This is a genomic window from Labrys sp. LIt4, assembly GCF_017813775.1.
Taxonomy (GTDB): Bacteria; Pseudomonadota; Alphaproteobacteria; order Rhizobiales; family Labraceae; genus Labrys; species Labrys okinawensis_A.
Window position 1 is genome coordinate 1 of record NZ_JAGIPY010000017.1, and the last position, 57671, is coordinate 57671.

The following is a 57671-nucleotide window of genomic DNA, read 5'->3' on the forward strand; positions in this document are numbered from 1 at the left end:
ACCCGAACCGTCGCTCCAAGCCCGATCAGCTTCCTGACCGTGTCGGGCGTCGCGCCGACACGGGGCTCGCCGGGTTCAACTTCTGCCGGGACAGCTATGCCGATCATGATCGCTCCTCGCACAGGGCTGCAGGGATATGCAGAGAGGTCGCTCCGGTCTACGCCGGGATCGTTCACCGAGACATTTCGATTAAGAAAACGCGTCAAACAAAGGGCTGGAAGGAAAGGGCGATTGGAAGAAATCGCTTTGCTCGAGGGGCGCAGCAACAGAGGCTCCGGCCCTTATGGGACGGCCTCAAATCCGGCTATGCCCCTTCGGCGGCAGCCGCTTCAGTGGGAGAGAAGCAGCAGAATCAGCAGTCCCAGGACCAATACGAGGGCGCCGGGTTTCCAGCTCCAGCTCTTCACCGCTATGCCGAACACGGTGGCGATGGTCGACAGGATCGCGATGACGGAGCAGATGCCCCAGCGGCCGCTGGTGCCGCCGATGGCCAGCGCGACCACGATGCCCAGAGTCCAGGCCATTCCGATCGTGGAAAAACGCAGGAACCCCTCATAGGTGTTCTTGTGATCAGAAAAGTCGTGCGCGGTCATCGTGTCGTGATGTGCTTCGGCCATTTTCATCCCCAGAATTGGATAAAGGGCCTTTAACCCGAAGAGCCGCTTTATGCAATGCGGCGATTTGGTGGCGGGCCCCGGCCCGAGATCGAGCCGGCATCAATACCAGGCGTCGGGCATGGCGGCCTTGCGCTCGGCCACGAAAGCCTCCAAAGCCTCGCGCTTGTCCGCGTCGAGCGGCGGCGTTTCATAGGCCTCCAGCATCGCCTTCCATTTGCGATTGGCGCGCTGCACGATGTCGTGGCTGCCCTCTTCGCTCCACTGCTCGAAGGAATTATTGTCCGAGAGCGGGAAGTCGTAGAAGGCGTTCTCGTAATTGCGCATGGTATGGGCACTGCCGAGGAAATGCTTGCCCGGCCCGACCTCGATAAAGCCGTCGAGGGCAAGGGCATTCTCGTCGACGGGCATGCCCTGGGCGAAGGTATGGAAGGCGCCGAGCTGGTCGGCGTCGATCACGAATTTCTCGTAGGACATCGCCAGGGCGCCTTCGGCCCAGCCGGCCGCATGCAGGATGAAATGGGCGCCGGCCAGGAAGGCCGGCCACATCGAATTGGCGCTCTCATAGGCCGCCTGGGCGTCGGGAATTTTCGAGGCGCACAGATTGCCGCCGCAGCGCAGCGGCACGCCGAGCCGGCGCGCCAGCGCACCGATGCCGAGATAGCCGAGCGCCGGCTCCGGCGTGCCGAAAGTGGGGGCGCCGGACTTCAGCGACATCGAGGAAAGGAAATTGCCGAGAATGGCCGGCGCACCCGGACGTTCGAGCTGGGTGAGGGCCACGCACATCATGGCTTCGGCAAAGCACTGCGCCAGCGCCCCCGCCGTGGTCACCGGCCCCATGGCGCCCCCGAGGATGAAGGGCACGCACACCGCTGCCTGATTGGCCCTGGCATAGGTGCGGATGACGCGCGAGGCCTCCCCGTCCAGCACCAAAGGCGAGTTGGTGTTGACGTTGCCGAGGATCACGCAATTGGCGTCGACGAAGTCCGGCCCGAACAGCACGCGGCACATCTCGATGGAATCGGCGGCGCGCGGCGCCGTGGTGACCGAGCCCATGAACGCCTTGTCCGACAGGGTCATATGGGCCAGCACCATGTCGAGATGCCGCTTGTTGACGGGCAGGTCGACCGGCTCGCATACCGTGCCGCCGGAATGGTGCAGCCAGGGCGTCAGATAGGCCAGACGGACGAAATTGCTGAAATCCTCCAGTGTGCCGTAACGCCGGCCGCGATCGGCATCGGAAACGAAAGGCGAGCCATAGGCCGGCGAAAACACCGTATTGGCCCCGCCGATCACCACCGAGCGCTCGGGATTGCGGGCATGCTGCACGAAACTCGCCGGACAGGTCGCCTGGATAATCGAACGGATCAGGCCGCGCGGCGGGCGAATGCGCCAGCCATCGGTCTCGGCGCCGGCCTTGCGGAAGAGGTCGACGGCTTCCTGATCGCCGCGGATCTCGAAGCCGACTTCCTCGAGGATGCGGTCGGCATGCTCCTCGATGCGGACAAGGGCCTCCTCCGACAGGATCTCGTAGGGCGGGATCCGGCGGGTGATATAGGCAGGCGCCGCCGGCCCGCTGCGCGGCCCGCGCCGGCCGGAACGGGCCCGCCTCGTCTCGGTGGTTGCATCCGCCGCCATCGCGCCACTCCCTGGTTGGTCAGGGCGATGCTAGCGGGATGGGGAGAGGTCAAAGACTGAAACCGGACATTCTCTGTCCCGGGAGCGACAATTTCTGGTTGCTCAATGCACCGGCGAGATGATGGTGACGGAATGATCGAGCGAAAGCCGCCGGATGGCGAGTTCGGCCGCCATGACATTGTCGAGCCCGGTCAAGGTCGTCTCGGCTTCGTCGCCCTTCGCCTCATGGCGGACTTCCAGCGTGCCGAAGCCGCGCTCGACGCTCTTGCGCTCGACCCCCAGAATAGCCCTGCCGGAAAGCGCCTCCTCGACGCCGCTGCGGATCGAGATCAGCAGGAGGCGCCGGTCGGTGATCAACACCACCCGGTCCTTGGCGCGCCGATAGGCGGCCCAGGGCGCGCAAACGAGATAGAGCCCGAACAGGAAGGCCGGCACGGCCAGCAGGCTGAACAGGGCCGGCAGGATCAACGAGCCTCCATTGTGGACGGCCTGCCAGACGGCGGTGAGACAGGCCCAGGCGATCGGCAGGCTGAGGACGGCGAGCAGTACCCCGGCCCCGAGTGTGGGCACGGCGTTGCGCGCTGCCTCGCGCGGGTCCGGCGCGGTGACATAGACGATCGGCTCGGCAGGCGCCAATGCCTTCACGGCCGCGCGCCGCGCCGCCTCGCTCAGTCTCAACAAGCCAGACATGGTTCCTTCCGGTCCAATTTATCTATCACCCAATTTGCTTGGCATCCTATTAGCTTGTCACTTGGGCCGTCTGGCCATAAAAGACCGGGCAACAGGGCCCCATCTCACACGGTTTGAACACAATGGACAAGTTCACCACGCTCACCGGCGTCGCTGCGCCGCTGGAAATCATGAACGTAGACACGGACATGATCATCCCCAAGCAATATCTCAAGACCATCAAGCGCACGGGCCTCGGCGCCGGGCTGTTTTCCGAGATGCGCTTCAACGATGACGGCAGCGAGAATCCGGACTTCGTGTTGAACAAGCCCGCCTATCGCCACGCCAAGATCCTGGTCGCCGGCGATAATTTCGGCTGCGGCTCCTCGCGTGAGCATGCGCCCTGGGCCCTGCTCGATTTCGGCATCCGCTGCGTGATCTCCACCTCCTTCGCAGACATCTTCTACAACAACTGCTTCAACAACGGCATCCTGCCGATCGTCGTCTCCGAGTCCGATCTCGAAAAATTGTTCGACGACGCCCGGCGCGGCGCCAACGCCACGCTGACGGTGGATCTCGAAGCCCAGGAAATCCGTGGCCCGGACGGCGGCAGCGTCAAGTTTGACATCGATCCGGCCCGCAAGAACAAGCTGCTCAAGGGCCTCGACGATATCGGCGTGACCATGGAGAAGACCCCCTCCATCGCGTCCTTCGAGCAGAAGACGGCCGCGTCACGGCCCTGGATCTGAGCGCACCGCAGACGGCCGGGCAAGTGCCCGCGACGATACTTCGAATGTGCGTCCCGCTCGATAGCGAGACGCGCCAGCAACTTTCTGTGGCATCGCGAACTCTTGCCGATTACCAGGGGTGACGTTGGGAAACCACCTCTGGGGCAGGAATTCTGAACGCCCTTATTGTACCGGATAATGAAGAATTAACGATGATCAGCTTGTAGTATGCACGCGATTCGCATGCTCATTCTGATTCCCGGTTTGGAAGGTCTGTGATGCCTCAACTGTCCCGCCGCCTCTTCGTGCTCGGCGCTCCCCTCCTTTTGGCCGGCTGCGCCTCGTCGAAGCGGCTTTCCGCGGACTCGATCTTCGACGGCTGGGGCGGTAGCGACTACGACTACGGCGAAATCTATGCGGGCTTCGAGGACAACGGAAATCCGGTCCCGGCGATCGATCTGAGGCGGATCGATGGCGCCTTCCTGCGCCGCGAGGTTTCCGATCCGACCGGCGAGGCGCCCGGCACCATCGTGGTCGATCCGGCCAATCACTACCTTTACCACGTCCATGACGGCGGCAACGCCACACGCTATGGCGTCGGTGTCGGCCGCGAAGGCTTCGGCTGGAACGGCCGGGCCACGATCAAGCGCAAGGCGGTTTGGCCGCGCTGGACCCCGCCCTCCGACATGGTGAAGCGCGACAGCGAAGCGGCCAAATGGGCAGGCGGCATGCCCGGCGGCCCCGGCAATCCGCTGGGCGCCCGCGCGATGTACCTGTTCCAGGGTGACCGCGACACGCTCTACCGCCTGCACGGCACCATCGACCCCTCCTCGATCGGCAAGTCGATGTCGTCGGGCTGCATCCGCCTGCTCAACCAGGACATCATCCACCTCTACAACAACACGCCCGTCGGCACGCGCGTTGTGGTGCTGGGCAATGGCGGCGATATCGCTGACGGCAGCTACGACGATCAGGAAGCGACGATGTGATGTCGGCGTCCTGCGAACGCCAGAGGCCGTCGAGTATAGTGCCGAGTATAGCGCTTGCAGGACGGCCCCGGCGTCGCCGCAGCCGCGTCATCATCAGTCGATCCGCTGGTTGATCGGCGTTACAGCCTCCACGTGACGAAATTTTCATGCGCAACCCTCTTGCGCATGGACCATCGCAGACCCGATTTTCAGGCCATGACGAACGGGTTCCTTCCGATGCATTACGCGCGCACTGCCCTGCTCCTCGCCGGCATGACGGCCCTGTTCATGGTGATCGGGCTGATGCTGGGCGGCAAGGGCGGCATGATGATCGCTCTTCTGGTGGCCATCGGCACCAATCTGTTCGCCTATTGGCGCTCGGGCGACATGGTGCTGTCGATGTACGGAGCCCGCGAAGTCAGCCCCACCAGCGAGCCGGGGCTCTACAAGCTCACGGCGGAGCTTGTCCGCAATGCCGGCCTGCCCATGCCCAGGCTCTATCTGATCGACGACCCGCAGCCCAATGCCTTCGCCACCGGGCGCGATCCGGCCAATGCCGCCGTCGCCATCAATACCGGTCTGCTGCATTCGCTGTCACGCGAGGAGGTCGCGGGCGTGATCGCCCATGAGCTTGCCCATATCAAGCATCGCGACACCCTCTTGATGACCGTCACGGCCACCCTGGCCGGCGCCATTTCGATGGTGGCCAATTTCGGCATGTTCTTCTCCGGCAATCGCGAGCGCAACTCACTCGGCCCGATCGGCAGCATCCTGCTCGCCGTGCTGGCGCCGCTCGCCGCCATGGTGGTGCAGATGGCGATCTCGCGCTCACGCGAATATGAGGCGGACCGCCTGGGCGCCGAGATCAGCGGCAACCCGCTGGCGCTCGCCTCCGCCCTGGCGCGCATCCAGAATGCCGCCCACGCCATTCCCAACGAGCAGGCCGAGGCCCATCCCGCCACGGCGCATATGTTCATCATCAACCCGCTGTCGGGCCGGCCGATGGACAATCTGTTCTCGACCCATCCCGACACCCAGAACCGCATCGCGGCGCTGGAGGACCTGGCCCGCCGCATGGGCGCGAGCCGGCAGCCGCCCCGCCAGCGCGGTTTCGTCGAGGGTGTCAACCTCGACGATCTCGGTCCGCGCGGCCCGCAAAGGCCGAAAGGTCCCTGGGGCTGATACCAGCGGCCCCGATGTTTGATTCACACGTCATTGCGAGGGCAGCGAAGCAATCCAGGAGCCAAGGCCACCGCGTCGATGAGACGTGGATTGCTTCGCTGCGCTCGCAATGACGGTGCTCGGTCGATCATGCATCAATACCGTTGGTATGAGCCGGTTCATTAGATTTGGCATAGCGCTCGGCAAGGGGGCTTCACAAATCGCTTCGCCCGATCTCAGGCGAGCGTCTTGACCCAATAGGCGACCGCCGGATCCTCGGGCCAGGTCGCGGCGAGAGCCTGGAACAGGTCTCGCGCTTCGGCCGGGGCGGAAGCCATCCTCTCGAAGGCCGCCATATAGGCCTGGCGGCGCTCGGGTGTGGCATCATCCGGCCAGGGACTGAAGACGGCCGTCTGCGCCGTCCGGCCGCGCAGCACGACATTGCCCAGCGGCCGCAACCGCTCCGGCTCGCCGATGGCGGCGGCCGCACGCGCACCGAGGCAGATCGTGGTGCCGAACTGCTTGTTGAGAGCTTCCAGGCGCGCCGCCGAATTCACCGCGTCGCCATGGGCGGTATAGTCGAGATGACCGAGACCGCCGACATCGCCCACGATCACCGGCCCGGTGTCGAGGCCGATGCGGGTTCGCCCGAATCCGAGGCGCCTTGCATCCTCGCGCTGACGGAATTCCGTGGTGAAGCGGCCGATCTCGATGGCGCAGTCGAGCGCTGCCCTGGCATGCCCCTCCACCGTCAGCGGCGCATTGAACAGGCCATGCACGGCGTCGCCGACGATCTTGTCGACCATGCCGCCATGACGGATGACGATGGCGCAAACTCCGTCGAAATAGGCATCGAGCGCGCCCACCAGCGTGCGCGGCTCGGCATTTTCGGACATGGTGGTGAAGCCCTCGATATCCGAGAACAGCGCGGTGACCTCGCGCAGCTCACCCTCGATCTTCAGCTCTTCCGGCGCGGCGGTCAGGCGGCGGACGATCTCGGGCGAGAGATAGCGCCCGAACTTGCGCTCGATCGCGCCGCGCAGCTTGCGGGTGTGGGCGAACATCACCACCAGGGCCGAGTTGGCGGCGGCGATGGCGGGGATCAGCGGGCCGGCGGGGTCGATCAAAAGCCGCGTGCCGGCGAACAGGCCGGCACTGAAGCCGATCCAGCCCAGCATCAGCACCGCCAGCACCGAGCTTGCCGCCAGAGGGCCGAGCCATAGCGCAGCCGCCAGCGCCACGAGGCCGAGGGCGGAGGCGGCAAGAGGCTCGATCACGCGCGGGCTGTGGATGCGCTGCGGGATATCGCCCGACCGCAGGCCCTCGATCGCCTCGGCCTGGACCTGTACCGTCGGCGTGAGAGGTCCCGCGGCGGTCGGAAGCAGGGCGCCCGCTTCCGGCGCACTGGCGCCGATCAACACGATGCGGCCGGCAAAACGCTGGGCCGGTATCTTGTCGTCCAGCACGTCGGCGGCGGAAACCGTGCGGGCACGCCAGGTCGAGGGAGCGGCAAGATGAAGCCGTACCGAAGCCCCCTCGCGCAGCGGAACGCGTGCGTCTCCCACCGAAGCGGACGTTCCATCGGGATCGAGCAGGAAGGCGGAGGCATGCTGCGCGCTTCGGAAGACCTCCATCGCAAAGCCCGCATAAATCTCGCTGCCGCCCCGTACGAAGACCGGCGCGTGGCGTACCTTCGTGCCCGTGACCGGGGAAAGCGACAAGGCGCCGACCGCGACCGCCCCATCCACGAGCACCTCCGAGGGAGCAACCACGCCGGCCGCCTTCTGCGACAGGTCCTGCTGCGGCGCCGGAATGATCGGAGGCGGAAAGGGCAAGGCATCCTTGCCGGCCTCGTCGGGCAACAGGCCAAGCACGACATCCGAACGGGAAATCGCCTCGGCAAGCTGCTTGTTCTCATCGGGCAGGCTGTCTGCCACGGTCGACAACTCCGTCCGGCCGGTCGATTTGGCGTAGGCTCTCAGCATCGGCGCCGGCGAGCGCCGGTCCGGGCCATCCAGCAGGATATCGACGCCGATGACCTGTGCCTGCGCGTCCTGCAGCTTGGTCACCAGATCGGTCAGCCCCCCGCCCCGCCGCCACGGCCATCCCCCTTTGGCGGCCAGGCTGGGCCTGTCGATGTCAACCACCACCACCCCGTCCGGCAGGCGCTTGGGCGGGACCACGCTCTCCAGAAAGTCGAAGGCTTCCTCGCGCAGCGTATTGGCGGCCCCACCGGGATTGTAGACGAGAAAGCAAAGACCGAGGATGAAGGCCGCCAGGCCGGTGGCTATCGCGGGCTTGAAGGCAGGATCAGCCACGCGCCGCGTCCTGGCGGGCGCCGGCATGCGCCTCGCCGGGGACCGTTTCCGCCTGGGCCAGTTGGGTGAGCGCCGCGACATGGCAATGCACGATGGCGCCGCGACGTTCGATCGCACCCCGCTCCTCGAAGGCGGCGAGCAGCCGGTTGACCTTGGGCCGGCTGGCGCCGACGAAGCTGGCGATGGCGCTTTGCGAGATCGTCAGCGGCGCACTGCGGGCTCCGTCGGCGCGGGTGCGCCCATACCGCTTGACATGCCAAAGCAGGAAGCGCGCCAGCCGGGCCTCGAGCGGATAGAGTGCGATCGATTCGAGCTGGTCGGTGGTGTCGCGCAGCCGGGCGCACAGCACCTGCAGGATCGGCATCTGCAGCGCCGGGCGGGTGGCGAGCAGCCGCACGAAGGAAGCCTGTGCGATGAAACCGGCGACAACCGGCCCCACCGCAGTGGCATCCGCGGTACGCCGGCCGCTGTCGAGCACCGCGATCTCGCCGATCACGTCGCCGGGGCCCGCTTCACGCAGGATCAGTTCGCGCCCCTCGACGGAAACGATGGAAAGGCGGATGGTGCCCTGCAGCACGATCAGCATGCCTTCGCCCGGCGCGCCCCGCGAAAAGATCGATTCGCCATCGCGAAAACGTTGCTCGACGGCAAGGTTCGCGACCGCATCAATGTCTTCCGGGCTGGCGCCGGCAAACAGATCGAGGCGGGCAATGGCAGTGCGAAGCGGGACGGACATTGACGCAACTATTCCAGTCTGAGGCAGAATTATGTCGGGTATAATGGCGATGTCAGGCCCGCTCGGCAAATCCGACTGCATTGCCTTCTCATAATACCGCCGATACTTCCACTGCAATGTCCTGATGACAGCCCGGGCAATCTTTGCCACTTTGCCGCCATGTCCGTCTCCGCTGATGCTCCCTCTTCGCTGCCGCGCCTGCTCCTGCGGGCGGGAAGCCGGCTGGCGGACGTCATTCTGCCGCCGCGCTGCCTGAGCTGCCGGGAGACCACCGCCAGCCACGCCAATCTGTGCGTGGCCTGCTGGCAGCAATTGTTCCTGATCGAGCGTCCCTATTGCGAAAAACTGGGCATTCCCTTCGTCTACGATCATGGCGAGGGCATGGTCTCGGCACAGGCGATCGCCGATCCGCCCGCCTATGGCCGGGCGAGGGCCGCGGCCCGCTATGAAGGCGCCGCCATCGAGCTGGTGCATCGGCTCAAATATGGTGACCGGGTCGAGATCGCCCCCTTCATGGGCAGGCTGATGGCCCAGGCCGGGCAGGACCTGCTCGCTGGCGCCGACATGCTGGTGCCCATACCGCTGCACCGGCTGCGCCTCTGGCAGCGGCGCTTCAACCAGGCCGCCTTGCTGGCCCGCGAGATCAGCGGCCGCAGCGGTGTCGCCTATCAGCCGCTGCTGCTCGGCCGCTCCAGGCACACGGCGCATCAGGTCGGCCTCAGCCGCAAGGAACGCGCCCGCAACGTGCAGGGCGCCTTCACCGTCTCGCCGGGCGCCCGGCCGGCTATCAAGGACAAGCGCATCGTGCTGGTCGACGATGTGCTGACCTCGGGCGCCACGGGCGAGGCTGCGGCGCGCGCCCTACTGCGGGCCGGCGCAGCCAATGTCGACATGCTGGTGTTCGCCCGGGTGGCGACGCCGATCGAGTAACCGAACGGGACTGCCCACCTTGGATCCGATACCGCAACCGCCTCCTCTCGCCTGGCCCGACAGCCGCGAGACCCTGCAGAGTTCCCTGACCGAGGCCGGCCTCGCTCCGGCGAGCGTCGCCCGGCTCGCCGAGCAGGCCCGCCCGGCGCTCGTGCTGGAGACCACGCCTTGCGAGGAAAGCCGGATTCCGCTCGGCGCCAGCAAGATCGGCGGCCTGCCCGACCTGCCCGATGCAATGGCCTGGCCGGAACGCCCCCCCTATGGCGACGCTGCCGAACGCGCCCAGAACCATCTCGGTGAAGCCGATCGCCTGGCCAGCGAAGCTACGCGGCCGGGCTCATGGCTGACGCCCGAGCACGCCCGGGAGGCCAGCCGCGAGCAGAGCGAGCTTGCCGCGGCGGTCTCTTCCGCCTTTCCTCTGGCCTTCGTCGCCCAACTTGATCTTGCCTCGCTGTCGCGGACCCCGGGCTTTCCCGCCGCCTTGCCGCATCAGGGCCGCCTGCTGCTTTTCTGCGACTATTGGGCAAAGCCGAAACCCTACGATCCGCATGCCGCGACCGGGCTGCGCCTGGTCTGGGACAAGACACCGGTGGAGCGCCTGGAGCGCAAGGCTGAACCCGCCGCCCTGGCCGCCCTCGCGCAGGAGCGCTGGAGCAGCCGCTTCAAGCCGGCGGCCGTGGTGGCGCGCCCGGTCGTCACTGCCATCCCGCCGAGCGACAGAGGCTTCGACGCCTTCCCGCATGGCGAGGAGGCGTCCACCTTCTGGGATGAGGACAGCGAGGAGATCCGCTACGAGACCTGGCTCGGCCGCTACGGCACGCCGGATGGCAGGGGGGGCGCCAATCACCAGCTCGGCGGCTGGCCGCGCCCGCTGCAGAACGGCATGCAGGCCCAGGCCCAACTGGCCTCGCACGGTATTTTCTGCGGCACCGGCGAGGCCTATGCCACAACCGAGGCCCGCCGGCTGCTGCGCACGGCGGATCGCTGGCGCCTGCTGCTGCAGATCGGGCGGGACGACGCCCTCGGCCTGCTGCCCTCGGGCGCGCTCTACATCCTCATGCGCGAGCACGACATGCGCATCCGCGCCTTCGACCGGGCCTGGATGGTCTTCCAGAAGCCGTGAGCGGACGCCCTGCGCTCCCGGGACACCCCTTCTTGTCGGCCTGCGGCAACTGCCTATAATACCGATTGATTTTGGTTCTTCGCCTTCCCATCTGTGGGCAAGGTCGTTTGTGGATGGAATGAACGCAATGCCGCCCGTCGTCGTGTATTCGAAATCCTGGTGCCCCTATTGCAAGGCGGCCAAGGCGCTGCTCACCCGCAAGGGAATCCCCTTCGAGGAGATCGACGTCGACGGCAAGCCCGACTTGCAGGAAGCCATGAGCCTGCGCGCCAACGGGCGGCGCACGGTGCCGCAGATCTTCATCGGCGACACCCATGTCGGCGGCAGCGACGATCTTCATGATCTCGAAGCGGCCGGCGGCCTCGACAAGCTTCTCGCCGCCTAGGCCAGCCAGGGAGACGGATCCATGCGTTTCAAAGCCGCCGTTCTGCAGATGCGCTCGGGCCTGGTGCCATCCGACAATGTCGCCACCGTCGCCGCCGCCGCCCGCGAGGCCAAGGCTGCGGGGGCCGAGTACCTGCAGACGCCCGAGATGACCACCGTGGTCAATCGCGACCGGGCCGCCATGATGGCCGTCATCGGCGACGAGCAGTCCAATCCCGAACTCGATGCCTTCCGTTCCATCGCGCGCGACAACGGCCTGCATCTTCATATCGGTTCCATGGCCGTGCGTGTCGGCGACAAGGCTGCCAACCGCGCCTTCGTCATCGATCCCAAGGGAGAGGTGCTCGCCTCCTACGACAAGATCCACCTGTTCGACGTCGATCTTGCCGGCGGCGAATCCTGGCGCGAATCCAATGCCTATGTCGGCGGCGGCGAGGCCGTGACGGTCGACCTGCCCTTCGGGCGGCTCGGCCTGGCCATCTGCTACGACGTGCGCTTTCCCCAGCTCTTCCGGGCCTATGGCGACGCCAGCGCCGATGTGATCAGCGCGCCGGCCTGCTTCACCAAGCAGACGGGCGAAGCCCATTGGCATGTGCTGCAGCGCGCCCGCGCCATCGAGAACGGCGCCTGGATGATTTCGGCCGCCCAGGTCGGCCATCACGACGACGGCCGCGACACCTACGGCCATTCCGTCATCATCGATCCCTGGGGCCGGGTGGTTGCCGATGCCGGCGATACGCTCGGGCTGATCTATGGTGAGGTCGATGTGCACGCCGTGGCGGCGACGCGCGGCAAGGTCCCCAATCTCAAGAATGCGCGCTCGTTCACGATGAAGACGGAACCTGCGCTGAGGGCTGCAGAGTGATTCGCTTTTCTCTCGTCTGCGATCGGGGGCACGAGTTCGAGAGCTGGTTTCGCGACAGTGCCGCCTATGACGACCAGGCCGAGCGCGGCTTGCTGAGCTGTGCCCATTGCGGTTCCACCAAGGTCGGCAAGGCCATCATGGCGCCGCAGGTGGCACGCAAGGACCGCGAAAGCGGGAGCCCCGACGCCAAAATTCGCGAAAATCTGCCGGCCTTGCCGCAGCCGGTGGCCCTGACCTCGCCGGACGAACAGGCCTTGCGCGCCAAGGTGCGCGAACTGCATGCCATGCTGACGGCGAAATCCGACTATGTCGGCGACAAATTCGCCGCCGAGGCCCGCAAGATGCATGAGGGCGAGATCGAGCGCCGCACCATTCATGGCGAGGCGACGGGCGAGGACGTCCGCAGCCTCATCGAGGACGGCATCGACATTCTTCCCCTGCCCATGCTGCCCGACGACCGGAACTAGCCTGGGGGGTCTTCCGACCAGCCTGGCTCAAACTCACAACGGAACCGAGAAAAGCACCACCGTTGTCATGCCCGGGTTTGTCCCGGGCATCCAGCTGCCGCAATCCATGGAGATTGTGGCCCCTGGATCACCGGGGCAAGCCCGGTGATGACAAAGGTCGAGGTTCCCGTGACTTTTTCGGCCAGGCTCTTCAGACCAGCCTGCAAGGGCAGCGCCTGCCGATAGCCCCGGCGTGTCCGAAGACCCGCGCCCAATCCCGACTTTCCTATCCGGTCGCTTGGCTCTACAGTCCGCCAAAAAGGGAGGTCGATTGCGCATCCTGCTGGTCGAGGACGCCGAGGATCTGGGCGATGCCATGGTGGCCAGGCTGCGCAGCTCCGGCCATGCCGTGGAGTGGCTGCGCGATGGCGCGCTCGCCTCAGAGCGCCTGCGCGAGGACACCTTCGACGCCGTGGTGCTCGACGTGATGCTGCCGGGCCGCGACGGCTTCGCCATCCTGTCCGATCTGCGCCGTGCCGGCCACGGCACGCCGGTGCTGGTGGTCACCGCCCGCTCGGAGGTGGACGACAAGATCAGCCTGCTCGACCTCGGCGCCGACGACTATCTGGTCAAGCCCTTCGACCTGCGCGAATTCGAGGCGAGGCTGCGCGCCGTGATGCGCCGGCCGGCCGGCATGCGGGCCAGCACCATCGAGGTCGAGGCCCTGACGATCGACCTCGCGGCACGCACGGTCGCCATCCGGGGCAAGCCCATCGATTGCGGCCGGCGCGAGTTCCGCCTGCTTGAAATTCTCGTTGCCAAGCTCGGTCAGGTGGCGCCGAAGGAACGGCTGATGGACCAGGTGTTCAGCCTGGATGACGAGGTTTCCGTAAACGCCCTGGAACTGCTGGTCTCTCGGCTGCGCCGAAAACTGCAGGGCGCCGGCATCGAGATCGTGACGATGCGCGGCTCGGGCTACATGGCGCGGCGGCATGACGGCGCCTGATCCCACCGCACCGGCAACCGTCCCGTTTGCATCCGCCGGGCGCGCCACCGCCTCGATCCGCCGCCGCGTGCTGGCCGCCGCCCTGCTGGTGCTCGCCCTCGCCGCCCTCGCCTTCATCGCCTTCATTCATTCCTATGCCCGCCGCGCCGCCGACCAGGCCTATGACCGCCTGCTCACCGCCTCCGCGCTCACCATTGCCGGGGCCGTGCTGGTCGAGGAAGGGCGCGTCACCGTCGAACTCCCTTATGCGGCCCTGGCGATGCTCGGTTCGGGGGGCGATCGCATCTACTACCAGGTCGAGGCACCCGACGGCGCCCTGGTCACCGGCTATGGCGATCTCGCCGAGGAATTGCCGGCGGTGCGCTCCGCCGAAACCGTCTTCGCCGATTCGAGCTTTCACGGGGAAGCCGTGCGCGTCGCCAGTATCGGCCGTCTGATTTCGGCCAGCAACGCAGCCGGCTGGGTCACCATCCGCGTCGCCGAGACGCGCGGCGCACGCACCGCCCTCGCTTCCGAGATCGTTTCGCGGGCGGTGCTGCCGCTGATCGGCATCCTCCTGCTCGCCTTGGCGCTGGTGTGGTTCGGCGTGCAGCGGGCCTTCGCGCCGCTCACCACGGTGGAGGCGGCGTTGCGCGATCGTGCGCCGCAGGACTTATCACCCCTCGCCGCGCCGGTTCCCGCCGAGGTCAGCCAGCTCGTGGCCGCCCTCAACGACTTCATGCGCCGCCTCGCCAGCGTGATGAATGCCCTGTCGGGCGTGGTCGCCGATGCGGCCCATCAGGTACGCACGCCTCTCGCTTCCCTGCGCGCCCAGGCCGAAGTGGCGCTGGACGAGCGCGACTACCAGGCGCTGCACGAGCGGGTGACCAAGATCCACCGCAACGCCGTGCATGCCAGCGAACTGGTGAGCCAGCTCCTGATGGAGGCGACGCTGACCCACCGGCTCGAGAGCCGCGAATCCGCCCTCATCCCCATCGCCGACCTTGTCGAGGACGTCACCCGCCGCTTCGACCCGGACGAAGCGCGGCGTCTTGCCGTGACGATCGTCCCCGCCCTGGCCGGCGCCTGCCTCAAGGGCGATCGCCTGGCCCTGCAGGAGATGCTGCGCAACCTCGCGGGCAACGCCCTGCTCTATGCCCCCGGCAGCGCGGTGGAGATCATGGCCGGGAGGACGGCGGAGGGACGCCTGCTCATCAGGATATGCGACCGCGGCCCCGGCATTCCCGAGGCGGAGAAGGAAACCGTGCTCCAGCGCTTTCAGCGCGGGCATGCCGGTGCCGGCACCGTTGGTTCGGGGCTCGGCCTGCCGATCGCCCGGACCGTGGCACAGGCCCATGGCGGCAGCCTGTCGCTGCACGACCGGCCGGGCGGCGGGCTGGAGGTCCGGCTCGAACTGCCGCTGGCGCCGGAGCAGGCGAAAGGGCGCGCCGGTTCCAGGCGCGGCGCGGTCGCCCCTGCCCTCGCCGCCCTCACCATCGCCGCGGGCCTGACGATCGGCTCCCCCTTGGGCGGCACGGCCCAGGCTGGTTCCAGACTCTATCCGGCACCGGTGCCCGGCGGACCGACCCTCTCGATCCTCGGCACGACCGACACCCCGCAATTCGAATTGCTGATCCAGGATTTTCAGGAACTGCGCCCCGACGTCAGCGTCACCTACGAGGAGACCGATACGCTGCCGCTCTACCAGCGCACGCAGGAGAACCAGCTCGACACGGATGTCGATCTCCTGGTCTCCTCGGCAGCCGATTTGCAGGTCAAGCTCGCCAATGACGGCCATGCCCTCGCCCATGCCTCGCCTTTGTTGCCGGTCCTTCCGGCCTGGGCGAGCTGGCGCTCGGAGATCTTCGGCTTCACCTTCGAGCCGATCGTCATCGTCTATAACCGCACGCTGGTGCCGGACGCACAAGCCCCGCATTCGCACCTCGCCCTCACCGAGCTCCTGGAGAAGGAGACCGACCGCTTTCGCGGCAAGGTGGCGACCTACGATATCGGCAAGAGCGGGGTCGGCCACCTCCTGGCGGCGCAGGACGCGCAGATCTCCTCGAATTTCTGGCGCCTGACCCGGGCTCTCGGCCGGGCCGACGTGCGTCTCTCCGGCTCCAGCCCCGCCATCCTGGAGGGCATCGCCTCCGGCTCGCTGGCGCTGGGCTACAATGTGCTGGGTTCCTACGCCTATGCCCGTCAGCGGCTCGACAAGCGCATTGGCATCGTCATTCCCGATGATTACGCCCTCATCCTCACTCGCGTGATGCTGGTGCCGCGCTGGGCCAACCAGCCCGATCTCGGCCGCGCCTTCATCGATTATGCCCTCTCCCCCCGAGGCCAGGCGGTGGTGGCGGGCCAGGCGGCGCTGGGTTCGATCGTACCGGGCACGCCGGGCGGCTGGACGGCCGAACGCATCAGCGCCGCATCGCGCGGCGTGCTGCAGCCGATCACGCTCGGCCCGGCCCTACTGGTGGCGCTCGACCAGGAACGCAAGGCCCGCTTTCTGGCGACCTGGCGCCAGCTCGTCACCGACGGGTCGCGCTGACAGGTCGCTGACAGGTATAGTTGCTATCGTTGCCGGCAAGCGGACCTTGCAAGGTTCGGAACAAGATGTAGGGTGCGGGGGAAACGGCTGCTCATGAGGCAGCTCCAGGTGCATGTCCCTTCCTCCTTTCCCTACCCACACAATCGCAAGCGTTCGGCCGTGAACGCTTTGCTCAGGGAGGAAATGATGAAGAAACTCTTGCTTGCCTGCGCCACCGCCGGCGCCCTGGCTCTTTGCAGCTTCGCGGCTCTCGCTCAGACGGCGAGCTACGACATCATGGCTCCGGCCGCGCCCGGCGGCGGCTGGGATCAGACCGCCCGCACCATGCAGACGGCGCTGCGCACCGAAAAGATCGCCCGCAACGTGCAGGTCAACAACGTTGCCGGCGCCGGCGGCACCATCGGCCTCGCCCAGTTCGTCAACCAGTCCAAGGGCAACCCCTCCGCGCTGATCGTCGGCGGTTACGTCATGGTCGGCGCCATCCTCACCAACAATTCCGCCGTCAGCCTCGCCGACGTCACGCCGATCGCCCGCCTCACCGGCGAGAGCGAGGCCATCGTGGTGCCGGCCTCCTCGCCAATCAAGACGCTCGGCGACCTTGTCGAAGCCCTCAAGAAGGATCCCGGCGCGGTCTCCTGGGCCGGCGGCTCGGCCGGCGGCACCGACCACATCACCGCGGGCCTGTTCGCCAAGGCCGTGGGCGTCGATCCCTCCAAGATCAACTATGTCGCCTTTGCCGGCGGCGGCGAGGCCGTCGCTGCCGTGCTCAGCGAGCAGGTGACGGCCGGCATTTCCGGCTATGGCGAATTCGAGAGCCAGATCAAGGGCGGCGCGCTGCGCCTCCTCGCCGTCTCCGGCGCCAAGCGCATCGAAGGCGTCGATGCCCCCACCTTCAAGGAAGCCGGCGTCGACGTTGCCCTGGAAAATTGGCGCATGGTCGCCGCCGCGCCCGGCATCACGCCCGAGCAGAAGGCCGCCATCACCGCCGACATCGAGAAGATGGTGAAGTCGAAGACCTGGCAGGACACGCTCAAGACCCGCGGCTGGACCGACACCTATCTCTCCGGTGATGCCTTCGACACCGCCCTCAAGGCCGACATCGCTGCCACCGGTACGGTGCTCAAAGACATCGGCCTGGTGAAATGAGCAGCGCCGAGAGCAAGACGGAGCCCGGGCGAGCGCCCGGCTCCACAGTCGCGGGGCTGGTGATCGCCGCCGCCCTGGCCATCCTCGCGGTGGTCATCGGCACAGATGCATCCATGCTCAACACCAAGGTCGCCAGCGACCCGCTCGGACCGGCCGCCTTCTCCTATGCCATCGCGGCGGGCCTGCTCGTCCTCGCCGTCGCCACGGTATTGTCCGCCCTGCGCGGCAAGACGCCGGCGCCGGAGGAGAAGCAGGACGCCGGGGCGATCGCCTGGGTGATCGCCGGCCTGCTGGCGCAGATCGGGCTGATCGCCGTCAATGCCGGCTTCTCGCTCGCCAGTGGCCTGCTGTTCGGCTTCGCCGCCCGCGGTTTCGGCAAGCCGCTCTGGCTCGGCTGCCTGGTCGGCGTGGTGCTCTCCTTCCTGGTCTGGCTGGCTTTCGCCCAGCTCCTGCAATTGTCGCTGCCGCAGGGGCCGCTGGAACACGCCGTCACCACGCTGCTGAGCGATTAAGGCCTCGGTCGGCCGCAATCGCGCATCCTTTGATTCTTGTCGAAGCCCGGATCGGCGGCACCTCGCCGGCAGGGGATGAGCAAGTCCCTATCGGCTTTTCTGAACAACGCTATAGGACCCTTCGATGCAGACATTCGGTCATCTGGTCGACGGATTGGCGGTTGCGCTGCAACCGTACAACCTCCTCTGCGCCTTCATCGGCGTCACGCTGGGCACACTGATCGGCGTATTGCCCGGCATCGGCCCGGCGCTGACCATCGCCTTGCTCCTGCCGGTGACCTTCCAGCTCGACCCGTCGGGCACCGGGGCCCTGATCATGTTCGCCGGCATCTATTACGGCGGCATGTATGGCGGCTCGACCACCTCGATCCTGCTCAACACGCCGGGCGAGAGTTCCTCGATGGTCACCGCCGTCGAGGGCAACAAGATGGCCAAGGCCGGACGGGGTGGTCCCGCCTTGGCGACGGCCGCCATCGGCTCCTTCGTCGCCGGCCTGCTGGCCACGCTGGCCCTGGCCTTCATCGCCCCCTGGGTAGTCAAGTTCGCGCTGTCGCTGAAGTTCATCGACAAATTCGCCCTGATGGTGCTGGCCTTCGTCACCGTATCGGCCGCTTTCGGCAATTCGGCCCTGCGCGGCCTGACCGCTCTGTTCATCGGCCTCGCCATCGGCCTGATCGGCAAGGATATCGTCAGCGGCCAGAACGGGCGCCTGACCCTGGGCATCACCGATCTGCGCGGCGGCGTCGAAGTCACCATCCTCGCGGTCGCCTTGTTCGCGATCGGCGAAGCCCTCGCCGTGGCCGCGACCCACAAGCTCAATACGGGCACGGTGGAGGCGATCAAGGGCTCCATCTGGATGGGCCGCGAGGATTGGCGGCGCTCCTGGAAACCCTGGCTGCGCGGCACACTGTTCGGCTTTCCGATCGGCGCCATGCCGGCGGGCGGGGCCGAGATCGGCACCTTCCTGTCCTATGCCGCCGAAAAGCGCCTCGCCGAAAAGCCCGAGGAATTCGGCCATGGCGCCATCGAGGGCGTAGCCGGGCCGGAAGCCGCCAACAACGCCTCGGCCGCCGGCACGCTGGTGCCGCTGCTCACCCTCGGCCTGCCCACCTCGGCGACCGCGGCCGTGATGCTCGCCGGCTTCCAGCAATTCGGCCTTCAGCCGGGAGCCCAGCTCTTCACCTCCAATCCCCAGCTGGTCTGGGGCCTGATCGCCAGCCTGCTGGTCGCCAATTTCATGCTGCTGGCGCTGAACCTGCCGCTGGTCGGCCTGTGGGTGAAGCTGCTCACCATCCCGCGCCCGTGGCTCTATGCGGGCATCCTCTTGTTCGCCACGCTGGGCACGCTCGCCTCCAATCCCTCGCCGGCCCAGCTTGCCCTGCTCCTCGCCTTCGGTCTGATGGGTTATGGCCTCAGGCTCTATGACTATCCGATCGCCCCCGTGGTGGTGGGGCTGATTCTGGGCCCGCTCGCCGAGGAGCAGTTGCGCAAGGCGCTGCAGCTGCATCAGGGTTTCTTCAGCTCGCCGCCGGCCGTGGTCCTGTTCTCCATCGCCGCCCTCGCCATCGTCGTGCCGGCCTATATGCGCTGGCGCGGCCGCAGCAAGGTACTGACCCAGCTCGCTGCCTCCGAGGATTGAAGCCAGGTTCCGGCAGCCATGCCGGAACATTACTTTTCTTTCATCTCGACTTGCAGTACACCTCCCGCACCAGGCCGGGCCCCTCTGGCAGTTCCCGAAGCGTCGAGCTCCGGCAACTGTGATGTCGGACTGGAGCAAACAGAGCGGTCCCGGCGCGTCGGCGTCCCCTAGCGCCCCAGGCTTCTCCCTGGCTCGAATCGGTACCGCTCTCCCGCACCGGAACGAGAGAGCCTTCTTCCATGCCCGATATTCTTGCCGTCTTGTCGGAAGCCATTTCTGTCTCCTCCCTGGTCGCCCTTGGCCAGGTCATCCTGATCGACCTCGTCCTGGCCGGCGATAACGCCATCGTCATCGGCCTTGCCGCTGCCGGCCTTCCCAAGGAGCAGCGCACTCGCGCCATTCTGATCGGCATCGCCGCCGCCACCGTGCTGCGCGTAATCTTCGCGGCCATCACCACCCAGTTGCTCGCCATCGTAGGGCTTCTGCTCGCCGGCGGCATCCTGCTCCTGTGGGTGTGCTGGAAGATGTGGCGCGAGTTGCGCACCAGCCACAGCGAGGAAGCCGCCGCCCAGCACGCTCTCGACGGCGAGGGGGAGAGCGGCAACGGCTCGAGCAGCGGCACTTCGCGCAAGACCTTCGCCCAGGCGGCCTGGCAGATCGTGATCGCCGACGTCTCGATGTCGCTCGACAACGTCCTGGCCGTCGCCGGCGCGGCACGAGACCATTTGTGGGTGCTGATCTTCGGCCTGATCGTCTCGATCGCCCTGATGGGTATCGCGGCGAGCCTGATCGCCCGCCTGCTCAACCGCTATCGCTGGATCGCCTATATCGGCCTGCTCGCCATTCTCTATGTCGCGGGCGACATGATCTATCGCGGTGCCAAGGAAGTCTGGCCCCTGATGTTCTGAGGCCGCCAGCGCGGAGCCTCATCAAGGCCGGCAGCGATGCCGGCCTTTTTCATGTCTTGGCGCCCGTTGCTGCCTCGGATGATGGGCGTCCCTCAGAAATCGATGCGGGCTTCATTGCATCCTGCAGCAAGCCCGCCCTCCCCTGGCCTGACAATAGCGCCCTGATGAGGGCACCGAGGGGCGATTCCGGTGCCCGAAGCGGCAGCGCTCCGGCCGTTTGCCTCGCCCAATTTTCTGAGGTACGTTCCCGAAAGATCGGGACAGGTGGAACGATGGCGCGGGCAACGGTGCACGATCTGGCACGTGCGGCAGGCGTGAGCCTCGCCACCATCGACCGCGTGCTCAATCGCCGCGGCGGCGTGCGGCCGGCGACAATCGAAAAGGTCGAACAGGCCATGGCCCGGCTCAATTATCGCCGCGACATGGCCGCCGCCATGCTGGCCAAGCAGCAGGAATATCGCTTCGTCTTTCTCGTCCCGATCGGCGTCAACACCTTCATGCGCAACCTGGCGAACGAGGCCGCGCGGCTCTCCGATCTCAATGCGGCCGACCGGATCAGCATACGCGTCGTCGAGATCCCGCCCTTCGATGACGAGAAACTCGCCGCGATCCTCAACGGGCTCGACGGCAGCGATACCTCGGGCGTGGCCGTGGTGGCCACCGAAAACGCCCAGGTGCGCCAGGCCATCGACCGGCTGGCCGAACGCGGCATACCGGTGGTGACGCTGGTATCCGACGTGCCCGCCTCGCGGCGCGCCCATTTCGTCGGCATCGACAACAGCGCCGCCGGGCGTACCGCCGGCTCGCTGATGGGGCGGTTCCTGCGCGGGCGTTCGGGCCGCATCGCCGTGCTCGCCGGTTCGATGCTGCTGCGCGACCATGTCGAGCGCCATTTCGGCTTCGAACGCGTGCTGCGCACCGAATATCCGGACCTCGTCACCCTGCCGGTGATCGAAGGCCGCGACAATGGGGCCATCGTCGAGGACGTACTCGGCGCCCTGCTCGACCGCCACCCCGATATCATCGGCCTCTACAGCCTCGGCGGCGGCAATCGCGGCGTGATCGCCGCTTTGAACAAGCGCCATGCCGGCGGCCGCATCTGCGTGATCGCGCATGAGCTGACCGCCCATTGCCGCGAGGCCCTGATCGACGGCACCTTCGATGCCATCCTCAACCAGGATCCCGGCCACGAAGCGCGCAGCGCCATGCGCGTGCTGCGCGCCCTCACCGACGGCCAGCCCATCGACCAGGGCCAGGAACGCATCCGCATCGACATCTATCTCAGGGACAACCTGCCCTGAGGCCGGTTACACCGCCCGCGCGAACACCATCATGAAGTTGACGTCGGTGTCGCGGCTGAGGCGCCATTCGTCGAGCAGGGGGTTGTAGATCACCCCGCAGCGGTCGAGCTCGGCGAGGCCTTCCGGCGTCACCGCATCCCCGATCTCCGCCGGCGTGACGAACTTGTTCCAGTCATGCGTTCCCGATGGCACCCAGCCCAGCACCTTCTCGGCGGCGACGATGGCCAGCGCATAGGCCTTCATGGTGCGGTTGATGGTGGCGACGAAGAGGAGGCCGCCGGGCTTCACCATAGCGGCGCATGTCTTCAGGAAGGCGGCGGGCTCGGTGACATGTTCGACGATCTCCATCGCCAGCACCACGTCGAAGCGCTCCCCGGCCGCTTCGAGGTTCTCGGCGGGCAGGACTCGATAATCGATGGTGAGGCCCGAGCGGGCGGCATGGGCCCGGGCCATCTCGACATTGGTCGCGGCCATGTCGATGCCGACCACCTCGCCCCCGAGCTTGGCCAACGGCTCGCTGAGCAGGCCGGCACCGCAGCCTATATCGGCAAGCCGGAGGCCTTTCAGGCCGTCGAGGGCGATGGGCGAACGGCCGAAATGCCCGGCGATCTGATCCCTGACATAGCGCAGGCGCACGGGGTTCAACCGGTGCAGCGCCCGCATGGTGCCGCGCGGGTTCCACCAATCGGCCGCCATCGCCTCGAAGCGTTCGATCTCCTTGGGATCGACCGACGAACCCGTGCCTGCTGCGCTCATTGCCTGTATCCTGGCTGCGTCCTGGAAAAGTGCGTTCCGGCGGAAACGCCCGTTTTCTCCAGCCCCTGTTGCGATGCCTCTTGCGATTCTTGCCGATTCCGTCAAATCGCAAATCGCAAAAATTGCGTGGTACGGCGGAGAAACTACCATTTTCAGCGGCCTGTGTGGCCCCGATCTGCCCTAAAGGCAACCCCGTTAACAATGCGCCCTTCTCTTTCTCGATATTGTCATCGCAATTTGGCAATTTCCGTCGCGCCTGGACTTTGAGCGGCCTTAATTTCGGCTATGGTCACGGAGGCCTGTCGACCGGGCAAGGTCGGCCTTCCCAGGGCGAGAAATTCTCGTTCTGGGAAGGCCGGCACGGTATTCGGCCGATTTGGAATCTCCGGCCCGTCGACAAGCGGGTCCGGCAATTCCACAGAGCGCCGCATGCAGACGGCGCAGCAAGAAGGGATGAACGAGATGGCGTGGCGCGACGACGAAGCCCGGGCGGCCCTGATCCACAAGGCGGCAAGGAGCCTTCAGCCAGGCAAGACCCCTCCCACTTTCGCCGAGGTGCTCTTCGGCCGAACCACGCTCGAAGATCTCGCCACCCATGACGCCGCCTCGCTCGCCTTCCTGGCCGAGCAGGCCTGGGATCACGTGCAGCGCCGTACGCCCGGCCATGCCGATATTCGCGTCGTCAATCCCGACATGCCCGATGGCCGTGAAATTTCGGTCATCGAGATCCTCAACGACAACATGCCCTTCCTGTTCGATTCCACCATGGCCGAGCTTTCGGAGCGGGGAATCGAGGCTCAATTGGTGGCTCATCCCATCATCGCGCTGGAGCGCGACGCCCAGGGCAAGCTCGTGCAATTCTTCGGCGACGCCGTGCCGGAAGGCAGCAAGGGCGTGCGCGAGAGTCTCATCCACATCCATATAGCCCGCATCGATTCGGACGCCGACAGGCAGAGCCTAATCGACGGGCTGACGCTGGTGTTCAACGACGTCAGGGCCTGCGTGACGGACTGGCGCGCCATGCGCGACAGGGTGGAGCAGGCGATCGAATCCTTCCGTACCAATCCCCCGCCCCTGCCTGTCGACGAGATCGCCGAGGCCAACCAGCTCCTGCAATGGATCTGCTCGGACAACTTCACCTTCCTGGGCCTGCGCGAATATCGCTTCTCCACCGATAGCGACGCCTCCGACGAGGTCAGCGAAGGCGAGGGCCTCGGCATCCTCCGGGATCCCGAAGTCAAGATCCTGCGCCGCGGCAACGAACTGGTGGTGATGACGCCGGAAATCCGCGAATTCATGCGCGAGCCGACGATCCTGATCGTCACCAAGGCGAATGTGAACAGCCGCGTCCACCGGCGCGTGCGCATGGATTATATCGGCGTCAAGCTCTACACGCCGGACGGCCAGGTCGAGGGCGAATTGCGCGTGGTCGGCCTGTTCACCTCGGCGGCCTATACGCGCTCGGTGCGCCAGATCCCCTATGTCCGCCACAAGGTCGCCCAGGTGCTTCAGCGCGCCGGGTTCGATCCGCAGAGCCATTCGGGCAAGGCGATCCTGCATATTCTCGAGGAATATCCGCGCGACGAACTGGTGCAGGTCGATTCCGAGACGCTCTACAACTTCGCCATGGAGATCCTGCTGCTCTATGAGCGCCCGCGCCTGCGCGCGCTGGTGAGGGCCGACAAGTTCGACCGTTTCGTCTCCATCCTCGTCTTCATTCCGCGTGAGAAATACGACACCGACGTGCGCATCGGCATCGGCAATTATCTGGCCAACGCCTATAAGGGCCGCCTGTCGGCGTCCTATGCGGCCTTTCCCGAAGGGCCGCTGGCGCGCGTGCATTACATCATCGGCCGCTACGAGGGGGATACGCCCTTCATCGAGCGTTCGGTGCTGGAAGCCGGCATCAATGCCATCGCCACCAATTGGGGCGACAAGCTCAGGGCGGCGCTGGCCGGCACCACCGACGGCATGCGGGCCCGCCTGCTGGGCAACCGCTATGCCAATGCCTTTACCGGCGGCTATCCCGAGACCTTCTCCACCGCCCAGGCGATCGCCGATATCGGCGTGATCGAGAAGCTGACGCCCGCCCGCCCCGTGGCGATCCTGGCCTATCGCCTGGAGGAGGACGACACGCCCTCGCGCTGCGGCCTCAAGGTCTTCTCGCAGGGCGCGCCGATGTCGCTGTCCTATCGCGTGCCGGTGATCGAGAACCATGGCCTGCGCGTGGTCGACGAGCGCACCTACGAGATCACCCCCACCGCCAAGCCGGCACCGGCGCCGGTCTGGCTCCACGACATGACGGTGGAGACCAGCGACGGCCAGCCCATCCCGCCCGGCATCGACTTCCAGCACCGCCTCGAGGCCTCGATCATGGCGGTGGTCGGCGACTATGCCGAATCCGACGGCTACAACGCCCTCGTCCTGCGCACCTCGCTGGGCTGGCGCGAAATTTCGGCGATTCGGGCCCTGTCGCGCTATCTGCGTCAGATCCGCGCGCCCTTCAGCCAGGACTATATGTGGGAAACGGCGCGCAAGAACCCGCAGATCACCGCCAGCATCGTGGCCCTGTTCCGCGCCCGCCACGACCCGCGGCTGACGGCCACAGATGCCGAACGCGCCGCCCATGAAGCCGAGATCGTGGGCGAGATCGAAGAGCAGCTGCAATCGGTCTCCTCGCTCGACGAAGACCGCATCCTGCGCCGCTTCACCAATCTGGTGCAGGCGATCGTGCGCACCAACCTCTGGCAGGTCGGCCCGGATGGCCAGCCCCGACCGGTGATCAGCTTCAAGTTCGAATGCCGCAAGGTCGAGGGCTTGCCCGCTCCCAAGCCTCACTACGAGATCTTCGTCTATTCGCCGCGGGTGGAGGGCATCCATCTGCGCTTCGGCAAGGTGGCGCGCGGCGGCCTGCGCTGGTCGGACCGCCCCCAGGATTTCCGCACCGAGATTCTGGGTCTTGTCAAAGCACAACAGGTCAAGAATGCGGTGATCGTGCCTGTCGGCGCCAAGGGCGGCTTCGTGCCCAAGCGCCTGCCGCCGCCGGCCAACCGCGATGCCTGGCTGGCCGAAGGGACGGAAGCCTATCGCATCTTCATCCGCTCGCTGCTCGAACTCACCGACAATCTCGACGGCGACAACATCGTGCCGCCGGACAACACGGTGCGCCATGACGGCGACGACCCCTATCTGGTGGTCGCGGCCGACAAGGGCACCGCCACCTTCTCCGATACGGCCAACGCCATCTCCATCGAGAAGCATCACTGGCTGGGCGACGCCTTCGCTTCGGGCGGCAGCCAGGGCTATGACCACAAGAAGATGGGCATCACCGCCCGCGGCGCCTGGGAGGCGGTGAAGCGGCATTTCCGCGAGCTTGGCACCGACATCCAGGTCGATCCTTTCACCGCCGTCGGTGTCGGCGACATGTCGGGCGACGTCTTCGGCAATGGCATGCTGCTGTCGCCGGCCACCAAGCTGGTCGCCGCCTTCGACCATCGCGACATCTTCATCGATCCCTCGCCCGATCCGGTCAGCAGCCATGCCGAGCGGCTGCGCATGTTCAACCTGCCGCGTTCGAGCTGGCAGGATTACGACAAGACGCTGATCTCCAGGGGCGGCGGCGTGTTCTCGCGTTCGCTGAAGGCCATTCCGCTTTCGGCGGAAATGCGGGCGCTGCTCGATCTCGACAAGGCCGAGGCGACGCCCACCGAGGTGATGACGGCAATCCTAAAGGCCCGTGCCGATCTCCTGTGGTTCGGGGGCATCGGCACCTATATACGCGCCTCCAGCGAGACGGACGACCAGGTCGGCGACCGCGCCAACGACGCCATCCGCATCACCGGCGCCGATGTCAGGGCCCGGGTGATCGGCGAGGGCGCCAATCTCGGCGCCACCCAGCGCGGCCGTATCGAAGCGGCGCAGAAGGGCATCAAGCTCAACACCGACGCGATCGACAATTCCGCCGGCGTGAACACCTCCGACGTCGAGGTGAACATCAAGATCGCCTTGGCCCGGCCGGAGCGCGACCAGCGCCTCACGCAGGCCGATCGCAACGTCCTGCTGGCGGCGATGACCGACGAGGTCGGCTCGCTGGTGCTGCGCAACAATTATCTGCAGACGCTGGCGCTCTCCCTCTCCGAACGCAAGGGCGTGGCCGAGACCGGCTTCCTCACCCGCCTGATGCAGTCGCTCGAACAGCGCGGCCTGCTCGACCGTGCCGTCGAGTTCCTGCCCGACGACGTCGCCATCGCCGAGCGCACCCGCCGCGGCCAGGCCCTGACACGGCCGGAGCTCGCCGTGCTGCTCGCCTATGCCAAGCTGACGCTCTATGACGACCTGCTGGTCACCAGCGTGCCGGATGATCCCTATCTTGCCCGCGAGCTCACGGTGTATTTCCCGCCCGAGGTGCAGAACCGGTTCCCCGACGCCGTCGAGAACCACCGGCTGCGGCGCGAGATCATCGCCACCAATCTCGCCAACGGCATCATCAACCGCGGCGGCCCGGCCTGCGTGGTGCGCCTCAGCGACGAGACCGATGCCGACGTCACCGCCATCGCCATGGCGTTCGCCGCCGTGGATGAATCCTATGGCCTGCGCTATCTCTACGATGCCATCGATGCCCTCGACAATCGCATCGACGGGCAGCTCCAGCTCAGCCTTTACGGCTTCCTGCAGGACCTGCTGCTCTCGCGCGTGGTCTGGTTCGTGCGCAATGTCGACTTCTCGCCCGGGTTGGAGGCGGTGATCGCCCGCTTCGGCGCCGGTGTCCACGAAATCGCCATCGGGCTCGATACCACCCTGCCGGAGGCGATGCAGGCGGCCCGCCTCAAGCGCACCCGCGAGCTGATCGAGGGCGGCGTGCCCGAGGACCTCGCCGGCCGGATGGCCAATCTCGATCCGCTGGTCTCGGCGCCCGACATCGTGCTGGTGGCGGGTCGCACCGGCCGGGCCATCGGCGACACCGCGGCCACCTTCTATGCCGCGGAAGCCAATTTCCAGCTCGATCGGGTCGTGGCAGCGGCCCGCGCCGTGCCCGCCAACGATTATTTCGAGCGCCTGGCCATCGACCGGGCCATCGAACAGATCGCGGCCGCCGAGCGGCGCCTGGTCGCCGACATGCTGGCGACCGGCCTATCCGGCCAGGCGGCGACGGAGGCCTGGCTCGAGGCCCATCCGGAAGCCGCGCGCATCCGTCGCTCGGTGGAGGAAATCGCTGCTGGAGGACTCACCCTGGCCAAGCTCACCGTGGCGGCCAACATGCTGGGCGATCTCGTCAGGGACTGACGAGATCGCGGATGGCGGCCGGCTGGCACTTCGATGTTGCCGACTGGCCACTCGGCAGGCCCCGGTTCGGCTCCTTCTTGAGGCGACCGGTATCAGGCAGGCGTTTCCTCGGCGCTTCGCGGCGGCCAGTCGGCCGCCGCGGCCGAAGAAGGCATGCGTGGCGCGATGTCGTGGCGTCCCCACACAAACAGCGCCAGCGCCACCAACGCCACGCTGCCGTGAACCCAATAGGCTAAACCATAGCCGCCCAAATCGGTGAGCCAGCCGGCGACGACATTGCTCAACGAGGCCCCGATACCCTGCACGGTCATGACGGCGGCAAGCCCGACATTGAAGCGGCCGCTACCAGAGAGAATGCGCTCGGCGGCGATGGGCGTGACAATACCGATCAGGCCGGCTCCCACGCCATCCAGAATTTGCACGGGGAAGATGAAGGCAAAGGACGAGAAGGTCCCCGCGATCGCGCCGCGGATCGGCAAGGCTGCCAGAGCAACGACGAATATGGCGGCAAGGCCGAACCGTCCGATCAGCCAGGGCGCCATCAGCGCCATGCCGATCATCGAAAGCTGGGAAACGCCCGTCGTGATCGCGGTGGTCCTGAAAGGAGTGCCGAGCTGAATGGAGAAAGCCTGGGCGATCAGGCGGCTGATGGGAGCGTTGCCAAAATGAAAGATCATCAGCACCAGGCTGAGCAAGATCAGCCCCTTGCTGCCGGCCAGCACTGAAAATCCGGAAGGGACCTCCGCTTCCTCGTGGTGCACCAGCCCGCGTGCAACTTGATGGTCGATCAATTTCGGCTCGATGGCGAGCGTCGCCGCAATCGTGGCAAGGGCGGCAAACAGCATGAGCCCTACCACGCCGTGGAGGCCGAACAGGAGCGTTCCCGCATAGATCGCCGCCAGGGAGGCAACATTCCCCGTGTGGTTCCAGAATTCGTTTCGGGATACCTGGCGGGAAAAGCGCGCTTCGCCGACAAGCCCAAGCGTCAGGCCCGTGAGCGCGGGACCGATGACAGCGCCGACGATGGCCGTTGCGGACTGTCCCCCGAAGACGGAAAGGCCATTGGGGCTCGCCAGTGTCCACAGAGCCATTGTCGTCACAAAGGTGACGGGCAGGATGATCAGTGTCCGCTTGTAGGGCGAGGCATCGACGAGTGCGCCGAACACAGGCGTGGTCAGCATTGCCAGCACACCCCCGATCGTCGCTATCACGCCAAGCGTGAACGGCTCCCAGCCACGGGTTGCAAGGAAACCGTCGAGAAAGGGCCCCAAGCCATCGCGGGCATCGGCAAGGAAGAAGTTCAAGATCGACAGGGCGATGAGGGAGCGACGAAACTCGGAGGATGGAGAGGACGTCACGAATGCTCCCGCGATCAGGTCTTTTCAACGACACGCCATGCCGAGCACCCGGCGGGCATGACGCGGCGATTTCCGCGAGCGCGTTTTGCGATTTGACGGAATCCCCTCGAATCGCAAGGACGCGTCGAACCTAAGATTGAGAGCAAATAAGCGTTCACGCTTGAACGCGTTTTGCTCTAGCCCCCTCGATGTTCAGCACATATACGATCGAAGAGGCGCGCGAAATGCAATCGCTTTCGTGCGCCCCCCGGAGCCCCCACACAGTCCCCATGGTCTTTCAAGTTTCTGCCCCGATTCTCAGCCTTTCCGTTGCAACCCTGACGGCGTTGACGTTGCTGATCCGCCCCTTCAAGTGGCCAGAGGCGGTCTGGGCCGTCCTCGCCGCAGCCCTGCTGACGGGCGCAGGCGCCATCCCCCTGCTCGACGCGTGGGAAGGCATCGCCAAAGGCCTGGACGTCTATCTGTTCTTGATCGGCATGATGCTGATCGCCGAGTTGGCACGACAGGAAGGCCTGTTCGATTGGCTGGCCCTGATAGCCACCAACCATGCGAAAGGCTCCCCGTTCAAGCTGTTCACCCTGACCTATCTGGTCGGCGTTCTGGTGACGGTCTTCATGTCGAACGACGCAACCGCCGTCGTTCTGACCCCGGCCGTTTATGCCGCCTGCCGAGCGGCCAAGGTCAAGGATCCGCTCCCCTATCTCCTGATCTGCGCATTCACGGCAAACGCAGCCAGCTTTGTGCTGCCGATCTCCAATCCTGCCAATCTGGTGATATTCAGCGGAGGCCATATGCCCGCTCTCGCCGATTGGCTGTCGACCTTCGCACTTCCTTCGGCGCTTGCCATTGCAATCACCTTTGCCGCGCTTTTGTGGAACCAGCGCTCGGCTTTGACGGCCGAAACGCTGGCTGCTCGAGTGCCGGGCACAAGCCTTTCCCTCACCGGAAAGGTGGCGGGACTGGGGCTGACAGTGACGGCCATCGGCCTGATCACCGCCTCGGCGCTCCACCTCGATCTGGGTTGGCCCACCTTCGCCGGCGGGATTCTCACCCTGTCGATCGTATCGATCATCAAGCGCCAATTCCCCACGCAAGCGCTCGAAGACATTTCGTGGAGCGTCATTCCACTGGTGGCGGGCTTGTTCGTGGTGGTCGAAGCGCTCGGGACGAGCGGCCTCCTCGAAATGCTGGCCCACTCCGTCAGCCACCTGACGGGCATGTATCCTCAGCTCGGTGCACCTGCCGCCGGCGTCCTGACCGCCATCGTCGCCAACCTCGTCAACAACCTTCCAGCCGGCCTGGTTGCTGGAAACGTCGTTCAGTCGATCCACGCCTCGCCCGCTCTGTCAGGCTCGATCCTGATTGGAATTGACCTTGGCCCCAACCTGTCGATCACCGGATCGCTGGCCACGATCCTTTGGCTGAACGCTTTGCGGCGGGAGGGCATACATGTTGGTTTCTGGCAGTTCCTGAAGATCGGCACCGTCGTCACGTTCCCGGCGCTTTTGGCCGCAATCGGCATCCTGGCAATCCAGAGCTCTTGAGCCGGTCGGACGTCTCACCGCGCCAGATGATGCAGCACGATGCCGCTCGTCGTGGCGACATTGAGGGAATCGAAGCCGCCCCTCATGTCGATGCGGATGGTGCGCAGCCGCTTCAGGATGCGCTCGGGCAGGCCCGGTCCCTCGGCGCCGAACAGCACGGCCTGCCGGCCTGCCGGCTCGATCTCGGCAAGGCGCTCCCGCCCTGCGGGACTGGTGGCCAGCACCTCGAAACCGGCGGCGAGCAAGGCATCGCAGAGGTCGCCGATGTCGCCGCCCTGCGCGAAGGGCGTCACCAGGGCCGCGCCGGCGGAGACGCGGATCGCCTTGCGGTAGAGCGGATCGCAGGAGGCGCCGTCGATCAGCACGCCGTCGAGGTCGAAGGCAGCAGCGTTGCGGAAGATACCGCCCATATTGTCGTGGTTGGCGATGGCCGAAAGGCCGATGAACAGGGCGTTTTCCGGTGCGGCGGCGAGCAGCTCGCCGGGCGTGCTCGCCTCGCCCCGCACTCCCATGGCCAGGATGCCGCGATGCATGGGAAAGCCGGCAATGCCGTCGAGAACGCCGCGCGAGGCCCGGTAGACCGGTATTCCGGACGGTACCTTGGCGATGAGGTCGACGAGCGGCTCGATCCTGTTGTCGGCGATCAGAAGGGACTCGATGGCGAAGCGCCCGGATAGCAGCGCGGTGCGCAGCACCACCTCCCCTTCGATGACGAAACGCCCGCCCCGGCCCTTGAGGTCACGCTCGCGGATGTCGCGATACGGCTCGATACGCGGGTCGGAGGGATCGTCGATGGGCAGAAGCATGGAAATCTCAAATCGAGCCGAGGAAACATCGCGGCTGGGACCGCGGACGTCCCGTCCGCTCTTGGAACCATCACGCTCGCAGGAAAACCAGAGCGGACGGGACGTCCGCGGTCCCAGCCATGGCGTCATAGTCGGATAGGCGCATCCTGCTGATGAAAAGCAAGCCCGAATGTCCTACATAGCGGGCATGACCACGCCCTTCCTGTTCGATCCCCAAGCGCTCGCCCTGCATCGCCGGCGTGCCGCGGCCGCTCCCGCCGACTTCCTGCTGCGCCACGTCGCCGAGGACATGGCCGACCGTCTTGCCGTGATATTGCGTCCGTTCGAACGGGCGGCGGAGATCGGCCCGCTCTCGCCCGTGCTGGCGCAGGCGGTGCGCCCGCGCCTCGCCGCCGATTGGCAGGACGTCGCCATCGGCGACGAGGTGCTGCCTCTTCAGCCCGAAAGCATCGATCTTGCGCTGTCGGCGCTCGCCTTGCAGTTCGTCAACGACCTGCCGGGCATGCTGAGCCAGATCCGCCGCGCCCTCAGGCCGGACGGACTGCTGCTGGCCGCCCTGATCGGCGGCTCCACGCTCACGGAGTTGCGGGCTGCCTTTTCCGAGGCCGAACTGGAAACGGAAGGAGGCGTCTCGCCCCGCGTGGCCCCCTTCGCCGATGTGCGCGACATGGGGGGCCTCCTGCAGCGGGCCGGCTTCGCCCTGCCCGTCGCCGACAGCGACGTTCTCACCGTGCGCTATGACAACGCCTTCGCCCTGATGGCCGATCTGAGGGCGATGGGGGCCGCCAATATGCTGGTCCAGCGCCGCAAGGCCTTCACCCGCCGCGCCACCATGCTGCGCATGGCCGAGATTTATGGTAAGCGCTTCTCCGACCCGGACGGGCGCATCCGCGCCACCTTCGAGATCATCTGGATCTCCGGCTGGGCTCCTGCTGCCGGCCAGCAGAAGCCGCTGAAGCCGGGTTCGGCCAAGACCCGGCTGGCGGATGCCCTGGGCGTCAAGGAATATGGCGAGAAGGATGTCTGATCGTCCCGGCCGCGCGGGATCGACCTACCGCACCGGGATCATGTCGATCAGCATCGGGATCAGCGGTTCGTCGGCGGGCGGCATGGGATAGTCGCGCAGCTTCTTCGGCAGCACCCATTTCACCGCCTGGCCCTCGCGCCCGTGCGGCGTGCCTTTCCAGCGCCGGCAGATCCATAGCGGCATCAGCAGCGTGAAATCCTCATAGCCGTGGCTGGCGAAGGTGAGCGGCGCCAGGCACTCCTCCTTCACCTCGATGCCGAGTTCCTCGTGCAGTTCGCGGATGAGGGTCTCCTCGGGCCGTTCGCCGGGCTCGAGCTTGCCGCCCGGAAACTCCCAGAGCCCCGCCAGGGCCTTGCCTTCGGGGCGTTGCGAGATCAGCACGCGCCCGTCGGCATCGACGAGCGCGCAGGCGGCGACGAGAAGCAGGCGTTTGGTCACGAGCGGTAATCGCCGTTGATGGCGACATATTCCTTGGTGAGGTCGCAGGTATAGACCCGGTCGCTCGCATCGCCGAGCCCGATATCGACGGCGATGGTGATCGCCTGCCCCTTCATATAGGCAGAGACCGCGGCCTCGTCATAGGACGGGTCGCGCTCGCCGTCGACGGCCACGCGGATGTCGCCGAACCAGATGGCGAGCCGGTCGCGGTCGGCCTCCTCGCCGGCCTTGCCGACGGCCATCACCACGCGGCCCCAATTGGCATCCTCGCCGGCCACAGCCGTCTTGACCAGGGGCGAATTGGCGATCGACAGGCCGATGCGCCGGGCCGCCTTCTTGGAGGTGGCGCCGCGCACCTCGACGGTGACGAATTTGCGCGCGCCTTCGCCGTCCCGCGCCACCTGCTGGGCGAGATCAAGCAGCACGCCGTCGAGCGCCCTAGCGAAATCGGCCAAGCGCGGGTCGGCCGCGTCAGTCGCCGGCGCGCCGCCGGCCTTGCCGGTGGCGAACAGCAGGAGTGTGTCGGAGGTGGAGGTATCGGAGTCGACGGTGACCGCGTTGAAGCTGTCGACGACGCCCCTGGAAAGCAGGCCCTGCAATATGTTCCCGGCGATCGGCGCATCGGTGAAGACGAAGGAGAGCATGGTCGCCATGTCGGGTGCGATCATGCCGGCGCCCTTGGCGATGCCGTTGATCGTCACCGGCACGCCGCCGAAATCGACTGTGGCGGTCGCCCCCTTCGGGAAGGTATCGGTGGTCATGATGGCCCGGCCGGCATCCTCGAAGGCACCGGGCGAGACGCGGCCAGCGGTCTCGGCCAAGATGCCCCGGAACTTACCGGCGTCGAGCGGCTCGCCGATCACGCCGGTCGAGGCGAGATAGACTTCGCTGGGCCGGCAGCCGGCCGCCTCGGCGGCGAGTTCCGCCGTAAGGGCCACGGCCTCGGCGCCCTTCTTGCCGGTGAAGGCATTGGCATTGCCGGAATTGACCACCAGGGCCCGGGCGCTGCCATCCTTGAGTGCCGCGCGGCACCAGTCGACCGGCGCCGAGGGGCATTTGGAGCGGGTGAAAACGCCCGCCGCCTGCGTGCCCTCGTCCATCAGGACGAGCAGCACGTCGGTGCGGCCCTTGTAGCGGATACCGGCTTCGGCCGTCGCCATCCGGACACCCGCCACCGGCGGCAAGTCGGGAAAACGAGCGGGAGCGAGCGGGGACAGCGGCGCAGCCTTGGCCATGGGTTCCTCGATGGCGTGTGCCGATCTCCTCAGTTCCATCGATCCATCGATGGAATGGGATCGGCACAATCGGTGAAGTCAGTGCCGGTCTGGAGGCCGGCACACCGGATCTTACTGGGCGGGAGCCGCCGGGGCGGGCGTGGCCGGCGCGGGGCTGGTCTGCGCCGGATCATCCGTACCGGGAAGCTGCATGCCGCCATCCGCGGGATCGGCCGGCGCCGGAGGCGGCTGCACGATCTTGGCGGCGGCGCGCAGCTTGGCGAAGACTTCCTGCTGCGTCTTCTGGGTCAGGTAGTCCGAGATCTGCTGCTTGACGCGATCGAGGGCCGGCGGAGCCTGCGGGCGGCGCTCTTCGAGCTTGATGATGTGATAGCCGAACTGGCTCTTCACCGGCTGGGAGACCTCGCCGGGCTTCATGCCGAAGGCGGCCTCGGCGAATTCCTTGACCATGCGGTCCTTGGTGAACCAGCCCAGATCCCCGCCCTGCTCGGCCGAGCCGGGATCCTTGGAGACTTCCTTGGCGACCTTGGCGAAATCCTCGCCCGCCTTCAGCCGGGCTTCGACCTTCTTGGCGTCGTCCTCGCTCGCCACCAGGATGTGGCGAGCATGCACTTCGTCCTGGGCCGGGATCAGCTTGACCTGCTCGTCATAGGCCTTCTTGATCGCGTCCTCGGTCACGGCCTCCTTGACGGCCTTGGCGACGAGAGCGTCGATCAGGATGCGCTGGCGGTAGAAGGCGAGCTTCTTCTGCACCTCGGCTTCATCAAGCACCTTCTGCTGCTCGGCCGCATTGGCGGCCACGCGCAGATTGATGGCGGCGTTGATGATGATGTCCTGCCGTTTGGCCGGCGAGAGCTGCGGCGACAGGCTCGGCCCGATCTCCTGCTCCACGGCGTTGAGATCGTCCTGGGTGATGGGCTGTCCGTCCACGCTGATGGTCGGGGTCGCCTGCGCCGCGGGCGTAGCAGGTGCCGGCTGGGCTGCCGGAGCCGGAGTGGCGGCGGGCTTCGCCGCGTCTTCAGCGTTGGAAGGCGCGGCAGCGAAGGCCAGGAAGGCAACGCTGGCGAGCAGGGTCGCGGCTGGACGCGCGCGGCGAAGTGACATCATGGGCAGGTTCCTCGAGAGCGGGGGCGGACCCGGAAGCGGTCAGGCTCCGGACGGACGCTGTTTCGGCAACAGGCCCGCATTGCTCCTGATCCCGGGACGAACGCCTTCGCAGCGCTGATAGGACAGGAGAAAAGCAAGGTCAATGTCGCCGAATAGCCAGCGCCTGGCCCGCCTTTTAGGAAGGCCTGTCGTCAAAACTGTGACGAGACCGGCGCGTCGGGGCGAATGACCGGGCTACCGCCGCGTGACGGCAAAAAATTACGGATTTTTCAGCCAAATGCACCGGTCAACCGGTATGGTAGACCCTAAGGTCGATTGACACCCCAAACCCCAATACTTAAGTGAGTCCGGCCGGCAAACCCTTCGAACCGGGGTGCCGGCGTTACAGCCGTCGGTTCACACAATTTCATAAGGCAGCCTGATTCCCGCTGCATCGGACTGCCCCCACCTTGCCGTATCGGGAGCATGCCGCCATGCTGGTGCCATAGCGCACGGCGATTGGAAGCGGGTTGCCTCACATCGGACGTCGCCCGGCGATGTCCGGTTTCCGTTCCCCGGCTTTCGCGGCCGGGGTTGACACGATGGCCGGAGCCCCTCTCCGGTCAGGTATCACGCCGCCGCGAGGCGCGAAGATTTGAAGGCCTTCTATGTTCGGCTCGCTCGCCAAGAAACTGTTCGGCTCCTCCAATGATCGCCGGCTGAAAGCCTACAAACCCAAAATCGCCGCCATCGCGGCGCTCGAGCCGGAAGTGGCAGCGCTCTCCGACGAGGCCCTGCGGGCCCGCACCGACGAGTTCAAGGCCCAGCTCGCCGCAGGCAAGAGCCTCGACGACATCCTGGTGCCGGCGTTCGCCACCGTGCGCGAAGCGGCCAAGCGCGTACTCGGCCAGCGCCATTTCGACACCCAGCTCATCGGCGGCATGGTGCTGCATGAGGGCGCCATCGCCGAGATGAAGACGGGCGAAGGCAAGACCCTGGTGGCAACGGCCCCGGTCTATCTCAACGCCCTCGCCGGCAAGGGCGTGCATGTCGTCACCGTCAACGACTATCTCGCCAGCCGCGACTCCGAATGGATGGGCCGCATCTATACCTTCCTCGGCCTCACCACCGGCGTGATCGTGCACGGCCTCACCGACGAGGAACGCCACGCCGCCTATGCCTGCGACATCACCTACGGCACCAACAACGAGTTCGGCTTCGACTATCTGCGCGACAACATGAAATACGACATGGCGCAGATGGTGCAGCGCGGCCACGCCTTCGCCATTGTCGACGAGGTCGACTCCATCCTGGTGGACGAGGCGCGCACGCCGCTGATCATCTCCGGCCCGCTGGAGGACCGTCCCGAGCTCTACCAGACCATCGACGCACTGATGCCCCAGCTCGACAAGGACGATTACGAGCTCGACGAGAAGCAGCGCACGGTAAGCCTCACCGAGAAGGGCAACGAGCGCGTCGAGCAGATGCTGGCGGGCTCGGGCATGCTGCGCGACGGCTCGATGTATGACGCGGCCAACGTCACCATCGTCCACCACGTCAACCAGGCCCTGCGCGCCCACAAGCTGTTCACCCGCGACAAGGACTATATCGTCCGCAACAACGAAGTGGTGATCATCGACGAGTTCACCGGCCGCATGATGCCGGGCCGGCGCTATTCGGAAGGCCTGCACCAGGCGCTCGAAGCCAAGGAGCGGGTGCAGATCCAGCCCGAGAACCAGACCCTGGCCTCGATCACCTTCCAGAACTATTTCCGCCTCTACACCAAGCTCGCCGGCATGACCGGCACGGCCGCCACCGAGGCGGACGAGTTCATGGACATCTACAATCTCGAAGTGATCGAGATCCCGACCAACCGGCCGGTGCAGCGCATCGACGACGACGACGAGGTGTACCGGACGGTCGACGAGAAATACAAGGCGATCGTGCGCCTGATCGAGGAATGCCGCCAGCGCGGCCAGCCGCTCCTGGTCGGCACCACCTCGATCGAAAAGTCTGAGACGCTGGCCGCCTATCTCGTCGGCCAGGGCTACAAGCAGCGCGACTTCTCCGACCCGAACGCCTTTGCCTCGCTCTACGACGGCGACCAGGGCACGGCCGAGGAGAAGGTCTTCGCCGTGCTGAATGCCCGCTACCACGAGCAGGAAGCCTTCATCGTCAGCCAGGCCGGCGTGCCCGGCGCCATCACCATCGCCACCAACATGGCCGGCCGCGGCACGGACATCCAGCTCGGCGGCAATGCCGACATGCGCATCAAGGTCGAGCTCGCCGATCTGCCCGAAGGGGCCGAGCGCGAAGCGGCGGAAGCCCGGATCAAGGACCAGGTCGCCAGGCTGAAGGAGAAGGCGCTCGCCGCTGGTGGCCTCTACATCATCGGCACGGAGCGCCATGAAAGCCGGCGCATCGACAACCAGCTGCGCGGCCGTTCCGGCCGCCAGGGCGATCCCGGCCATTCGCGCTTCTTCCTGTCGCTGCAGGACGACCTGATGCGCATCTTCGGGTCGGAGCGCATGGACGGCATGCTGCAGAAGCTCGGCCTCAAGGAGGACGAGGCGATCGTGCATCCCTGGATCAACCGCGCGCTCGAAAAGGCGCAGCAGAAGGTCGAGGCGCGCAATTTCGACATCCGCAAGAACATCCTGAAATACGACAATGTGCTCAACGATCAGCGCAAGGAGATCTTCGAGCACCGTCGCGAACTGATGGCGCAGGATTCGGTCGGCGAGACCATCGCCGATTTCCGCCATCTCGTCATCGACGAGCTGGTGCGCGCCCATGTGCCCGAGAATGCCTATCCCGAGCAGTGGGACACCGAAGGCCTGCACAAATCGGTGAACGACGTGCTCAATCTCGATCTGCCGATCACCGACTGGGCCAAGGAAGAAGGCATCGCCGACGAGGAGCTGACCCACCGCATCACCGAGGCGGCGGACAAGCACGCCGCCGAGCGGGCCGCCGGCTTCGGCGAGGAGGTGACGCGCCAGGTCGAGAAGGCCGTCCTGCTGCAGACGCTCGACAATCTGTGGCGCGACCACATCGTCACGCTCGACCATCTGCGCCAGGTCATCGGCTTCCGCGCCATGGCCCAGCGCGACCCGCTGATCGAGTACAAGTCGGAAGGCTACCAGCTCTTCTCCGACCTGATGAACCGCTGGCGCGAGGAAGTTACCCGCACCATGTTCCGCCTGCAGGTGATGCAGCAGCCGGAAGAGCCCGCGCTGCCGCAGATGTTCGGCCAGCATATCGACCCGCTCACCGGCGAGGACGAGTTCGCCCAGATGGGCTCGGGCCTGGCCGGCTCCGGCTTCCCGCCAGCCCAGCTGAGCTCGCCCTTCCCCGCGGCCGACAATCCGGCCCAGCGCATCGTGGCGCCGGAAGACCGCAACCCCGACGATCCTTCAACCTGGGGCCGCGTCGGCCGTAACGAAGCCTGCCCCTGCGGCTCGGGCAAGAAGTACAAGCACTGCCACGGGCAGCTGGCATAGGGGTTTTGTCCTCATCCGGCCGCCACCCAGGGCACTTCCATAGGACGTGTCAGCTCTCCCAAGAGGAGAAGGCCGATCAAGCACCGTCATTGCGAGCGTAGCGAAGCAATCCAGAGTTGGAAAACGCGGCCGCGGCAGCACCTGGATTGCTCCGCTACGCTCGCAATGACGCGTGAGTCAAACATCTCGACCGCTGCTCTCAAGCTTCGTTCGCCTCCGCCTCCAGCCTCTCCTCCACCCGCTGGCGCAGCACGGCGAAGAAGCCCGATTGCGACAGGGTGAAATTCGGCTTGGCGAACGGCTTGCCCGCATCGGCCCGCATGCGGGCGAGCAAGGCCAGGGCATCGGCCTGTTTCTGGCTGACGGCGTGGCGCTCCAGTACCGCCTCGATCGCGTCGGCACCGGCGAGCCCCGACAGGGCCACGACATCCGGCCAGGTGCGCTCCTTGAAATGGATGCGCCGCGCCGCGGCCAGCAGGGCCTCGCAGCTCGCAGCCGGCAGCGCTCCGGCCCCCGCGATGGCCTCCAGCGTCGCCTCGACATCGACCAGGGCCAGGCTGAGCGGCGCATAGCCGAACTCGGCCGGCGCATGCGCCACGCCGACATCGGCATCCGCCACCCGGCGCCCGCTGGCATAGTCTTCGAAGATGCGGCCGATGCCGATCATGCCGAAGGCGGCGCATTCGGCCCCGCGCAGCGCGCCCATCGAGGCGGCGCCATAGACGGGGATGCCCTCGCTGAGGGCGTAGAGGATTTCCTTGTGCCAGACCGAGGGCGCGTGATCAAACACGCCGTCGATGAGGCCGATCGCCACCGCCCCCGTCATCGCCGCCGCCAGTACATCACCGCACCCCGCCGGCGGACGCACCGTGAAGCCCTCGAGCAGAGCAGGATCGACGCCGTGAAGGCTGGGGCCGGTGAAGAGGATGGTGGTCATGATGGTTTCACTCGATCAAAAGATACCGAGATCGCTGAGCTTGCATTTGATGATGCCGCCTCGGGCGGCTGTCTTCATCTCCGGGACGATCGCCCGCACGACATGGACGCCGCTCATATTCGTAGGAAGGTCGAACAGATAGATTTCCGGATATCCGGCATCGGCCAATTTTCCGACTACGGCGTCAAGGCACTCCCGAGCCGTGCGAAAAGCCCCCCTGTGGTCTTCACGCGAGAGATCTGACAGAGCAACGGCCTCCTTCGAAAGCGCCGGAAGCCGACTTCCAACCGATCTATACTGGCCTGCATCCATGTCGTCGCGGGAGCCCGCGATATTCGTCAGGCGAGATTGAATAGCTTCCAACAGTGCAGCCAGAGCCGCCTCTGCCACGCTCATCCGGCACGCATCCCCTCCGGAGAGCCGTACGCCGGTTCCTGTTTCATCGAGAACGGGGCGGGTGATCGTCGCTGTGACGACTGGCAGGCCCACCTTGCTTACGACCTTGTAGAGGCGAGCATCCAAATTGGCCGCGTGGAGCCGATCCATCACGACATCAAGGCTCTGATTTATGTTTCTCTGCCATTGAATTGGCTGAGCGAATACCTTCCTAATACCAAAAAGTTCATTGAGCGCCGTTGCATCGCGTTCAATGATTTCCAGCAGCGCCGATAATGCCGCGAACTCGAAGGAGGGTCCCGCTGCCAATCCGGTCGAGCTCATGTGAAAGCTCACATGATCCCAAGGAAATGTCGTCCTCAAGTCCAGGCCAATGAGTTCATAAGGGGCATGGGTTGGTCGCGAGGTGAGATACTCGATACCTAGGACCCACGCGCGTTGAACATTTAGCGAAAACGCATTGCCCCGGCAGCGATCGATACGCTCCAAAGGGACCAAGAAGAAACCGCGCTCACGCATTTCTGCGATACTGCCGAATGCCGAGATCAATTCACGGGTCTGCTCAGCGACCGAACTCTCGACCGATTCCATGATCGCAGAGATGCGCGCCTGTTCGTGGCTCAATCCTTTGCCTTGGCTAACGGCAAGGGTACGCGAATTTGGCCGCACCGCGAACCAGACCGGCACGCCGATGACGTCGAGCTCCGTCAGATCGCCGATACGGCTAATGCCGAAAGCTTTCAGCAACGCAGGAATAGGCAGTTGTGGTGGATCGGCGGCTCCCTCCTTGAGCACCGTCGATTCCGCTTGTTGAGGAGAGTCCAATTCCCAATCGAGTTTCAACATCACTTATTGGGTTCGTCCGACAGCACTGCTCTTTTCAGGTCAGTTCCGGCATCGCCGAACAATTCTTTAAGTGCGTTCTGAAGCGGGGGATAGACCCCCTGATGGCCCTGTTGCCCCTGATGAGCATTCAGGGCTTGGGGTGCATCATGGCCCTGCTGAGCTTGCTGCGACTCTGGTACGGCAAGGCCTTGCTGAGCTTCCGGAGCGTCCTGTCCCTGATGAGCCTGCTGCGATTCCGGCATCGCAAGCCCCTGCTGGGCTTGTTGAGACTCCGGTACTGCCACCCCCTGCTGGGCCTGCTGAGATTGTGGAGAGCCTTGTCCCTGCTCTGTCCTTGCACCCTGCGGAATGGCCTGCCGCCGGGTTGCGGCAACACCGGCCCTGGCAGCAAACACGAAATCGACGTCGGTAAGCTGTATGCCGGACTCAACGAGCGACTGCACACCAATAGCTCTCGTAGCGTCGACGCCCCCTCCGGACTCCTGTCCACTCTTAATGTCGGAAACCAGGCGCCAGAGAGAAGCAGCTACTTTCGCATAGCCATCCTCACCGATCGCCTTGCTATATCTGGTGATCTCATCATCACTTACCTCGACGACCCGTAGCGGGTTGGTTTTCAGGAGAATAACCCCCGCGCCTCTATCCCCGATTATGTATAGTTTCTCTCCCGACATTCCATTTCCTCCACTTGGGACAATCGAAACAGCAGCAAACACAAACGCGAAAATAAGGATTACAGTCAGCTGAGGCCTGCTGTTCTTAGTCCTCTTTCCATCATGGCGACATCCTCCTGCCGCTTGTCAGGCGCCAATCTCGCCATATCCAACGCTGTCATGCCGGGATACATTTCCGCCAAGCGCCTGCCATACTGTTTGGCGGTTGCAACATTGCCCAACAAGCCATGGCAGCTTGCTAAAATCCTTAATACGGATTCGTCACTGCTCATATTCTTGCAAAGGTCGATTGCAGTCGTGAAATTCTGTTGCCGGCAAGCAATCGTAGCCCCACACCACCAATAAAAGTCGGGCGGAAATGGATTGAGTGCCAGCGAAAGCTGAAAACGCTCCCATCCTGCATCCGCCTCCCCCATATGCGACAAAGCATCTCCGTAAAGGACCAGCATGTCGGCGGAATGAGGATTTAGCGCTTCGGCTTCTCGGAACCTCTCCATGGAATGGTCGAAATCGCGTTGATGAAGGGCAACGACGGCATCCACCCAGTGCCCCATGCCTCCACCCGAATCGATGGATATTGCAGAATTCGCCTCGGCTTTGGCCTGATTAAGGATGTATGGATCCGTTCCCCCTAGCATGAGCCATTCATTGTACAGCGTTTGTGCAATCCTCGCATGTGCCGGAGCGAAGCTCTTATCGATCTGGAGTGCCTGTTTGAAGTCAGACCTTGCCTTCCGAAGTCTCGCGAGATCGAAGTTTTGTAGTTTGATCTGCCCTTCCAAGTAGTGCCGATAGGCCATTGGTTTCGGATCGGCTCTTACACGATCCAATTGATCGCGTTCGATCTCTTGAGCAAGAGTCGAGGCGATTTGCCGTGAAACCAAGCGGAAAGTCACAGGCATACGCTGGACTGATACGTCATATTCAGCCGCCCAAATGATCTCTGCTCCCGGATGGCGTGTAAGCCGGAGCGCGAGCTGATCAACACCGGGAAGAATATATCCCGATATCGCATATTGGACCTTCAGCCTTGTTGCACGCTCTTCTTCAGTCGCGTCAGCAACTTCAAAACTCGAGTAAGGTGCAATGACGGCAAAGGTACGGTGTCTTGATAGATTATTCGCTACGTCTTCAATCAAGGCCCTATGGAGTACGTGCAGTTGGTTCCCCAACACCGTCATAGGAGGGAACAATGCTACGCGCGGCAACCCAGCGAGGCTGCGAACCGCTGATACTTCAGACGCCGGCTGCCCTTGTAGGCTGTCCTGATCGCTGAATATCAATTCCGGTCTCGGCCGGGGAATGCTTGCTGCAATACGTCGAATTATTGCCAAAGTCTCCGGGCGTGGGTCGCTACCGAATTCTCGGCGCAACATATTCGTGAGTGCATCAAAGGTGCGGTTGACCGCATCGATATTGCCATTGCGTCCATAGGCCTCGATCAGCGCCCGGAAGCTTTCCTCGCGCTCCGGCTCCAGCGCCAGCATGCGTTCGCCGATGATATCGATCTCACGCTCGGGCGCGCGTCCGAAGCGGGTCATCTCCAGGAGAACGTCGGCTCCCAATGTCAGCACGAGGCGACGGAAGCGCTCCCGCTCGCCGCGGAACCACTGCGCCAGTTCGCCGCCGCCGGTATCGATGGTGTCGAGCAGATCGCCTTTGGCCAGCAGGACCGCCTGGACCCGTTCGGCGAGCACGGCCGATTTCTGCAGGGCCAGAATGGTCGCCAGATCCGAGCGACGCGCACTGGGCCCGGCCACCAGATGGGAACCGCTGGTTTCGACAAGGGGCTCCTCATAGGGCCAGCACCTGTGAATGCGCACCAGCAATTGACGCAGATTGGTCAGCGCCTTCTCCTCGGGCGCATCATCCCAAAGCAGGGCCGCCACCGCCTGCCGGCTCATGCGGCCGCTGCCGGCGAGCAGCAGCATGGCGATGAGAATATAGCCCTTGGCCGGAAATACCCCTTCGGTCGGCTTGGCCATGTGAGGCACGCCGACCAGATGAACGATCATGTCCCGCTCAGCATCCATTCGTCGATCCCAGCTCCCTTTGCATGGTTGACGGACGAGAACTGCGCCCGCTCCCCAATAAGGCCTGGCACTATCGATCCGAACAAAGCCGGCCCGCGCCCGTGAGAAGCTCGCGCGAGCATCGCCAAGTTCGTGAACCGTGGCGTCACTTTGTTACAAAATCCATTCAAGTCAATGAATTGGCCGGAAACTCCCGCCTCAAGTCACACCGGCGTCACACCCACCGCCGTGCAACCAAAGAACATAACAGCAATTATGTTCAAAAATCTTTACGTAAGATGCAATTTAATTTGAAAAATTCTTGATCTAAATAAAATTTTTCCCACGTAAATTTAAATAGTACAAAAAATTTTCACGCAGAAATAAAATCAGTACACTGAAGCAATAAGGCTTTTGTAAATCTCCGCTGGAGATTTCGTGGAAACATACTGCCTGCCCCCGGTGAATTGCAGCAATTCGCGATTTTCGAACCTCCTTCGATCCGACCAGCGGGCCAAGGACGGGCTGTCTTCCGTTCCCGCTTCGCGCCTGCGCCGTTGCGCCCCGGCGTCACCGCCACCCCATCGCTCCGGTCAGATCCTCCAGGCCGATATCGGACACGCCGTCCTCCACGAAAGTCTTGAGGCCCGGCACCAAGGCGCGCACCACATGCACACCCGCGACCGGCCCTGGGAGATCGAAAAGAAAAATGTCGGTATGGCCCGCCTCCGCGAGCTTGGCTGCGACAGCATCGAGTTGCGCCGCATGCGTCCGTTCTCCCGCATGCAGCAGGGGCGGCCGGCGATGTCGCTCGGCGAATTCGGCCAGGCAAGGCGCTGCCGGATCCGGCATGGGCAGGACATCGTCCATTGTCTCGTAGAAATCCGGGTCGAGATCGTCGCGGACCCCGCCAATAGTGGTGAGCCGCGATTGCACCGCCTCCAGCAAGGCTGCCAGGGCAGCGGCTCCGGCATCGAGCCGGCAGGCCTCGCCCCCGGAAAACCGCTCCCCACCGCCCGCTTCACTCACCACCGGCCGGACGATCACGGCGCTGACCACCGGCAGGCCGAGGCGGTTGGTCTTGTCGAAGAAGCGCGGCTCCAGCCCGGCGGCGCGCACCCTGCCGACGGCCTCGTCCAGTCCCGCATGCACGCCGGCCTGCCAGCGCAACTGGCGCGAGGTGGCTTCCAGGTGACCGAAGGCGTCGGAGAAGGTGGTGGCATCATGCTCGACCAGTTCGAGCAAGGCGGCCAAGGCGGCGAATTCGAAACTCGGCCCGGCGGCAAGCCCGGCCGAACTGATATGGAAGGCATCCCGATCCCAGGGGAATGCCTCGCGCATGTCGAGCCCGATGAGTTCATAGGGGGCGAAGACCGGCCTCCCGCTGCCATGGGCAACGCCACGCACCCAGGCGCGCTGGGTCTGCTCGTCATAGGCTTCGCTCCGGAACCGCGCGAGGCCCTCCAGCGGCACCAGGCATCGGCCGCGGGCCGCCATCTCCTCCGCCGTGCCGAATTCGGCGATCAAAGCCTTGGTCTGCTCGGCGACGGCTCCCTCCACCGCCTCCATGATGGCGGATATGCGCGCCTGCTCATGCGTCAATCCCTTGCCCTGGCTCACGGCGATGGAGCGGGCATTGGGCCGGGTGGCAAACCAGACGGGAATGCCGACAATGTCAAGCTCTGTCAGGTCGCCCACCCGCGTGATGCCGAAGGGCACGAGAGGCGGATAATGGAAAGCGGATGCCGGCTTCATGGCTGGGCTGTCCTCAATCGTTGAGCCGGCTATTTGATGGCATTGGTCATGAGATCGGCCATGACAAGATCGCCCTCCGCCGTCAGGCCTTCGACGACGCTGCCGCGATAGGGCTCCGGCCGGTTCTGGCTGAGCTTCCATTTTCCTTCGATGCTGGTGATCGTGATCTCCAGCCCGATAATGCCCTTGATCTGTCCCTTCATGAAGGAGGGCGGCGCACTCTCGGCCTGCCAGGGCCGAGGCCGTCCGGCCTCGACCAGATCGGTCAGGGCGGTGACGTGCTCACGCAGCCAGCGCGGATTCTCAGTCGATCTCAAGCGGCCATGCACATGGACGGTGACATAGTTCCAGGTCGGCACGGCCTTGCCCCCCTCGACCTTGTCGACATACCAGCTCGGCGTGATGTAGTGCATCGGTCCCTGGAAGATCGCCAGCACCTCCAAGGCCGGGTCGTGATCGACGGCCATATGATTGTTGCGGTTGATATGGCCCCGCAACACACCCTTGCGCCGCTTGTCGGCCACCAGGAACAGGGGGATGTGATTGGCCTGCAGGCGCCCCCGCTCATGGGTGACGACCGTCGCCAGCGGATGATCGCGCATCAAGGCGTGCAGCACCTCGACGCGCTCCTCCCGGAAATAGCGAGGGTTATACAAGGTTCACCTCATACTTCCGAAAAAACGAGAACCCGTCGGCCGAGGAACAGGTGGCCTAGCAGACAAAATCGTCCGCATTGCCGTCATCGAGCAGCACGGCGTCCTGAAGATTGTTTCCTGTCCTCTGCGTCAGATAACAAAGGGCCATTTTCAGTGACCGGTTTCGCGCTCTCGTCGCCTCAATCGCCGTCGTCGACATATTCGTCCCGAACGAAAATTCGAGATTGCTCAAATTGACACCCGCCTCCGCTAGCGAAGCGATACCGACAAGATTGTCGGGTTCGAGTTGCGGGCCGTCTCCGTGAGCAGCACGGTGATCGGCAATGACGCGCCAGCACAGGGCCGCGACGGCAGCATAGCCATCACAATTGTTCTCTTTGCCAAAGCGGCGGACCTCCTTGTCCGGTATCCTGACGATACGAACAGGACTGATCTTGATCAGAAAGATCCCAACGCCCTTGTCACCGATTATGTAGATATGGTCCCGGTCCCGTCGCAGTCCCGCCATAACATCCCCTCTCCATTTAAACTTCGACCTCCGCATCGTTGCGCGTCATGTGAGGGCGGCGAATTCAGGACGGGCTATGAGATTCCGGCCACCCTGAGTCCGCGCACGATCACATCTTTCATTTTTCCTTTCTTGTCCGGGATGAGCTTTACAACGTCTGCCGCGGTTATCCCGGGATACATGTCCTTCAAACGCGCTCCATAGTTCCTGGCAGCTTCCTTATGGCCGAGATTGCCGTGGCATATTGCGAGTATCCTCAAAACGGACTGATCGCTCTCCATTTTGCCGCACATGTCGATCGCCCCCTCGAAGTCCTCGCGAAAATAGGCGATCGTGGCCCCGCCCCACCAATAGCGGTCGGGCGGGAACGGATTGAGTTCGATCGCGCGCTGAAACCTCTCCCAGCCCGCATCGGGATCGCCCAGATGCGCCAGGGAATCGCCATGCGATTCCAGCAGGTCGGCCGAATTGGGATTGAGCGTCTCGGCTTCCAGGAATTGCTCGGCGGCCTTGTCGTAATCGCGCTGATGCAGAGCAATCACCGCCGACATCCAGTGGCCGACACTGTTGCCCGCATCGATACTGATGGCCGCCTCGGCTTCGTGACGCGCCTGCATCAGGAGTGACGGATCGTTCGCTCCCAGCATGAGCCATTCCAGCTGCAGCGCGTTGGAAACCGCCCCTCTTGCGCCGGCGAAGTCCTTGTCTATCGCTGCCGCCTTCTGAAACTCCACTCTTGCGCGCCGCAGACGCGGCAGGTCGCAATTCTTGAACAGGAGGTGCCCTTCCAGATAGTGCCGATAGGCGAGCGGCTTGGGATCGGCCCGCAGGCGTTCGAGCTGGTCCCGCTCGATCTCGCTCGCCAGCGTCGCCGCGATCCGATGCGAGATCATGCGGAAAGCAACCGCCAGATTCTCCAGTTCCACCTGGTATTCCGTCGCCCAGATGATCTCGTCGCCGGGATTCCTCGTCAGCCGCAAGGCCATCTTCTGGCTCCCGGGCACCAGAAAGCCGGTGACGAGATAGCCTGAGCGCAAGGCGGCCAGCCTCTCCCGATCCCCGCTATCGGCCACGTCGAAACTGCTATGGGGGGCCGTCACCGCGAAGGTGGCATGCCGCGACAGGCTGTTGGCGACATCCTCGATCAGCATGCGATAGAGGGGATGCAGGGTCTCGCCCGGCCGCGGCTGGGGCGGGAACAGGGAGACACGCGGCAGCCCCGCCAGATTGCGCAAGGCCGGCGGCCGGGCCGCCTGATCGCGCACCGCCGAAACCTCTGTCTCGGAGACGACCTGCAGCCGGGGGCGGGGCGCATTGGCCAGGATACGCCGCATGGTGGCCGCCGTTTCCGGCCTCGGCTCGATGCCGAATTCCTCGCGCAACATCTTTTTCAGATCGTCGAAGAGACGGCCGGCCTCCTCGATATCGCCGATCCGGCCGTAAGCCTCGATCAGCGCGCGGAAACTCTCCTCCCGCTCCGGCTCCAGCGCCAGCATGCGCTCGCCGATCTCGTCGATATCGCTCTTCTTGGCGCGGGCGAACTGCGTCATCTCCATGAGCACCTCGCCCGCCAGCCCCAGGACCTGGCGGCGAAAGCGCTCGCGCTCGCTGCGGAACCATTGCGACAGCTCGGGCCCGCCGGTGTCGAGCGTATCGAGCAGATCTCCCCTCACCAGCCGGACAGCAGCCACGCGCTCTGCCAGGACCTGGGACTTGCGGCGCGTCATGATCTGAGCGAGGTCGCTGTACCGCCCCCCGGGTCCGACCATCAGATTGGAGCCCTCCGCCTCGATCAGGGGCTGGTCCAGGGGCCAGAACCTGTTGATGCGGGCCAGCAATTGCCGGAGATTGGTGAGGGCTTTCTCTTCGGGAGCATCGTCCCACAGCAAGGCGGCAATGGTCTGCCGGCTCATTCGCCGGCCCCCGCAAAGCAACAGCATCGCAGCGAGAACATATCCCTTGGCCGGGAACACGCCCTTCATCGGTTTGGCTACATGCGGTACGCCTACCAGATGAAGAACAATGTCGCCGTTGGAGTCCATTCGACTATCCTCGCCTGGGGAGTCTGGCCCAGCATTCCCTGCATGCTGCCACCACTTGCCAGATATCCTGTCGTTCTCATCACAAATCTCGTGGCTTGAGACGAGAACCTTCAGGTCAGGCTCGACATATGCGCCGCATCTACTACTTGTTCGTCGAACATGTCCAAGTCAACAAGTCCAATCTATTTCAGGACCAGACTTCACGCCCGAGTCACGCAGAAACGGAATCATGAATATCACATCGCCTGCCACGAAGAAGCTGATTCATGAAATGATGACGATGGGGCCGTCTGACATCAACATATCAAATCACGCGGATAATCTTGGAAATTAAAAAACGAATACATTTCAACTTTCAAAATAAATCAATTGAACAGAGCCCGACGCAGGAAAATATCGAGCATCGCGCTACGAGAATACATTTAAGGAAGGTAATCGCTCGAAACTACGGGCACATGGCCAGCCGGCCAGCCTCTTCTTGGATCCCGATCACGCAGCCGGCCCTTCTTCAGGAGAGTCCCGCCAGACGCAGGCCCTGAGCGCAGAACTCGATGTCCTCCCGGCGGCGATCCGGTGCCAGGCTGGCCAGATCCAGGGCGGTCATGCCCGGATAGGTGTCCATGACCCGCCGCCCGTAATGGCGGGCCATCGCGGTATCGCCGACGAAGCCATGGCACATGGCCAGCACCCGGATGGCCGATTCGTCGTTCTCCATCCGGGCACACAGCTCGATCGCCTCCTCGAAGCGCCGGCGGCGGATGGCGATGCTGGCGCCGAACCACCAGTAATAGTCCGGCGGGAAAGGATTGAGCTCCAGGGCCCGCTGGAAGCGTTCCCAGCCCAGTTCCGGTTCGCCGAGATGGGAGAGCGCATCGGCATGATGGACCAGGAGATCGGCCGAATGCGGATTGAGAACCTCCGCTTCCATGAATTTCTCGGCGGTATAGTCGAAATCATGCTGATAGAGCGCCACCACCGCCGACATCCAGTGGCCGGTGCCGTGGCCGGGATCGATCTTCATCGCCAGATCCGCTTCCGCCCGGGCCTGGTTGAGAAGGGACGGATCGGTTCCGCCCAGCATCAGCCATTCGAGCTGCAGGGTCTGGGCGATGCGGGCGCGCGAGGGCGCGAAATCCCCGTCCTCCTCGGTGGCCAGCTTGAACTCGGCGCGCGCCCGGCGCAGGCGTGCAAGGTCGAAGCTGTGCAGCCGGGCCTGTCCTTCGAGATAATGGCAATAGGCGGCGGGCTTGGGGTCGGCGCGGGCGCGATCGAGCTGGTCGCGCTCGATCTCGTTGGCGAGGGTGGCGGCGATCTGCCGGGTGATCAACCGGAAGGAAAGTGCCAGCCGCTCGGGGGATACCAGATACTCGGCAGCCCAGACGATCTCCTCGTCCGGCTGGCGCGTCAGCCGGAGCGCCATGCGCTCGCTCGCCGGCACCATGAAGCCGGTGATCAGATAGGCGCTGCGCAAGCTGGCGAAACGCCTGCTCTCGCCCGTATCGGCGACATGGAAGCTGCTATGCGGAGCCAGCACGGCAAAGGTGCGGTGGCGCGACAGGTCGTTGGCGACGTCCTCGATCAGGGCCCGGTGCAGGGGATCGAGCGTGCGGCCCGGTATCGGGCGCGGCGGAAACAGCGCCACGCGCGGCAAGCCAGGCAGGCGAGACGCGGCAGAACTCGCCAGGACCGGCCGCTCGTCGACCGCATGGGATGCCTCTCCGGTCACCTGGACGCGCGGCTGCGGCGCGCTGGCGAGGACCCGGCGCAAGGTGGCCAGGGTCTGGGGCCGGGGCTCCGCTCCGAATTCGCGATGGAGCATGTCGGTCAGGCCGGCGTGGACCCGGTGCACCGCCGGGATATTGCCGTTGCGGCCATAGGCTTCGATGAGGGCGCGGTAGCTCTCCTCCCGTTCCGGCTCGAGCGTGAGCATCACCTCGCCGATCAGGTCGATTTCCCGCTCGGGCGCGCGGCCATAGCGGGTCATCTCGACCAGGACCTCGGAGGCCAGAGTCAGCACGATGCGGCGGAAGCGTTCGCGCTCGCTGCGGAACCACTGCGACAATTCGGTTCCGCCGGAATCGATGCTGTCGAGAAAATCGCCCTTGGCGAGCAGGACAGCCTGTACCCGCTCGGCCAACACGCCCGACTTCGCCAAACGCAGGATCGTGTGGAGATCGGTACGGTCCGCACCAGGGCCGGCCGCCAGATGAGGACCGCTGGTCTCCACCAGCGGATCGGCATAGGGCCATGTCCGATGGATGCGGACGAGAAGCTGGCGCAGATTGGTGAGGGCCTTTTCCTCGGGGGCATCGTCCCAGAGCAGGGCAGCGACAGCCTGGCGGCTCATGCGCCGGCTGCCGGCCAGCAGCAGCATGGCGACCAATACATAGCCCTTGGCGGGAAACACCCCCTCTCCCGTCACCGTGAGATGGGGAATGCCGACCAGGCGAAGGGCTATGAAGGGCTTGTCATCCATCCTGTTCACCGCGACCTCGGCACCTCCGAGGAGGCGCAACACTTGGAAGTCCCAATGGCAAAGATCATGCGCGCAAAGCACACGCCGCCACACGTCTGGGCGACGCTGGCGCAAATCTTCCACCATCGAGACCCAGGCCGGATGAACTGCCCCGATGCGGCAAAGCTGCCGGGGCCCACGTACATCTGAGTATCGTCAGAACGGGCCGCGGCGATGCCGCCGCCCGTTCCGTGCGGCTGAGAATGAGCAAAACCGCGCGACGAGTCAATCAAAGGGGCGGCGAAAGCCCCTTTGATTGCATTCGAACGCCACCAACTTACCCTCTTAGCTGCCTTCCGGCTCGTTCATCGTCGCAGGCGTCACCGTCGAGGGCTTGGGCTTCTCGCGGAAGAGCTTGCGCACGATGAGGCGGATGGTGACGTAGAAAACCGGTGTGAGGAAGAGGCCGAGAAAGGTCACCCCGCTCATGCCGAAGACGACGGCCGTGCCGATCGCCTGGCGCAGTTCCGAGCCCGGCCCCGTGGCGATCATCAGCGGCACGGCGCCGAGAATGAAGGCGAAGGAGGTCATCAGGATCGGGCGCAGGCGCAGCCGGCAGGCTTCGACCACGGCTTGCCAGGGCGTGTCGCCATGGTCCTCGCGCTGGCGCGCGAACTCGACGATCAGGATGGCGTTCTTGGCGGCGAGGCCGATCAGCATGACGAAGGAAATCTGCGTCATGATGTTGTTGTCCATCACCTTGAACCACCACCCGCCGAAGATCGGCAGGCCGCGCGCCATGCCCCCGAGCAGCGCCGCCAAAATGGACAGCGGCACGATCAGGATGATGGCGAGCGGCAGCGACCAGCTTTCATACTGGGCGGCGAGGAACAGGAAGACGAACAGCACGGCGATGCCGAACACGAAATAGATCGTGTTGCCCACCGAGCGCTCCTGGAAGGCGATCTCGGTCCATTCGAAACCGACGCCCGGCGGCAATACCTCGGCGGCCGCCTTCTCCATCAAGTCGAGCGCCGTGGTGGAGGACACGCCGGGCAGGCCCGAGCCGCTGATATAGACGGCGGGATAGAGGTTGTGGCGCATCACCGTATCCGGGCCGGTGCGTTCCTCGAAGGAGATCAGCGAGCCGAGCGGCACCAGGGCGCCGGTGCTGCTGCGCACCTTGAGGCGGGAGAGATCCTCCTTGTTGAGGCGATCGCGGCCCTCGGCCTGGGCATTCACCTGGAAGGCACGCCCCAGGCGGGTGAAGTCGTTGACATAGGCCGAACCGACATAGACCTGCAGCGCCTCGAAGATACTGCCAACTGGCACGTTGAGCATGCGCGCCTTGACGCGGTCGACATTGACGAAGAGCTGCGGACCGTTGTTGGAAAGCGTGGTGTAGACCTGGGTGAGTCCCGGCGTCTGGTTGGCTTTTCCGATCAGGGCATTGGCCGCCTGCATCAGCGCTTCGGGCCCGACGCCGCCGCGATCCTGCACCTGCATCTTGAAGCCGGCACCGGTGCCGAGCCCCTGGATGGTGGGCGGCGGAATGACGAAGACGAAGCCTTCCTCGATGGCGAAGACGCGTTTCTGCAGTTCACCCACGATGGCCTGCGCCGACAATCCTTCCTTCAGGCGTTCGTCGAACGGCTTGAACGGCACGAAGATGGTGGCGGCATTGGAGGCGGCGGTGAAGGTCGCGCCCGAGAAACCGGCGACGCCGATGACATGGGCGACGCCCGGGCTGCCCGCCGCGATCTGCTGGGCCTTGCGCACCACCGCATCGGTGCGTTCCAGCGAAGCGCCGTCGGGCAATTGCACTACCACGATGGCATAGCCCTGGTCGGAGTCCGGCACGAAGCCGGTCGGCACCCTGGTGTAGACGTGCCAGGTGGCAAAGAGCAGGCCGCCATAGATCAGCAGGAACAGCAGCTTGTGCCGGGCGGCGAAGCCCACCGTGCCGCCATAGCCGCGCGACAGCCTGTCGAAGCCGCGATTGAAACCGTTGCCCGCCGCCCGGAGCCAGCGGAACAGGAAGAAGCGGCTCCGGTGCTCGGGATCGTGCGGCTTGAGCAGCAGAGCGGCGAGCGCCGGCGACAGGGTCAGCGAATTGAAAGCCGAGATCACCGTTGCGGCGGCGATGGTCACCGCGAACTGCTGGTAGAACAGGCCGGAGATGCCGGGAATGAAGGCGGTTGGTACGAACACCGCGCACAGCACCAGGGCGATGGCGATCACGGCGCGGCCGACCTCGTCCATGGTGACATGGGCGGCCCGGTTCGGCGTCATGCCGTCATGGATGTTGCGCTCGACATTCTCCACCACCACGATGGCGTCGTCGACCACGATGCCCACCGCCAGGATCAGCCCGAACAGGGTGAGCATGTTGAGCGAGAAGCCCAGGCCCGCCATCACCGCGAAGGTGCCGATGATCGAGACGGGAATGGCGATGATCGGAATGATCGCCGCCCGCCAGGACTGCAGGAAGATGAAGACGACGATCACCACCAGCACGATCGCTTCGAAGAACGTCTCATAGACGGCTTCGATCGAGGCCGAGACGAATTCGGTGGGATTGTAGACGATGGAATATTTCAGCCCCGGCGGGAAGGCCTTGGCCAGATCGTCCATCTTGGCCTTGACGCGGTCGGCGGTGGCGAGCGCGTTGGATCCGGGCCGCTGCAGCACGGCGATGCCCACGGTGGGCTGGCCGTCGAGATAGAGGTTGGAACTGTACTGCTTGGCGCCGACCTCGACACGCGCGACGTCCTTCAGCTTGAGGAGGCGGCTGTCCGTCGCTTTGATGATGACGTTCCGGAACTGCTCGGCATCCTGGAAACGGCCCTGGGTGGTGACCGTGATCTCGCTGGTGGTGTTGCTGGGCGAGGGCTGGGCGCCGAGCGTGCCGCCGGAAACCTGTACGTTCTGCTCGCGCAGGGCCTGGACGACGTCACCCGCCGTCAGGTCGAAACCGGCCAAGCGGTTCGGGTCGAGCCAGACGCGCAGCGAGGGCTCGCGCAGGCCGAAGGAGAAGGTGGAGCCGACGCCGTCGACACGGGCGAGGATGTCGTTGACGTTGAGGATGGCATAATCGGAGATGCCATAATCGTTCAGCGAATTATCCGGCGAATAGAGCGTGACGATCAACAGGAAGTCGGACGACGACTTGTTGACCGTGATGCCGAGCGCGCGCACCTCGGCCGGCAGGCGCGGCTCGGCGGAGGAGACGCGGTTCTGCACCTGCACCTGGGCGATGTCGAGATCGGTGCCGGTGGCGAAGGTGACGGTGATCTGCAGCGAACCGTCATTGGTGGCCTGGGATGTTTGGTAGATCATCCCCTCCACGCCATTGATCGACTGCTCCAGCGGCGCAGCCACGGTCTCGGCGATGGTCTGGGCGTTGGCGCCGGGATAGGTGGCGTTGATCACCACGGTCGGCGGGGCGATCTGCGGGAACTGCGCGATCGGCAGGCCGACATAGGAGACGAGCCCGATCACCACCGTGACGATTGAGACGACGGCGGCAAAGATCGGGCGGTCGACGAAGAAATGGCCGAATTTCATGGGCTGCGCTCCCGATCAGTTCGGGTCGGGAACGAGCGTCTCAGGCACGTCCAGCTTGGTGGGTTGCGGCACGACCTCGCCGCCCGGGCGGGCGCGCATCTGGCCATTGATCAGCACCTGGTCCTCCGGCTTGAGGCCCGACTTGATCACGCGGAAGCTGCCGAATTTCGGGCCCAGTTCCACCACGCGCGGATTGGCGATCTTGTCGGCGCCGACCACGATGACGGTGCGTCCCTGTGCCGACTGGCTCACCGCCACATCCGGCACGACCAGCGCCTCATAGGGCTCGCCGATGGTGATGCGGATGCGCCCGAACAGGCCCGACGTGAGGAAGCCATCGGGATTGTCGACCTTGGCGCGGGCCGTGACGGTGCCGGTCTGCGCGTCGACCTGCGGCGCGATATAGTCGAGCGTGCCCTTGTGGGAGAACCCCTTCTCGTCGGACAGGCCGATCTCGACCTTCAGCGTGGGATCCTTACCGCCGCTATCCAGCTTGCCCTTGGAGGCGCGCTGATAGGCAAGATAGCTCGCCTCGTCGAGATCGAAGTAGAAAAAGATCGGATCGACGGCGACGATCGACGCCAAGGGCGAGGCCGAGTTGGCCACCACGAGATTGCCGCGCGAGACGAGCTGGCGGGTGATCCTGCCCGAGATCGGCGCGGCGATGGTGGCGTAATTGAGGTCGAGCTTGGCCGTCGCCAGCGCCGCATTGGCCGAATCGATCGAGGCGGCCGCTTCCTGATAGGCCTGGAGATTGGCCTGGTAGGTGGCGTCGGTGACGTTGCCGCTCTTCTTCAGCGCCTCGGCGCGCGCCAGATTGGCCTTGGTCAGGTCGATCCGGGTCTGCGTGATCTTCACCTGGGCGGCCGCCTGGTCGACCGCGGCCTGGAACGGACGCGGATCGATCGCGAACAGCACATCGCCCTCCTTGACGAGGGAACCCTCCACGAAGCTCGACTTGTCGAGATAGCCGGTAACCCGCGAGGTGATGTTCACCTGGGGCCAGGCCTGGAACCGCCCGGTGAATTCCAGCGCTTCGGTAATCTTGCGTTTGACGGGATTGGCCACCGTGACCGGCATGGCCGGCATCTGCTGGGCGAACGCGCTGCCCGCCCCCTCGACGGCCGTCAATACCAGCACGCCGGCGGCCAGCCGACTCAATTTGCGACGCAACCTCGACATGAACATCCTCGCAAGCAAAGCGCCTCAGCCAAGCCGCCCGCGTGGCCTATGACCTTGTCGCGGGCACTGCAGCTGGCGTCTGGAAATCCTGCAGGATTTCCCAGCCTGCGCCGCCAGGGCAGGTTCGGAGATCCTGTTCAGCGCTCCACCGGCCGGAATCGCGGTCGAATCGCCGTGTGAATTCTATAGTATGATAATTCTTAGCGCTTTGATCCAATCAAGATCGGCGCCCTGCAACCGTGAGTTGGGACTTGGTGCATATCCGCAACAGGCGCGTCATTTCTGTCGCCTGCGCTTGGCGGAAGCGATTGCCTGGGTCGGTCAAAGCTCGCTGCCGGCTATCATTGCCCAAGCCGGTGGCATTTCCAAGACCGTCGATCTGAAGATCGACACTCCAATCCTGGGCCTGGCCGCTCCCGCCATGGCTCAGGGCGCCGTTCCCTCGCGCCCGATGCTCTCATAGCGGAAGCCATGCCGCTTCATGTCGTCGAGCCTGTAGATATTGCGCAGGTCCACGATCACCGGTTGCATCAGCAGGCGCTTGACCCGATCGAGATCCAGCGCCCGGAACTCGTCCCATTCGGTGACGATCACGCCGACATCGGCGCCGTCGAGGCAGTCATAGGCGCTGGAACGATAGTCGACATCGCTCAGGATCTTTTGGGCCTCCTCCATCGCCTGGGGGTCATAGGCCCGCACCTTGGCGCCTTTGTCCTGCAACGCCAGAACGATGGGGATCGAAGGGCTGTCGCGCATGTCGTCGGTGTTCGGCTTGAAGGCGAGGCCGAGCAAAGCCACCGTCTTGCCGGCGATGTTGCCGTCGAGGGCCGCGATGACGCGGCGCGCCATCGCCGCCTTGCGGGCATCGTTGACGCCGACCACCGATTCCACGATGCGCAGAGGCACGCCGTATTCCTGGCCGGTGCGCAGCAGCGCCAGCGTATCCTTGGGAAAGCAGGAGCCGCCGAAACCCGGCCCGGCATGCAGGAATTTGGAGCCGATGCGGTTGTCGAGGCCGATGCCGCGCGCCACCTCCTGCACATTGGCGCCGGCCTTCTCGCACAAATCGGCGATTTCGTTGATGAAGGTGACCTTGGTCGCCAGGAAGGCGTTGGCGGCATATTTGATCAGTTCGGAGGTGCGCCGCGCCGTGAACAGCAGCGGACCCTGGTTGAGATGGAGCGGGCGATAGACCTCGGCCATCACCTCCCGGGCACGCTGCTCCTCCGTGCCGACCACGATGCGGTCGGGGCGCTTGAAATCCTCGATCGCCGCACCCTCGCGCAGGAATTCGGGGTTCGAGACCACGCTGACGTCGGCGTCGGGCCGGACCTCGCGGATCAGACGCTCGACCTCGTCGCCGGTGCCGACCGGCACGGTCGACTTGGTGACCACCACCGTAAAGCCTTCGACCGCCGCGGCTATCTCCCTGACAGCGCCGTAGACATAGGACAGATCCGCATGGCCGTCGCCGCGGCGCGAGGGCGTACCGACGGCCAGGAATACCACGGCCGCATCGCGGACGGCGGGGGCAAGCTCGGTGGTGAAGGACAGGCGCTTCTCGCGCACATTGCGGGCCACCAAATCGTCGAGACCGGGCTCGTAGATCGGCATACGGCCGGCCAGCAGGCCTTCGATCTTGGCCGGATCCTTGTCGACGCAGGTGACGACATGGCCGAAATCGGCAAGGCAGGCCCCCGTCACCAGGCCGACATAACCCGTACCGATCATTGCAACGCGCATGACATCAATCCTGTTTGGGCGACAAACCCGTCAGAGCCGTGTCTACAAAAGGCCCGGCGACATGCCAATGACGAAAAAGCAGGAGGAGCTCTGCCGGGTCGTTCTATGCCCCGAGGCGCAGCGACCAACCGCGTCTGGAGGGCCTGAGATCGGCGGTGGCCAGCGGACCGGCTTCGATACGCCAGAAAGAGGAAGGCTCGGTGCCGAGGGCATGAACGATCGCCGCGCGCAGCACCGAGG

43 protein-coding genes (1 of these 43 running past the window's edge) are annotated in these 57671 nt (G+C 65.0%); 19 read left to right on the top strand and 24 right to left on the bottom strand.

Annotation, left to right across the window (positions count from 1 at the left end; all coding sequences use genetic code 11):
- Nucleotides 1-329 precede the first annotated feature (329 nt).
- From J8I29_RS24150 to J8I29_RS24160, 3 genes are all read right to left on the bottom strand, one after another.
- The gene (locus J8I29_RS24150; RefSeq protein ID WP_181161058.1) at nucleotides 330-617 is read right to left on the bottom strand and encodes an aa3-type cytochrome c oxidase subunit IV; all 288 of its coding nucleotides are present in this window, start codon (nucleotides 615-617) and stop codon (nucleotides 330-332) included.
- A gap of 99 nt (nucleotides 618-716) precedes the next feature.
- The gene (locus tag J8I29_RS24155; RefSeq protein ID WP_209433596.1) at nucleotides 717-2252 is read right to left on the bottom strand and encodes a trimethylamine methyltransferase family protein; all 1536 of its coding nucleotides are present in this window, start codon (nucleotides 2250-2252) and stop codon (nucleotides 717-719) included.
- A 102-nt stretch (nucleotides 2253-2354) separates the two neighbouring features.
- The gene (locus tag J8I29_RS24160) at nucleotides 2355-2942 is read right to left on the bottom strand and encodes a hypothetical protein (protein ID WP_105861299.1); all 588 of its coding nucleotides are present in this window, start codon (nucleotides 2940-2942) and stop codon (nucleotides 2355-2357) included.
- Nucleotides 2943-3064: 122 nt separating this feature from the next.
- On the opposite strand from J8I29_RS24160, the gene leuD reads away from it, so the two are divergent.
- The 3 genes from leuD (at nucleotide 3065) to htpX (ending at nucleotide 5799) form a co-directional block, all read left to right on the top strand.
- Nucleotides 3065-3670 carry a 3-isopropylmalate dehydratase small subunit gene (gene leuD / locus J8I29_RS24165; RefSeq protein WP_209433597.1) on the top strand — a complete coding sequence of 202 codons (606 nt, stop codon included), beginning with the start codon at nucleotides 3065-3067 and terminating at the stop codon, nucleotides 3668-3670.
- A 257-nt stretch (nucleotides 3671-3927) separates the two neighbouring features.
- Complete coding sequence (locus tag J8I29_RS24170) at nucleotides 3928-4638, top strand: L,D-transpeptidase (protein ID WP_105861297.1); 711 nt, start codon at nucleotides 3928-3930, stop codon at nucleotides 4636-4638.
- Nucleotides 4639-4854: 216 nt separating this feature from the next.
- Nucleotides 4855-5799, top strand: coding sequence for a zinc metalloprotease HtpX (gene htpX / locus J8I29_RS24175; RefSeq protein ID WP_209433662.1), 945 nt, complete (start codon nucleotides 4855-4857; stop codon nucleotides 5797-5799).
- A gap of 215 nt (nucleotides 5800-6014) precedes the next feature.
- Here the strand turns inward: htpX and J8I29_RS24180 are convergent, their stop codons facing one another.
- Nucleotides 6015-8096, bottom strand: coding sequence for an adenylate/guanylate cyclase domain-containing protein (locus tag J8I29_RS24180; protein WP_209433598.1), 2082 nt, complete (start codon nucleotides 8094-8096; stop codon nucleotides 6015-6017).
- Complete coding sequence (locus J8I29_RS24185) at nucleotides 8089-8832, bottom strand: Crp/Fnr family transcriptional regulator (protein WP_181161056.1); 744 nt, start codon at nucleotides 8830-8832, stop codon at nucleotides 8089-8091. Before J8I29_RS24185 ends, J8I29_RS24180 begins: the two co-directional genes overlap by 8 nt.
- 159 nt (nucleotides 8833-8991) lie before the next feature.
- Between J8I29_RS24185 and J8I29_RS24190 the strand changes: the two genes are divergently transcribed.
- The 12 genes from J8I29_RS24190 to J8I29_RS24245 all read left to right on the top strand — a co-directional run bounded on the left by J8I29_RS24190 (nucleotide 8992) and on the right by J8I29_RS24245 (nucleotide 21622).
- Nucleotides 8992-9762 (top strand): ComF family protein, encoded by a 771-nt coding sequence (locus J8I29_RS24190; protein ID WP_209433599.1) that lies wholly within the window; start codon nucleotides 8992-8994, stop codon nucleotides 9760-9762.
- Nucleotides 9763-9781: 19 nt separating this feature from the next.
- Nucleotides 9782-10885, top strand: coding sequence for a DUF1963 domain-containing protein (locus J8I29_RS24195; protein ID WP_209433600.1), 1104 nt, complete (start codon nucleotides 9782-9784; stop codon nucleotides 10883-10885).
- 127 nt (nucleotides 10886-11012) lie between these two features.
- Entirely contained in the window at nucleotides 11013-11270 is a 258-nt protein-coding gene (gene grxC, locus J8I29_RS24200) for a glutaredoxin 3 (RefSeq protein ID WP_105861292.1), read from the top strand.
- Nucleotides 11271-11291: 21 nt separating this feature from the next.
- Entirely contained in the window at nucleotides 11292-12134 is an 843-nt protein-coding gene (locus J8I29_RS24205; protein ID WP_209433601.1) for a carbon-nitrogen hydrolase family protein, read from the top strand.
- Nucleotides 12131-12601 carry a DUF1178 family protein gene (locus tag J8I29_RS24210; protein ID WP_209433602.1) on the top strand — a complete coding sequence of 157 codons (471 nt, stop codon included), beginning with the start codon at nucleotides 12131-12133 and terminating at the stop codon, nucleotides 12599-12601. The genes J8I29_RS24205 and J8I29_RS24210 overlap by 4 nt, the downstream gene beginning before the upstream one ends.
- A gap of 310 nt (nucleotides 12602-12911) precedes the next feature.
- Nucleotides 12912-13586 carry a response regulator transcription factor gene (locus J8I29_RS24215; protein WP_105861289.1) on the top strand — a complete coding sequence of 225 codons (675 nt, stop codon included), beginning with the start codon at nucleotides 12912-12914 and terminating at the stop codon, nucleotides 13584-13586.
- A complete protein-coding gene (locus tag J8I29_RS24220; RefSeq protein ID WP_209433603.1) occupies nucleotides 13573-16116 on the top strand; it encodes an extracellular solute-binding protein in 2544 nt (847 codons plus the stop codon). The genes J8I29_RS24215 and J8I29_RS24220 overlap by 14 nt, the downstream gene beginning before the upstream one ends.
- Before the next feature lie 186 nt (nucleotides 16117-16302).
- Entirely contained in the window at nucleotides 16303-17262 is a 960-nt protein-coding gene (locus tag J8I29_RS24225) for a tripartite tricarboxylate transporter substrate binding protein (RefSeq protein WP_209433604.1), read from the top strand.
- Nucleotides 17259-17774: a tripartite tricarboxylate transporter TctB family protein gene (locus J8I29_RS24230; protein ID WP_105861287.1), complete on the top strand. Its 516-nt coding sequence runs from the start codon at nucleotides 17259-17261 to the stop codon at nucleotides 17772-17774. Before J8I29_RS24225 ends, J8I29_RS24230 begins: the two co-directional genes overlap by 4 nt.
- A 124-nt stretch (nucleotides 17775-17898) precedes the next feature.
- The gene (locus tag J8I29_RS24235) at nucleotides 17899-19413 is read left to right on the top strand and encodes a tripartite tricarboxylate transporter permease (RefSeq protein WP_209433605.1); all 1515 of its coding nucleotides are present in this window, start codon (nucleotides 17899-17901) and stop codon (nucleotides 19411-19413) included.
- A 260-nt stretch (nucleotides 19414-19673) separates the two neighbouring features.
- Nucleotides 19674-20321, top strand: coding sequence for a TerC family protein (locus tag J8I29_RS24240; RefSeq protein ID WP_209433663.1), 648 nt, complete (start codon nucleotides 19674-19676; stop codon nucleotides 20319-20321).
- A 272-nt stretch (nucleotides 20322-20593) separates the two neighbouring features.
- Nucleotides 20594-21622 (top strand): LacI family DNA-binding transcriptional regulator, encoded by a 1029-nt coding sequence (locus tag J8I29_RS24245; RefSeq protein WP_209433606.1) that lies wholly within the window; start codon nucleotides 20594-20596, stop codon nucleotides 21620-21622.
- A gap of 6 nt (nucleotides 21623-21628) precedes the next feature.
- On the opposite strand, the gene ubiG is transcribed toward J8I29_RS24245, so the two are convergent.
- Nucleotides 21629-22378, bottom strand: a complete 750-nt coding sequence (gene ubiG, locus J8I29_RS24250) for a bifunctional 2-polyprenyl-6-hydroxyphenol methylase/3-demethylubiquinol 3-O-methyltransferase UbiG (protein ID WP_209433607.1) — start codon at nucleotides 22376-22378, stop codon at nucleotides 21629-21631.
- A 453-nt stretch (nucleotides 22379-22831) separates the two neighbouring features.
- Between ubiG and J8I29_RS24255 the strand changes: the two genes are divergently transcribed.
- A complete protein-coding gene (locus J8I29_RS24255; RefSeq protein WP_209433608.1) occupies nucleotides 22832-27661 on the top strand; it encodes an NAD-glutamate dehydrogenase in 4830 nt (1609 codons plus the stop codon).
- Between the two features lie 92 nt (nucleotides 27662-27753).
- On the opposite strand, the gene J8I29_RS24260 is transcribed toward J8I29_RS24255, so the two are convergent.
- Complete coding sequence (locus J8I29_RS24260; protein ID WP_209433609.1) at nucleotides 27754-29019, bottom strand: MFS transporter; 1266 nt, start codon at nucleotides 29017-29019, stop codon at nucleotides 27754-27756.
- 269 nt (nucleotides 29020-29288) lie between these two features.
- Between J8I29_RS24260 and J8I29_RS24265 the strand changes: the two genes are divergently transcribed.
- Nucleotides 29289-30563, top strand: a complete 1275-nt coding sequence (locus J8I29_RS24265; RefSeq protein WP_209433664.1) for an arsenic transporter — start codon at nucleotides 29289-29291, stop codon at nucleotides 30561-30563.
- 14 nt (nucleotides 30564-30577) lie between these two features.
- Here the strand turns inward: J8I29_RS24265 and J8I29_RS24270 are convergent, their stop codons facing one another.
- Nucleotides 30578-31369: an RNA methyltransferase gene (locus J8I29_RS24270; RefSeq protein ID WP_209433610.1), complete on the bottom strand. Its 792-nt coding sequence runs from the start codon at nucleotides 31367-31369 to the stop codon at nucleotides 30578-30580.
- A 169-nt stretch (nucleotides 31370-31538) separates the two neighbouring features.
- Here J8I29_RS24270 and J8I29_RS24275 point away from each other — a divergent pair, with 169 nt between their 5' ends.
- Complete coding sequence (locus tag J8I29_RS24275) at nucleotides 31539-32396, top strand: methyltransferase domain-containing protein (RefSeq protein WP_209433611.1); 858 nt, start codon at nucleotides 31539-31541, stop codon at nucleotides 32394-32396.
- A gap of 24 nt (nucleotides 32397-32420) precedes the next feature.
- On the opposite strand, the gene mutT is transcribed toward J8I29_RS24275, so the two are convergent.
- The 3 genes from mutT to J8I29_RS24290 all read right to left on the bottom strand — a co-directional run bounded on the left by mutT (nucleotide 32421) and on the right by J8I29_RS24290 (nucleotide 35176).
- Complete coding sequence (gene mutT, locus J8I29_RS24280) at nucleotides 32421-32834, bottom strand: 8-oxo-dGTP diphosphatase MutT (RefSeq protein WP_209433612.1); 414 nt, start codon at nucleotides 32832-32834, stop codon at nucleotides 32421-32423.
- Nucleotides 32831-34069, bottom strand: a complete 1239-nt coding sequence (argJ, locus tag J8I29_RS24285; protein WP_209433665.1) for a bifunctional glutamate N-acetyltransferase/amino-acid acetyltransferase ArgJ — start codon at nucleotides 34067-34069, stop codon at nucleotides 32831-32833. Before argJ ends, mutT begins: the two co-directional genes overlap by 4 nt.
- A 111-nt stretch (nucleotides 34070-34180) precedes the next feature.
- Complete coding sequence (locus tag J8I29_RS24290; protein WP_105861276.1) at nucleotides 34181-35176, bottom strand: peptidylprolyl isomerase; 996 nt, start codon at nucleotides 35174-35176, stop codon at nucleotides 34181-34183.
- Between the two features lie 647 nt (nucleotides 35177-35823).
- On the opposite strand from J8I29_RS24290, the gene secA reads away from it, so the two are divergent.
- Nucleotides 35824-38658 (top strand): preprotein translocase subunit SecA, encoded by a 2835-nt coding sequence (gene secA, locus J8I29_RS24295; protein ID WP_209433613.1) that lies wholly within the window; start codon nucleotides 35824-35826, stop codon nucleotides 38656-38658.
- A gap of 199 nt (nucleotides 38659-38857) precedes the next feature.
- Here secA and J8I29_RS24300 read toward each other — a convergent pair whose 3' ends face one another.
- The 13 genes from J8I29_RS24300 to J8I29_RS24360 all read right to left on the bottom strand — a co-directional run.
- On the bottom strand, nucleotides 38858-39595 hold the full coding sequence (locus J8I29_RS24300) for a TfuA-like protein (RefSeq protein WP_209433614.1): 738 nt from the start codon (nucleotides 39593-39595) through the stop codon (nucleotides 38858-38860).
- Nucleotides 39596-39610: 15 nt separating this feature from the next.
- Complete coding sequence (locus tag J8I29_RS24305) at nucleotides 39611-40837, bottom strand: YcaO-like family protein (protein ID WP_209433615.1); 1227 nt, start codon at nucleotides 40835-40837, stop codon at nucleotides 39611-39613.
- Nucleotides 40837-41511, bottom strand: coding sequence for a hypothetical protein (locus J8I29_RS24310; protein WP_209433616.1), 675 nt, complete (start codon nucleotides 41509-41511; stop codon nucleotides 40837-40839). The genes J8I29_RS24305 and J8I29_RS24310 overlap by 1 nt, the downstream gene beginning before the upstream one ends.
- Before the next feature lie 65 nt (nucleotides 41512-41576).
- Nucleotides 41577-43526: a BTAD domain-containing putative transcriptional regulator gene (locus J8I29_RS24315; protein WP_209433617.1), complete on the bottom strand. Its 1950-nt coding sequence runs from the start codon at nucleotides 43524-43526 to the stop codon at nucleotides 41577-41579.
- 567 nt (nucleotides 43527-44093) lie between these two features.
- The gene (locus J8I29_RS24320; RefSeq protein WP_209433618.1) at nucleotides 44094-45278 is read right to left on the bottom strand and encodes a YcaO-like family protein; all 1185 of its coding nucleotides are present in this window, start codon (nucleotides 45276-45278) and stop codon (nucleotides 44094-44096) included.
- A gap of 29 nt (nucleotides 45279-45307) precedes the next feature.
- Nucleotides 45308-45934: an FMN-binding negative transcriptional regulator gene (locus J8I29_RS24325; RefSeq protein ID WP_209433619.1), complete on the bottom strand. Its 627-nt coding sequence runs from the start codon at nucleotides 45932-45934 to the stop codon at nucleotides 45308-45310.
- Between the two features lie 55 nt (nucleotides 45935-45989).
- Entirely contained in the window at nucleotides 45990-46442 is a 453-nt protein-coding gene (locus J8I29_RS24330; RefSeq protein ID WP_209433620.1) for a hypothetical protein, read from the bottom strand.
- 74 nt (nucleotides 46443-46516) lie between these two features.
- The gene (locus tag J8I29_RS24335) at nucleotides 46517-48484 is read right to left on the bottom strand and encodes a BTAD domain-containing putative transcriptional regulator (protein ID WP_209433621.1); all 1968 of its coding nucleotides are present in this window, start codon (nucleotides 48482-48484) and stop codon (nucleotides 46517-46519) included.
- Between the two features lie 508 nt (nucleotides 48485-48992).
- Nucleotides 48993-50960, bottom strand: coding sequence for a BTAD domain-containing putative transcriptional regulator (locus tag J8I29_RS24340; protein WP_209433622.1), 1968 nt, complete (start codon nucleotides 50958-50960; stop codon nucleotides 48993-48995).
- 324 nt (nucleotides 50961-51284) lie between these two features.
- Nucleotides 51285-54506, bottom strand: a complete 3222-nt coding sequence (locus J8I29_RS24345; protein WP_105861265.1) for a multidrug efflux RND transporter permease subunit — start codon at nucleotides 54504-54506, stop codon at nucleotides 51285-51287.
- Between the two features lie 15 nt (nucleotides 54507-54521).
- Nucleotides 54522-55688 (bottom strand): efflux RND transporter periplasmic adaptor subunit, encoded by a 1167-nt coding sequence (locus J8I29_RS24350; protein ID WP_209433623.1) that lies wholly within the window; start codon nucleotides 55686-55688, stop codon nucleotides 54522-54524.
- Nucleotides 55689-56114: 426 nt separating this feature from the next.
- Nucleotides 56115-57431, bottom strand: a complete 1317-nt coding sequence (locus J8I29_RS24355) for a UDP-glucose/GDP-mannose dehydrogenase family protein (protein ID WP_209433624.1) — start codon at nucleotides 57429-57431, stop codon at nucleotides 56115-56117.
- Between the two features lie 103 nt (nucleotides 57432-57534).
- Nucleotides 57535-57671, bottom strand: the final stretch of a protein-coding gene (locus tag J8I29_RS24360; protein ID WP_209433625.1) for a histidine phosphatase family protein. The gene runs 418 nt beyond the window's last position; the window shows 137 of its 555 coding nt (coding positions 419-555); its start codon lies beyond the right edge, outside the window; its stop codon occupies nucleotides 57535-57537.

What these genes read in the sequence shown, in the direction of transcription:
- J8I29_RS24245 (WP_209433606.1), top strand. Translation starts at nt 20,594, where the DNA reads ATGGCGCGGGCAACGGTGCACGATCTGGCACGTGCGGCAGGCGTGAGC.
- J8I29_RS24225 (WP_209433604.1), top strand. Translation starts at nt 16,303, where the DNA reads ATGAAGAAACTCTTGCTTGCCTGCGCCACCGCCGGCGCCCTGGCTCTT.
- J8I29_RS24170 (WP_105861297.1), top strand. Translation starts at nt 3,928, where the DNA reads ATGCCTCAACTGTCCCGCCGCCTCTTCGTGCTCGGCGCTCCCCTCCTT.
- leuD (WP_209433597.1), top strand. Translation starts at nt 3,065, where the DNA reads ATGGACAAGTTCACCACGCTCACCGGCGTCGCTGCGCCGCTGGAAATC.
- J8I29_RS24335 (WP_209433621.1), bottom strand. Translation starts at nt 48,484, where the DNA reads ATGGACTCCAACGGCGACATTGTTCTTCATCTGGTAGGCGTACCGCAT.
- grxC (WP_105861292.1), top strand. Translation starts at nt 11,013, where the DNA reads ATGCCGCCCGTCGTCGTGTATTCGAAATCCTGGTGCCCCTATTGCAAG.
- J8I29_RS24355 (WP_209433624.1), bottom strand. Translation starts at nt 57,431, where the DNA reads ATGCGCGTTGCAATGATCGGTACGGGTTATGTCGGCCTGGTGACGGGG.
- J8I29_RS24160 (WP_105861299.1), bottom strand. Translation starts at nt 2,942, where the DNA reads ATGTCTGGCTTGTTGAGACTGAGCGAGGCGGCGCGGCGCGCGGCCGTG.
- J8I29_RS24235 (WP_209433605.1), top strand. Translation starts at nt 17,899, where the DNA reads ATGCAGACATTCGGTCATCTGGTCGACGGATTGGCGGTTGCGCTGCAA.
- J8I29_RS24185 (WP_181161056.1), bottom strand. Translation starts at nt 8,832, where the DNA reads ATGTCCGTCCCGCTTCGCACTGCCATTGCCCGCCTCGATCTGTTTGCC.
- J8I29_RS24300 (WP_209433614.1), bottom strand. Translation starts at nt 39,595, where the DNA reads ATGACCACCATCCTCTTCACCGGCCCCAGCCTTCACGGCGTCGATCCT.
- J8I29_RS24220 (WP_209433603.1), top strand. Translation starts at nt 13,573, where the DNA reads ATGACGGCGCCTGATCCCACCGCACCGGCAACCGTCCCGTTTGCATCC.
- J8I29_RS24270 (WP_209433610.1), bottom strand. Translation starts at nt 31,369, where the DNA reads ATGCTTCTGCCCATCGACGATCCCTCCGACCCGCGTATCGAGCCGTAT.
- J8I29_RS24190 (WP_209433599.1), top strand. Translation starts at nt 8,992, where the DNA reads ATGTCCGTCTCCGCTGATGCTCCCTCTTCGCTGCCGCGCCTGCTCCTG.
- J8I29_RS24310 (WP_209433616.1), bottom strand. Translation starts at nt 41,511, where the DNA reads ATGTCGGGAGAGAAACTATACATAATCGGGGATAGAGGCGCGGGGGTT.
- ubiG (WP_209433607.1), bottom strand. Translation starts at nt 22,378, where the DNA reads ATGAGCGCAGCAGGCACGGGTTCGTCGGTCGATCCCAAGGAGATCGAA.
- J8I29_RS24205 (WP_209433601.1), top strand. Translation starts at nt 11,292, where the DNA reads ATGCGTTTCAAAGCCGCCGTTCTGCAGATGCGCTCGGGCCTGGTGCCA.
- secA (WP_209433613.1), top strand. Translation starts at nt 35,824, where the DNA reads ATGTTCGGCTCGCTCGCCAAGAAACTGTTCGGCTCCTCCAATGATCGC.
- J8I29_RS24290 (WP_105861276.1), bottom strand. Translation starts at nt 35,176, where the DNA reads ATGATGTCACTTCGCCGCGCGCGTCCAGCCGCGACCCTGCTCGCCAGC.
- J8I29_RS24315 (WP_209433617.1), bottom strand. Translation starts at nt 43,526, where the DNA reads ATGATCGTTCATCTGGTCGGCGTGCCTCACATGGCCAAGCCGACCGAA.
- J8I29_RS24320 (WP_209433618.1), bottom strand. Translation starts at nt 45,278, where the DNA reads ATGAAGCCGGCATCCGCTTTCCATTATCCGCCTCTCGTGCCCTTCGGC.
- J8I29_RS24275 (WP_209433611.1), top strand. Translation starts at nt 31,539, where the DNA reads ATGTCCTACATAGCGGGCATGACCACGCCCTTCCTGTTCGATCCCCAA.
- J8I29_RS24150 (WP_181161058.1), bottom strand. Translation starts at nt 617, where the DNA reads ATGGCCGAAGCACATCACGACACGATGACCGCGCACGACTTTTCTGAT.
- htpX (WP_209433662.1), top strand. Translation starts at nt 4,855, where the DNA reads ATGCATTACGCGCGCACTGCCCTGCTCCTCGCCGGCATGACGGCCCTG.
- J8I29_RS24330 (WP_209433620.1), bottom strand. Translation starts at nt 46,442, where the DNA reads ATGGCGGGACTGCGACGGGACCGGGACCATATCTACATAATCGGTGAC.
- J8I29_RS24340 (WP_209433622.1), bottom strand. Translation starts at nt 50,960, where the DNA reads ATGGATGACAAGCCCTTCATAGCCCTTCGCCTGGTCGGCATTCCCCAT.
- J8I29_RS24305 (WP_209433615.1), bottom strand. Translation starts at nt 40,837, where the DNA reads ATGTTGAAACTCGATTGGGAATTGGACTCTCCTCAACAAGCGGAATCG.
- J8I29_RS24350 (WP_209433623.1), bottom strand. Translation starts at nt 55,688, where the DNA reads ATGTCGAGGTTGCGTCGCAAATTGAGTCGGCTGGCCGCCGGCGTGCTG.
- J8I29_RS24155 (WP_209433596.1), bottom strand. Translation starts at nt 2,252, where the DNA reads ATGGCGGCGGATGCAACCACCGAGACGAGGCGGGCCCGTTCCGGCCGG.
- J8I29_RS24255 (WP_209433608.1), top strand. Translation starts at nt 22,832, where the DNA reads ATGAACGAGATGGCGTGGCGCGACGACGAAGCCCGGGCGGCCCTGATC.
- J8I29_RS24265 (WP_209433664.1), top strand. Translation starts at nt 29,289, where the DNA reads ATGGTCTTTCAAGTTTCTGCCCCGATTCTCAGCCTTTCCGTTGCAACC.
- argJ (WP_209433665.1), bottom strand. Translation starts at nt 34,069, where the DNA reads ATGGCCAAGGCTGCGCCGCTGTCCCCGCTCGCTCCCGCTCGTTTTCCC.
- J8I29_RS24230 (WP_105861287.1), top strand. Translation starts at nt 17,259, where the DNA reads ATGAGCAGCGCCGAGAGCAAGACGGAGCCCGGGCGAGCGCCCGGCTCC.
- J8I29_RS24345 (WP_105861265.1), bottom strand. Translation starts at nt 54,506, where the DNA reads ATGAAATTCGGCCATTTCTTCGTCGACCGCCCGATCTTTGCCGCCGTC.